Source organism: Algoriphagus sediminis (genome assembly GCF_030403435.1).
GTDB classification, from domain to species: domain Bacteria; phylum Bacteroidota; class Bacteroidia; order Cytophagales; family Cyclobacteriaceae; genus Algoriphagus; species Algoriphagus sediminis.
Map to the genome: position 1 here is coordinate 230687 of NZ_JAUEPH010000004.1, position 57671 is coordinate 288357.

General features: G+C 41.1%; 50 protein-coding genes (1 of these 50 cut by a window edge). 28 read left to right on the forward strand and 22 right to left on the reverse strand.

All coding sequences use genetic code 11. The features are described 5' to 3' along the window. Positions 1 to 438 carry the end of a glycoside hydrolase family 9 protein gene (locus QVH07_RS10345; RefSeq protein WP_290000165.1) on the forward strand. It extends 1314 nt beyond the left edge of the window, so the window shows 438 of its 1752 coding nt (coding positions 1315–1752); its start codon lies beyond the left edge, outside the window; its stop codon occupies positions 436 to 438. 44 nt (positions 439 to 482) lie between these two features. Here the strand turns inward: QVH07_RS10345 and katG are convergent, their stop codons facing one another. Next, positions 483 to 2684 (reverse strand): catalase/peroxidase HPI, encoded by a 2202-nt coding sequence (gene katG, locus QVH07_RS10350; protein ID WP_435367062.1) that lies wholly within the window; start codon positions 2682 to 2684, stop codon positions 483 to 485. 370 nt (positions 2685 to 3054) lie between these two features. On the opposite strand from katG, the gene QVH07_RS10355 reads away from it, so the two are divergent. The 3 genes from QVH07_RS10355 to QVH07_RS10365 are packed head-to-tail and all read left to right on the forward strand — an operon-like array spanning position 3055 to position 6420. Continuing rightward, a complete protein-coding gene (locus tag QVH07_RS10355) occupies positions 3055 to 3516 on the forward strand; it encodes a DUF4440 domain-containing protein (protein ID WP_290000167.1) in 462 nt (153 codons plus the stop codon). A gap of 3 nt (positions 3517 to 3519) precedes the next feature. Next, on the forward strand, positions 3520 to 5001 hold the full coding sequence (locus QVH07_RS10360) for an APC family permease (RefSeq protein WP_290000169.1): 1482 nt from the start codon (positions 3520 to 3522) through the stop codon (positions 4999 to 5001). A gap of 3 nt (positions 5002 to 5004) precedes the next feature. Continuing rightward, a complete protein-coding gene (locus QVH07_RS10365; protein ID WP_290000172.1) occupies positions 5005 to 6420 on the forward strand; it encodes an aldo/keto reductase in 1416 nt (471 codons plus the stop codon). 1 nt (position 6421) lies between these two features. Here the strand turns inward: QVH07_RS10365 and QVH07_RS10370 are convergent, their stop codons facing one another. Together QVH07_RS10370 and msrA are read right to left on the reverse strand one after the other, a co-directional pair. Further along, positions 6422 to 8086, reverse strand: coding sequence for a DUF6909 family protein (locus QVH07_RS10370; protein WP_290000174.1), 1665 nt, complete (start codon positions 8084 to 8086; stop codon positions 6422 to 6424). Positions 8087 to 8097: 11 nt separating this feature from the next. Next, entirely contained in the window at positions 8098 to 8679 is a 582-nt protein-coding gene (msrA, locus tag QVH07_RS10375) for a peptide-methionine (S)-S-oxide reductase MsrA (protein WP_290000175.1), read from the reverse strand. 241 nt (positions 8680 to 8920) lie between these two features. On the opposite strand from msrA, the gene QVH07_RS10380 reads away from it, so the two are divergent. From QVH07_RS10380 to QVH07_RS10400, 5 genes are all read left to right on the forward strand, one after another. Then, positions 8921 to 10615, forward strand: a complete 1695-nt coding sequence (locus QVH07_RS10380) for an amidohydrolase family protein (protein ID WP_290000177.1) — start codon at positions 8921 to 8923, stop codon at positions 10613 to 10615. Between the two features lie 2 nt (positions 10616 to 10617). Next, positions 10618 to 11985: an amidohydrolase family protein gene (locus QVH07_RS10385; RefSeq protein ID WP_290000179.1), complete on the forward strand. Its 1368-nt coding sequence runs from the start codon at positions 10618 to 10620 to the stop codon at positions 11983 to 11985. A gap of 15 nt (positions 11986 to 12000) precedes the next feature. Next, positions 12001 to 13299, forward strand: coding sequence for an amidohydrolase family protein (locus tag QVH07_RS10390; protein ID WP_290000181.1), 1299 nt, complete (start codon positions 12001 to 12003; stop codon positions 13297 to 13299). A gap of 83 nt (positions 13300 to 13382) precedes the next feature. After that, positions 13383 to 14540 (forward strand): C40 family peptidase, encoded by a 1158-nt coding sequence (locus QVH07_RS10395; RefSeq protein WP_290000183.1) that lies wholly within the window; start codon positions 13383 to 13385, stop codon positions 14538 to 14540. A 4-nt stretch (positions 14541 to 14544) separates the two neighbouring features. After that, positions 14545 to 16641 carry a M28 family peptidase gene (locus QVH07_RS10400; protein WP_290000185.1) on the forward strand — a complete coding sequence of 699 codons (2097 nt, stop codon included), beginning with the start codon at positions 14545 to 14547 and terminating at the stop codon, positions 16639 to 16641. A gap of 52 nt (positions 16642 to 16693) precedes the next feature. On the opposite strand, the gene QVH07_RS10405 is transcribed toward QVH07_RS10400, so the two are convergent. Together QVH07_RS10405 and QVH07_RS10410 are read right to left on the reverse strand one after the other, a co-directional pair. Beyond that, positions 16694 to 18259, reverse strand: coding sequence for a S8 family peptidase (locus QVH07_RS10405; protein WP_290000187.1), 1566 nt, complete (start codon positions 18257 to 18259; stop codon positions 16694 to 16696). Positions 18260 to 18346: 87 nt separating this feature from the next. Further along, positions 18347 to 19252, reverse strand: coding sequence for a helix-turn-helix transcriptional regulator (locus QVH07_RS10410; protein ID WP_290000189.1), 906 nt, complete (start codon positions 19250 to 19252; stop codon positions 18347 to 18349). Between the two features lie 127 nt (positions 19253 to 19379). Between QVH07_RS10410 and QVH07_RS10415 the strand changes: the two genes are divergently transcribed. Beyond that, positions 19380 to 20966 (forward strand): hypothetical protein, encoded by a 1587-nt coding sequence (locus QVH07_RS10415; RefSeq protein ID WP_290000190.1) that lies wholly within the window; start codon positions 19380 to 19382, stop codon positions 20964 to 20966. On the opposite strand, the gene QVH07_RS10420 is transcribed toward QVH07_RS10415, so the two are convergent. The 6 genes from QVH07_RS10420 to QVH07_RS10445 all read right to left on the reverse strand — a co-directional run bounded on the left by QVH07_RS10420 (position 20963) and on the right by QVH07_RS10445 (position 25941). Continuing rightward, entirely contained in the window at positions 20963 to 21838 is an 876-nt protein-coding gene (locus QVH07_RS10420; RefSeq protein ID WP_290000192.1) for a DUF5777 family beta-barrel protein, read from the reverse strand. The two genes, QVH07_RS10415 and QVH07_RS10420, sit on opposite strands and share 4 nt — an antisense overlap. Further along, complete coding sequence (locus tag QVH07_RS10425; protein ID WP_290000195.1) at positions 21835 to 22380, reverse strand: YceI family protein; 546 nt, start codon at positions 22378 to 22380, stop codon at positions 21835 to 21837. The genes QVH07_RS10420 and QVH07_RS10425 overlap by 4 nt, the downstream gene beginning before the upstream one ends. Continuing rightward, positions 22377 to 22868 carry a QcrA and Rieske domain-containing protein gene (locus QVH07_RS10430; RefSeq protein WP_290000196.1) on the reverse strand — a complete coding sequence of 164 codons (492 nt, stop codon included), beginning with the start codon at positions 22866 to 22868 and terminating at the stop codon, positions 22377 to 22379. The genes QVH07_RS10425 and QVH07_RS10430 overlap by 4 nt, the downstream gene beginning before the upstream one ends. A 61-nt stretch (positions 22869 to 22929) precedes the next feature. Beyond that, a complete protein-coding gene (locus QVH07_RS10435) occupies positions 22930 to 23490 on the reverse strand; it encodes a hypothetical protein (protein WP_290000198.1) in 561 nt (186 codons plus the stop codon). A gap of 61 nt (positions 23491 to 23551) precedes the next feature. Further along, positions 23552 to 24844, reverse strand: coding sequence for a hypothetical protein (locus tag QVH07_RS10440; protein WP_290000200.1), 1293 nt, complete (start codon positions 24842 to 24844; stop codon positions 23552 to 23554). An 11-nt stretch (positions 24845 to 24855) separates the two neighbouring features. After that, entirely contained in the window at positions 24856 to 25941 is a 1086-nt protein-coding gene (locus QVH07_RS10445) for an amidohydrolase family protein (protein WP_290000201.1), read from the reverse strand. A gap of 70 nt (positions 25942 to 26011) precedes the next feature. Between QVH07_RS10445 and QVH07_RS10450 the strand changes: the two genes are divergently transcribed. The 3 genes from QVH07_RS10450 (at position 26012) to smc (ending at position 32009) form a co-directional block, all read left to right on the forward strand. Next, on the forward strand, positions 26012 to 27244 hold the full coding sequence (locus tag QVH07_RS10450; RefSeq protein WP_290000203.1) for a DcaP family trimeric outer membrane transporter: 1233 nt from the start codon (positions 26012 to 26014) through the stop codon (positions 27242 to 27244). 8 nt (positions 27245 to 27252) lie between these two features. After that, positions 27253 to 28293, forward strand: coding sequence for a glutaminase A (gene glsA / locus QVH07_RS10455; protein WP_290000205.1), 1041 nt, complete (start codon positions 27253 to 27255; stop codon positions 28291 to 28293). Between the two features lie 176 nt (positions 28294 to 28469). Beyond that, on the forward strand, positions 28470 to 32009 hold the full coding sequence (gene smc / locus QVH07_RS10460; protein ID WP_290000207.1) for a chromosome segregation protein SMC: 3540 nt from the start codon (positions 28470 to 28472) through the stop codon (positions 32007 to 32009). A 48-nt stretch (positions 32010 to 32057) separates the two neighbouring features. Here smc and QVH07_RS10465 read toward each other — a convergent pair whose 3' ends face one another. Together QVH07_RS10465 and QVH07_RS10470 are read right to left on the reverse strand one after the other, a co-directional pair. Beyond that, on the reverse strand, positions 32058 to 32348 hold the full coding sequence (locus tag QVH07_RS10465; protein ID WP_290000209.1) for an STAS-like domain-containing protein: 291 nt from the start codon (positions 32346 to 32348) through the stop codon (positions 32058 to 32060). A gap of 19 nt (positions 32349 to 32367) precedes the next feature. Then, positions 32368 to 33231, reverse strand: a complete 864-nt coding sequence (locus tag QVH07_RS10470; protein WP_290000210.1) for a hypothetical protein — start codon at positions 33229 to 33231, stop codon at positions 32368 to 32370. Positions 33232 to 33332: 101 nt separating this feature from the next. On the opposite strand from QVH07_RS10470, the gene QVH07_RS10475 reads away from it, so the two are divergent. The 5 genes from QVH07_RS10475 to QVH07_RS10495 are packed head-to-tail and all read left to right on the forward strand — an operon-like array spanning position 33333 to position 40252. Further along, positions 33333 to 34784 carry a class I SAM-dependent DNA methyltransferase gene (locus QVH07_RS10475; protein WP_290000211.1) on the forward strand — a complete coding sequence of 484 codons (1452 nt, stop codon included), beginning with the start codon at positions 33333 to 33335 and terminating at the stop codon, positions 34782 to 34784. Then, positions 34781 to 35956, forward strand: coding sequence for a restriction endonuclease subunit S (locus QVH07_RS10480; protein WP_290000213.1), 1176 nt, complete (start codon positions 34781 to 34783; stop codon positions 35954 to 35956). Before QVH07_RS10475 ends, QVH07_RS10480 begins: the two co-directional genes overlap by 4 nt. After that, positions 35953 to 37362: a KAP family P-loop NTPase fold protein gene (locus QVH07_RS10485; protein ID WP_290000214.1), complete on the forward strand. Its 1410-nt coding sequence runs from the start codon at positions 35953 to 35955 to the stop codon at positions 37360 to 37362. The genes QVH07_RS10480 and QVH07_RS10485 overlap by 4 nt, the downstream gene beginning before the upstream one ends. Continuing rightward, positions 37359 to 39686: an EcoAI/FtnUII family type I restriction enzme subunit R gene (hsdR, locus tag QVH07_RS10490; RefSeq protein ID WP_290000215.1), complete on the forward strand. Its 2328-nt coding sequence runs from the start codon at positions 37359 to 37361 to the stop codon at positions 39684 to 39686. Before QVH07_RS10485 ends, hsdR begins: the two co-directional genes overlap by 4 nt. A 50-nt stretch (positions 39687 to 39736) precedes the next feature. After that, positions 39737 to 40252: a hypothetical protein gene (locus QVH07_RS10495; RefSeq protein ID WP_290000216.1), complete on the forward strand. Its 516-nt coding sequence runs from the start codon at positions 39737 to 39739 to the stop codon at positions 40250 to 40252. A 396-nt stretch (positions 40253 to 40648) separates the two neighbouring features. Here QVH07_RS10495 and QVH07_RS10500 read toward each other — a convergent pair whose 3' ends face one another. Beyond that, the gene (locus QVH07_RS10500) at positions 40649 to 41125 is read right to left on the reverse strand and encodes a hypothetical protein (RefSeq protein ID WP_290000217.1); all 477 of its coding nucleotides are present in this window, start codon (positions 41123 to 41125) and stop codon (positions 40649 to 40651) included. A 211-nt stretch (positions 41126 to 41336) separates the two neighbouring features. Between QVH07_RS10500 and QVH07_RS10505 the strand changes: the two genes are divergently transcribed. From QVH07_RS10505 to QVH07_RS10540, 8 genes are all read left to right on the forward strand, one after another. Continuing rightward, a complete protein-coding gene (locus QVH07_RS10505; protein WP_290000219.1) occupies positions 41337 to 41987 on the forward strand; it encodes a hypothetical protein in 651 nt (216 codons plus the stop codon). A 1066-nt stretch (positions 41988 to 43053) separates the two neighbouring features. Beyond that, positions 43054 to 43215 carry a hypothetical protein gene (locus tag QVH07_RS10510; RefSeq protein WP_290000220.1) on the forward strand — a complete coding sequence of 54 codons (162 nt, stop codon included), beginning with the start codon at positions 43054 to 43056 and terminating at the stop codon, positions 43213 to 43215. Between the two features lie 14 nt (positions 43216 to 43229). After that, positions 43230 to 43631 (forward strand): DUF1801 domain-containing protein, encoded by a 402-nt coding sequence (locus QVH07_RS10515; RefSeq protein ID WP_290000221.1) that lies wholly within the window; start codon positions 43230 to 43232, stop codon positions 43629 to 43631. An 11-nt stretch (positions 43632 to 43642) separates the two neighbouring features. Continuing rightward, entirely contained in the window at positions 43643 to 44029 is a 387-nt protein-coding gene (locus QVH07_RS10520) for an iron chaperone (protein WP_290000222.1), read from the forward strand. Between the two features lie 27 nt (positions 44030 to 44056). Next, on the forward strand, positions 44057 to 44194 hold the full coding sequence (locus tag QVH07_RS10525; protein WP_290000223.1) for a hypothetical protein: 138 nt from the start codon (positions 44057 to 44059) through the stop codon (positions 44192 to 44194). Positions 44195 to 44206: 12 nt separating this feature from the next. Beyond that, positions 44207 to 44728, forward strand: a complete 522-nt coding sequence (locus tag QVH07_RS10530) for a hypothetical protein (protein WP_290000224.1) — start codon at positions 44207 to 44209, stop codon at positions 44726 to 44728. Positions 44729 to 44868: 140 nt separating this feature from the next. Next, on the forward strand, positions 44869 to 45639 hold the full coding sequence (locus QVH07_RS10535; protein ID WP_290000226.1) for a DUF3667 domain-containing protein: 771 nt from the start codon (positions 44869 to 44871) through the stop codon (positions 45637 to 45639). 240 nt (positions 45640 to 45879) lie between these two features. Continuing rightward, the gene (locus QVH07_RS10540; protein ID WP_290000228.1) at positions 45880 to 48240 is read left to right on the forward strand and encodes a TonB-dependent receptor; all 2361 of its coding nucleotides are present in this window, start codon (positions 45880 to 45882) and stop codon (positions 48238 to 48240) included. Positions 48241 to 48258: 18 nt separating this feature from the next. Here QVH07_RS10540 and QVH07_RS10545 read toward each other — a convergent pair whose 3' ends face one another. The 6 genes from QVH07_RS10545 to QVH07_RS10570 form a co-directional block, all read right to left on the reverse strand. Continuing rightward, the gene (locus QVH07_RS10545; protein WP_290000230.1) at positions 48259 to 48648 is read right to left on the reverse strand and encodes a DUF302 domain-containing protein; all 390 of its coding nucleotides are present in this window, start codon (positions 48646 to 48648) and stop codon (positions 48259 to 48261) included. Positions 48649 to 48737: 89 nt separating this feature from the next. After that, on the reverse strand, positions 48738 to 49187 hold the full coding sequence (locus QVH07_RS10550) for a GNAT family N-acetyltransferase (RefSeq protein WP_290000231.1): 450 nt from the start codon (positions 49185 to 49187) through the stop codon (positions 48738 to 48740). Positions 49188 to 49202: 15 nt separating this feature from the next. Beyond that, positions 49203 to 49583: a hypothetical protein gene (locus tag QVH07_RS10555; RefSeq protein WP_290000232.1), complete on the reverse strand. Its 381-nt coding sequence runs from the start codon at positions 49581 to 49583 to the stop codon at positions 49203 to 49205. A gap of 13 nt (positions 49584 to 49596) precedes the next feature. Beyond that, positions 49597 to 50193, reverse strand: coding sequence for an aspartyl/asparaginyl beta-hydroxylase domain-containing protein (locus tag QVH07_RS10560; protein WP_290000233.1), 597 nt, complete (start codon positions 50191 to 50193; stop codon positions 49597 to 49599). 98 nt (positions 50194 to 50291) lie between these two features. Then, on the reverse strand, positions 50292 to 51977 hold the full coding sequence (locus tag QVH07_RS10565) for an AMP-binding protein (RefSeq protein WP_290000234.1): 1686 nt from the start codon (positions 51975 to 51977) through the stop codon (positions 50292 to 50294). A 67-nt stretch (positions 51978 to 52044) separates the two neighbouring features. Further along, a complete protein-coding gene (locus QVH07_RS10570; protein ID WP_290000235.1) occupies positions 52045 to 53202 on the reverse strand; it encodes an acyl-CoA dehydrogenase family protein in 1158 nt (385 codons plus the stop codon). A gap of 165 nt (positions 53203 to 53367) precedes the next feature. Here QVH07_RS10570 and QVH07_RS10575 point away from each other — a divergent pair, with 165 nt between their 5' ends. After that, positions 53368 to 54327: a phosphotransferase gene (locus tag QVH07_RS10575; RefSeq protein ID WP_290000236.1), complete on the forward strand. Its 960-nt coding sequence runs from the start codon at positions 53368 to 53370 to the stop codon at positions 54325 to 54327. Beyond that, a complete protein-coding gene (locus tag QVH07_RS10580) occupies positions 54324 to 55571 on the forward strand; it encodes an ADP-ribosylglycohydrolase family protein (protein WP_290000237.1) in 1248 nt (415 codons plus the stop codon). Before QVH07_RS10575 ends, QVH07_RS10580 begins: the two co-directional genes overlap by 4 nt. A 50-nt stretch (positions 55572 to 55621) precedes the next feature. Here QVH07_RS10580 and QVH07_RS10585 read toward each other — a convergent pair whose 3' ends face one another. Together QVH07_RS10585 and QVH07_RS10590 are read right to left on the reverse strand one after the other, a co-directional pair. Then, positions 55622 to 56209 carry a hypothetical protein gene (locus QVH07_RS10585; protein ID WP_290000238.1) on the reverse strand — a complete coding sequence of 196 codons (588 nt, stop codon included), beginning with the start codon at positions 56207 to 56209 and terminating at the stop codon, positions 55622 to 55624. Positions 56210 to 56931: 722 nt separating this feature from the next. After that, a complete protein-coding gene (locus QVH07_RS10590) occupies positions 56932 to 57519 on the reverse strand; it encodes a T9SS type A sorting domain-containing protein (protein ID WP_290000239.1) in 588 nt (195 codons plus the stop codon). Positions 57520 to 57671: the final 152 nt, after the last annotated feature.

Sequence of the window (57671 nt, forward strand, 5' to 3'; positions counted from 1 at the left end):
GGAACTCCTTTTATTTGGTGCTCAAACAACCTCATGGTGAATTACATAACCCAGGCAATTTTGTATGAAAAAATGAGTGGAGATAAAACTTATCGGGAATCAATGCATCGTCACCGGGATTGGCTTCTGGGAAGAAATCCCTGGGGAACCAGTATGTATACGGGCATACCTATAGGAGGTGAAGTACCGGATAATGTTCATTTACCCTCAGTTGCATTAATTAATGACACTCCAAACGGTGGATTAATTGATGGCCCTATTTATCAAAGTATTTACAAATCATTATTAGGGCTGACTTTAAAAAATCCCGATGAATTTGCCGAGTTCCAAAATGACTATGTAACCTATCATGATGACATTGGAGATTATTCAACGAATGAACCAACGATGGATGGTACAGCAGATTCAATTTTGATGTGGGTGCTGATTGACCAATAAAAAAGGGGCTCCAAATAGAGCCCCTCTTTAAAAGCTGATATCAATTATTTTAAATCGAATCGATCTGCGTTCATTACTTTGGTCCATGCAGAAATAAAGTCATTGACAAACTTTTCCTCGGCATCAGAAGCAGCATAAACTTCAGCTACCGCTCTGAGCTCAGAGTTAGAACCAAATATCAAATCCACTCTGGTACCTGTCCATTTAAAGTCACCTGACTTTCTATCCGAACCAATGAAAGCATGCTTACCGCTATCTGCAGGAACCCACTGGATACCTAAATCAAGCACATTCTTGAAGAAGTCATTGGTCAAAGCGCCTGGCTTCTCGGTGAACACACCATGAGAAGAACCATCATAGTTAGTGCCAATTACTCGCATACCACCCACTAGGGCAGTCATCTCTGGAGCAGTTAATCCTAGCAATTGAGCTTTGTCAACAAGCATTTCTTCCGCAGAAGCACTGTGCTTAGGTTTGAAGTAATTTCTGAAGCCATCAGCTGCTGGCTCAAGCGCTGCAAAAGATTCTACATCTGTTTTCTCCTGACTTGCGTCAGTTCTACCAGGTGTAAATGGAACCGTTACAGTATGACCAGCCTTTTTAGCAGCCATTTCAATTCCTACACTTCCACCTAAAACTATCAAGTCCGCAAGAGATACTTTCTTTGCTCCGCTGGATGCATTGAAGTCTGACTGGATTCCTTCGAAAACACCCAATACTTTTCCTAGTTGCTCAGGATTATTTACTTCCCAATATTTCTGAGGTGAAAGTCTTACTCTGGCACCATTAGCACCTCCTCTATAATCAGAACCTCTGTAAGTAGAAGCAGATGCCCAAGCGGTTGAAACTAATTCACTTGATGTCAGGCCTGAATCCGCAATTTTTGCTTTCAATGTAGCAATATCTGCCTCATCAATCATCTCATAATCAGCTGCAGGAATTGGGTCTTGCCAAAGCAATTCCTCTTCTGGAACCTCAGGTCCAAGGAACCTTGAAGTTGGTCCCATATCTCTGTGAGTCAACTTATACCAAGCTCTCGCAAAAGCATCAGCAAACTCATCTGGGTTCTCATAGAATCTCCTGGAGATCTTAGCATATTTTGGATCTTCCTTCAGAGAAATATCAGTAGTCAACATGAAAGGTGCGTGCTTCTTGTTTGGATCAAAAGCATCAGGTACAGTACCTTCACCTGCTCCACCTTTTGGTCTCCACTGCCAAGCTCCACCTGGACCTTTGTAAACTTCCCAATCATAATTGAAAAGATTTTCAAAGTAGTTGTTACTCCACTTAGTTGGGGTGGTAGTCCAAGCTCCTTCTAATCCAGAAGTAATGGTATCCTCAGAGTGGCCTTTTCCGAAAGAATTTTTCCATCCTGTTCCCATTTCTTCGATTGAAGCACCTTCTGGTTCAGCACCCACATATTTATCAGGATCAGCTGCTCCGTGAGTTTTTCCGAATGTATGTCCACCAGCAATTAGGGCTACTGTTTCCTCATCATTCATGGCCATTCTTCCGAAGGTTTCACGAATATCATGAGCTGCCGCCACTGGATCGGGACGTCCTTCAGGTCCTTCTGGGTTTACGTAAATCAAACCCATATGAGACGCTCCAAGAGGATTTTCTAGCTCTCTGTCTCCACTATATCTTTCCTTATCACCGAGCCACTCACCTTCAGACCCCCAGTAAATATCTTCCTCTGGCTCATAGACGTCTTCTCGGCCTCCGGCAAAGCCAAACGTTTTGAAGTCCATGGTTTCTAATGCAACGTTTCCTGCAAGAATCAAAAGATCTGCCCAAGAAAGCTTTTTGCCATACTTTTGTTTGATTGGCCAAAGCAGCAATCTTGCCTTGTCAAGGTTTTGGTTATCAGGCCAGCTATTAAGCGGCGCAAATCTTTGAGTGCCGGTACCGCCACCTCCTCGACCGTCAGCTATACGGTAAGTTCCCGCAGCATGCCAAGTCATTCTAATGAAAAATGGCCCATAATGTCCATAATCTGCTGGCCACCAATCCTGAGAATCAGTCATTAGTTTAGCCAGATCTTTTTTCACTCCTTCGTAATCAAGAGTTTTAAATTCTTCAGCATAATTAAAGTCTTTACCCATAGGGTTTACTTTTTCAGAATGCTGACGAAGAATGTTTAGGTTCAATTGGTTTGGCCACCAATCCGTATTTCGGGTTCCGCGACCTGCACCTTTACTAATGCTACCCCCGATGTAAGGGCACTTTGAGGCATCACCGTTCATGCCTGGATGAGATCCATTTTGTGAGTTGTCCATTTTTAATCGTTTTTAGATTTTAACTTCAGTGTGAAGTTAATGAATACAAAAGTTATAAAGTTTAAAATTCAATAGATAATAACTATGACTCTTATCAATTCTTTGATAGAAATTAGAGATCAAGCCAAGCGGTTATCATCCTTGGGTTAGCAACTTTCTCAGTTTGAGATGGTTCAAAATAGCAAAATTGATATTCTTCTTCTTTGAAACATCTTGAACAATTTAATAAACCAAATTTACTTTTCCGTGTATCAAAACTCACATTTAAAGTATCACACCTGTTTACTGTATCCTCATTAAGACATTTTTATTTATTTTCCATTTCAAATTCACTTCAATGACAAAAACCACCCTAATCCTACTCGCAATTTTCTCGCTTCCTTTGCTCGGTATTGCTCAGGAAAAGACCGATAAACAACAAGTCGAGGCACTAATTCAAAATTCCTTTGATGAGCTCTTTTCAGATTTTAATTCAGAAAAAACAAGTGACTATTACACAGAGGATTTTCTTCTTTTAGAGCTTGGGGAAATTTGGTCCTTGGAGATGGTCACAGAATATTTTGACCAGGCTAAATCAAACCCAAACCGTACCACCCGCCTGAATAAATTTGAATTTATAAAAACAGTAATCGACGGAGATCGGGCATGGACTTCTTACTGGAATTGGGCTACTTTTAAACAAGGAGAAAAAGTAGTTCGAGAACTTAAATGGCTGGAAAGTGCAACGGCTGTTCGAACTGAAGAAGGCTGGCGACTCGATATGCTTCATTCTACGAGGGTGGAAGAAAACGAAGACTAAGAAGTGCAGAAGGACGATACTTCTTTATCCAGAAATTTAGGACTTTTAGGACTGATGGCAACGGGTGTATGCTCCATGATCGGAGCATCTATCTATGTCATCCCCTTTATGATTCAAAGGAATGTACCGGGAATCGGACCCTTTGTTCTTCCAGCGTTTTTACTCGCATCTATTCCAGCCATTTTTGCTGCTATATCTTATGCGGCCTTGTCAACGGCAATGCCAAGGGCCGGTGGGTCTTACTTGTACGCCAGCCGTTCTTTAAATCCATATTTGGGCTTTATCGCCAGTTTTTCCCAATGGTTCGGCTTATCTGTAGTCATCGGAGTTATTTCCTATGTCGTAATTCCATTCTTTAGGGACTTCTTTTTTGCACTTGGTTGGGAAAATCTCGCTCAAACTCTAGAAATAGGCGGTGTTCGTATGACTCTTGCACTTCTGATATTATGGGCTTTCGCCGCTGTGAATATGCTTGGTATAAATTTTTACCAGCGGACTTTAATACCTCTTATGATTTTAATGTTTGGTCTGGGAGGATTGGTAATTATTTCAGGGTTTAGCTTTAATCATGCAGATTTTAACCAAGCCATTTCCGACTTCCAAATCCCAATTATTTTTGAGACCTCAGGCACCTTTAACATCTGGACATTTATGGCTGCTTCGGCCTTGCTCTTTTCTAGTTTTATAGGTTTTGATGCCATCGCTCAGGCAGGCGGAGAAGCCAAAAACCCAACAAAAAATCTCCCACGAGCCATCTGGCTGGCCATTATCGTTGTTGGGACTTTCTACTTTGTATTTACGCTGGCAGTTTATCATGCTGTGCCTTGGGAGTTTGTTGCTTCAGAAGCTCAAAACAAAGATTTAACAGCCGCAAGCTTGCTCAGTTATTTGCTACCCAACTGGCTTTCTGCAGTGATTTTATTTGGTGCTGGCATCGCTCTGCTTAATGATCTGCCAGCCATGATACTTTCAGTTTCCAGGTTAGTTTTTTCCTGGTCAGAAGACGGCATTTTCCCTGAATTTATTTCAAGGATAAATCCCAAGACCAAGGCTCCTGTCCGAGCCATCATATTAAGTACTTCTGTGTCCACTATTGGAATTTTGGGAAGCCATTTTGCAGGGGATTTCTTTCTTGGAATAGACATTATGGTTACTGCTATGCTGGTAAATTTCCTGTTTATGTGCCTATCCCTTTTATTCTTGCCAAAAACAAATCCAGAACTTGCGGAAAAGCAAACTATCATAAAAGGCAAAAGTGCGAGAGCCCTTGTTGGGAGTATAGGAAGTCTATTCCTGATATGTTTTCTCCTGATTCATACATTTAAGGATTTAAGTTCAGAAACCACCCACTGGTACTTTCACTCTACCTACGTTTATGGAATAGTCATTTCTTTAGCGAGCCTCACCTTTTACTTTCGCTGGAGGAATCTCAAAAAAAATGACCTGGACCTGAGAAACAAGTTTAAAACCCTACCGGAACACTGAACCATGACAAAACCCAAATCAATTATCACAGGCCTTTGGCAAATAGCTGATCTTGAAAGAGACGGCAAAACTGTAGACGCCCGCTATGCCGCAAACGCCATGAAAAAATACGTGGATGCTGGGTTTGATATTTTCGATATGGCTGATCATTATGGATCAGCTGAGTTGATTGCAGGGGAGTTTCGGAAGCTATTTGGTCCAGATGCGGCAAAACATTACACCAAGTGGGTCCCGAAGCCAGGTAAGCTCAGCAAGGAAATAGTTAAGGAAGCGGTGACCAAAGCCCTGAAAAGGCTACAAACGGATCAAATTGAACTCATGCAATTCCATGCCTGGAACTATGCAGACCCGGCTTGGATCGATGCGCTTTTTTGGCTCCAGGAATTAAAAAATGAAGGTCTCATCACAGATCTGGGCTTGACCAACTTTGATACAGCTCATCTTTCCGTAATTGTAAAAAGCGGGATTGAAATAAAGTCAAATCAAGTTTGTTTCTCCCTTTTAGATCAAAGGGCCTCGAAGCAAATGGGGGATTTCTGTGAAAAGCATGGCATTGAGCTTTTGGCTTTCGGGACTTTAGCTGGAGGCTTCTTTTCAGAAAAATGGCTAGGTGCCAATGAGCCAAAAATCGATAAATCACTCACCTGGTCTCAGATGAAGTACAAAAGATTTATGGATACCGCCACTTCCTGGCAAAACTATCAATCCTTGTTAAGGCTCTTGGACAAAATCGCAAAGAATCATCAAGTAAGCATAGCCAATGTGGCAAGCAATTTTATCCTTCATCAGAAAGGAGTATCCAGTGTAATCATTGGAGCGCGACTTGGAAAAAGCGAGCACATCGAGGACAATAAAAAAATTCTTAACCTGAAGCTAAGTGAGGGTGAATTGACCGAGATTCAAGAAATGATTTCTGGATTTAATCCCATACCTGGTGACTGTGGAGATGAGTATAGAAAACCGCCCTTTTTGACTGCTAGTGGAGATTTAAGTGATCATTTAGAGGATTTCCCATCTCCATATCCAGTCTATCATGGTAAAAATGGAAGCTTCAAAGCATTGAGTGGAACGGTTTGGGAAGATATCGCGGGCTTTAGCCGAGCAATACGAAAAGGAAACCGAATCTCTATTTCAGGTACCACAGCCACGCATGGGGAAAAAGCAATGGGAGGAGATGATCCGGCCGCACAAACTCATTTTGTTATCGATAAAATTGAAGGGGCACTTCAGTCCTTAGGAGCTTCTCTTGAGAATGTCACTCGAACCAGGATCTTCATCAAAAATCTGGAACAGTGGGAAGCTGTTGCTCGAGTTCATGGAGAACGATTTGCGGGTATTCAACCTGCCAATACCATGGTAAGAGCAGATCTCATCGGTAAAGAGTATCTGGTTGAAATAGAGGCAGAAGCAGAATTATAGACTAGCTAAATAGCTTTTCCAGAATTTTGTATGTGATAAGGTAAGTGGGTCGAACCCCATCTAAACCCAGGGCGCCAGAAGCCAAGGTACTACCTGTTTCCAATGGATTATCTGATGCATAATAGGCATAAAGAATACGGACGTCCTTTTTGATACTTTGGCGAATTCTGGAAGCGGATTGAATGGCTTTTTGATAATGTGCTCCTTCCATTTCTAAACCCACTGCGTTCCATGAAGAGTCCATAAAATATTGAAGTATATCCTTATTTTGTAAGGAGGTTCCCAGTACTGTTACCATTGAGCCTGCGTACACCCCTAATCCAAAGCCTTCAAAATCCTGGCTTTTTAGCTCGTTTTCGAAAGGATAATTATCAGCCGTTCCTTCGAAAACATGAGCATCCGGAATCATAAGATCGCCTTTTTTTCCCTGCAAAATTCCTGCTTTTCCCATGATGGAGGTTGAAGCCACATTTAGGCTGATGGATTCTCCATTTTTCTCATACGGTTTTAAGAGCTCATCAAAGCACTCATAGGCCTGCTCTCCAAATGCGTAATCCATGACCACAATCACAGGTCTTTTGGTTTGATCCTCCTCTAAAAATATCCCTGGAATCAATTCCGATTTGGGAAGTTTTGAGGTATCAATAAGTTGAACTCCAATATTCGTCCCCGTAGTGTCGGGTATATCAATGAACCCATGAGACTTGGCATATTTGTCAATCTTCGCACGATTCTTCTTTTTATCTCCTGTGCTTAAGTCCATCGCCACCTCTTCCAGCCCTTCATAAGTAGAAATGGAGAGGCTATGAAACCCATAAATCGTGTTTTTGATGGAATGCAGATTGGCAGAAATAATATGGAGCTCCCGGTCCAGAAGTCCGTTCTTATCTAGACATTCCTTGATATTTGATGCCCATCTTTCACCATAGACATGATGACCAATTCTTTCTCTTAAGGTAGCTGAGAAGGATATTTCCCTTGCTTCTTCCCCATGTACCTCATTTCTGGCAAGTTTACCCAAATGATAAATTATCCAAAATAGACTATTCGAATTCCTGCTGCTTTCAAACTTTCTTACCGCTTCTTTAGTCTCATCAAAGGTCCTTCCAATGATATGACTCAGATAGGCACAAGCAGCTTCTTTGTCAAAGTCCTCTCCCCTTCGCTCCTTCTCAACGAACTTTTCCAGCATTTCCCAATTCGAAGAAATTCGTCCCTTGTGATCTGTGGAATTTTTAAGGATGGTTTCAGATTCAATGTAGAGAAAGGTCAGGTGAGTCAGAATGTCGTAAATATCGGACCTCCCACGGGTCATTTCCACATACATCACATCTTCATCGAGTCGATAACAGTTTCTTCTTCTTTTCGGCGGAACGATAGGCTCAAGCTGGCTTTTTTCAAATCCTTCCCTGCTAATAAAGCGCACAAATCTACATTCTTCAATACCTCTGGGTAGGCGGTCCATCACATAGAGTAAACCATCCAATTCAAGCTTTTCCTCATCATTTATGGAACCATAAATTTCAGGGCTTAAAACTCGCAATGCATTCACCAATCCTTCACCGGAAACCCCCATGGGTTTATAGCTTCCGCGCATAAAAAGGTGGCGCATGGTAATGTAAAGTCTTTCTATTGCTGCTCTTGACTCCTGGGCTCTAGTTCTCATGGGTTAAAAATTTATCGGTAGTCTTCGATAAGTCGATCTGAAAAGTATTTCTTCAATTTATCCACTTTTGGCTTTACTACGAACTGGCAATACGGCTGATAGCCATTTTTATTGTAATAATCCTGATGATAACTTTCTGCAGGATAGAAATTTGAAAATTCTGAAATTTCAGTGACTATTGGTCTTGGAAACACTTTCTTTTCATTCAACTCATTTTTAATGGAAGTGGCAATATCTCTTTGGTTATCAGAGTGATAAAAGATAGCAGATCTATATTGAGGTCCAACATCCGCACCTTGCCTGTTCAGGGTGGTGGGATCATGAGTAGCCCAAAAAACCTCCAGCAATGACTCAAAACTAACCTGATTTGGATCATAGGTTATTTGAGATACCTCAGCATGTCCAGTGGTACCATTGCAAATATCTCGGTAATCAGGATCCTCAACGAATCCTCCAGAATAACCAGAAACCACTTGCTCCACTCCCATCAATCTTTGAAAAACTGCCTCTATGCACCAAAAGCATCCTGCTCCTAGAGTGGCAACTTCTTTTCCTTCAGGGATGAATAAATCTGTTTTGGGTAAGTGATTCATTTGTATTCAGTTTTGATTCGCATAAAAACCAAGAGTCGAAGGCAAAAGTTGCGCTAGATTTTTGATTTTCCAGCAATCTCTAAAAATCCAATCTAAAAGTGAATAAAAAAATAATTCATGAGCAATTCATACACCATGTATTACCATTAATCAAATAACTCAATCCATGATATAAATGATAGTGGTAGAAGCTTTATGATTTTGTACTTTCAACCCTTTAGTTTAAACCATCAATCAACACATGAAAAAAACTTTGCTAAGGTTAGGAGTACTGGCATTGTCTTTTTCTGTGGGTTTTGGAGCCATCAATGCAATGGCCCAAAGTGATCCCACCGGAAAGAGACGTATTACAGATTCCTATGCCATTAAAGACGCAATGGTGATCACTGCACCCGGACAGGAAGCTAGGACAGCGACCATTCTAATGAACAATGGGGTGATCACTGGAATTGGTTCAAATGTTACCATTTCCGTAGGGACAAAAGTAATTGAAGGAGACTCACTGTACATCTATCCTGGTTTTATAGCTGGTGCCAGTGATGCTGGTATTACTAAGCCGGAAGATCCAGAGAGACCAGAAAATTTTGTCTCTTCAAATCCACCAGATGAAATCGCTGGAATCACTCCTTGGCGTTCTGCTGTGGATCAATTTAATCCAAGTGATAGAAGTGTGGAAGACTTACGCAAAATTGGATTTACTATAATTCAGGCACAGCCTGATGGAGGGATGCTTTCGGGAAAATCTGCTCTGATGCTTTTAGGCCATGACCAAAACTCTAACCTGCTAAAAGAGAACACTGCACTTGCTGCATCTTTCAGAGGTTCTCGTGGCATGTATCCAAGTACGGCTGCCGGAGTTATGGCAAAGTTTAGGGACGTATATAAAAATGCCGAATTGACGGAAAGCCAAATGGCTCAGTTCAGCAATAACTTGGGGGCAAGACGGCCTGAAATTACTGATACTTACAAAGGAATGCAGGATGTAATTTCTGGAGAAGTTCCAGTATTGTTTTCTGCTTCTTCAGAACTTGAAATTCTACGAGTGCTTAAGCTTCAGCGGGAGCTGGGTTTTAAGCTCATCCTCACGGATCTCGAGAACTACGAAGAGGTAATTCCACAGATCAAAGCAAGTGGAGCCGGAGTATTGATCAAGCTTGAAGTTCCTGATGACAAAGCTTCAGAAAAAGAGCTGGATGAAGACGCCACTGAAGCGGCCAAAGAGCAGCTTAAGAGAGTAAAAGAGGCATACCAAAAGTATTTGGCTCAGGCGTCAAAATTAGAAGCAGAAGGAATTCCGTTTGCTTTCTCCTTAGCGGATGTAAAGCCAAATGATGCTCAGGAAGCCATCCAAAAGATGATGGAAGCAGGGCTTTCTGAGAATGGAGCTATGGCAGCATTGACCACCCAGCCAGCTCAGATGCTTGGAATTTCCAGAATTGCAGGAACTTTAGCCGAAGGCAAAATGGCAAATATGGTCATCGCTACAGGCCCAATTTTCGAAGAAGACAGTCAAATCAAGCATGTGGTAGTAGATGGATATGTGTTTGATTATGACACCAAGCAGAAAAAGTCTAACGGTGAAGCCCCTGCAGAAGGAATAGCAATAGCTGGTGTATGGGATTATGAAACTGAAAGTCCTGCCGGCAGCGGTGAAGGAACCATCACAATCACCAGAGCTAGCGATGGATATGAAGGTACCATTACGTATGACGATCCTTCCGGATCAGGAAAAGCTTCAGCCCCAATTTCTAATATTGAGCTATCTGGTTCTACCTTAAGCTTTTCTTTTAGTGTGGATGCACAGGGAATGTCCATAGACATAGAGGTAAGCGGTGACATCACCGGAAATACGATGGAAGGAACAATGGCACTTGGTCAATTTGGATCTTTCCCTCTAAGTGCGACTCTTAATCCCTCATTTATTTCAAGAAAGTAATCATGAAGAATTCAAGAATTATACTCGCAATAATATTAGGAGTTATTAGTCAGGCAGTCCTGGCTCAAACTCCAAAAGGAAGTGTTTTGATTCAAAACGCGACCGTTTTGACAGTGACCAATGGAAATCTGGAAGACACTGATGTTTTGGTTGAGGACGGCATTATTAAAAGAATCGGCCAGGACCTCAATGCTCCAAATGGTGTAGAGGTCATTGATGCTACGGGCAAGTTTTTAATGCCAGGAATTATTGATGCGCATTCGCATCAGGGACTAGACGTTGTGAATGAAGCTTCAGCTCCTATCACTTCTGAAGTACAGATGAAAGATGTGGTTAATCCAACGAGCATTGGCTTGTATCGAGCGCTTGCTGGAGGGGTTACTGTATCTCATGCTATGCACGGATCTGCCAATGTGATTGGTGGTCAAAATGCTACCCTTAAGCACAGATGGGGAACAATGAACCCTGAGGACATCATCATGAAGGATGCCCCTAGAACCATTAAGTTCGCTTTGGGTGAAAACCCTACTCGGGTTCATGGTCGTGGAAATGGAATTCAGCCAAGAACACGTATGGGTGTAGAAGCTGTAATCAGAAATGGTTTTAATGAGGCTTTGCAGTACAAAAAAGAATGGGAAGAATTTAATTCCAATTCGGGAAGCTCTACCAATCCTCCCAAATACAATGAAAGACTCCAAACACTGGCCGATATTCTAGACGGTAAAATCATCATCCACTGTCACTCCTACCGTGCGGATGAGATTTACATGTTGATCAATGTGGCCAGAGATTTTGGAATCGATAAGCTGGTTTTCCAGCATACCAATGAAGGTTTTAAAGTGGCACCAGAGATCGCAGAATACACGATGGGAGCCTCAGTATTTGCAGACTGGTGGGCCTATAAGTTTGAAGTGTACTACTCCACAGCCTATAATGCTGCAATCCTTTCTAGAAACGGAGCGGTCACTTCGATCAACTCTGATTCTGGAGAGCTTATTCGTCACCTTTACCATGAAGCTGCCAAAACACAGCGTTATGGAGGTTTGACTGATGAAGAAGCTTTGGCACTGATTACCATTAACCCAGCCAGACAGCTAGGTATCGACGATAAAATCGGTTCTATTGAAGAAGGAAAGCATGGAGATCTTGTGATTTTCAATGAACATCCATTATCTGTTTATGCTATTCCTCAAATGACCTTCGTGGATGGTATCAAATATTTTGATATCAATGAAGATGAAGATGATCAGAGATTAAGCGTGAGCCCAACTGAGATGGTTGAACCTATTTATCTCACAGAGGAAAATCACAGATGTATGCAGGGAACGATTCGATTTTACGGTGAATCACTATTCCAACATTCACACTAAATCATCAATAAAGAAATGAAAAAGATAAATAATCTATTATTCGCCTTTCTTTTGGCTTGGATGCCTTTCATGGCATCGGCCCAGATTGATGGTGAATTTATAAAACCAAGAACCGGAACATTTTTGCTTAAAAATGCAACGGTAATGACCGTAACCAATGGCACCTTAGAGAATGCATCAGTCTTGATTAAGGACGGCATGATTGCAGGTGTAGGAACTAACCTTCCCGAGGATGGTGCTGAAGTCATCGACTTATCAGGAATGTATATTTATCCAGGATTGATTGATGGAGGTACTTCACTAGGTGCTGTGGAAGTTAGTTCTGTGGCTGAGACAGTGGATAATAGGGAAATAGGAAATGTAACTCCAAATATGGAGATCCTGACTACTATCAACCCTAATTCCGTTGCCATTCCGGTAACACGAGTTTCTGGGGTGACCACGGTACTTTCTAAGCCTGTAGGAGGTTTATTTCCTGGAACTGCAGCTTTGATAAATCTGAATGGCTATACGCCCGACCAAATGTATGCTGGATTCAGAGGCGTGGTTATGGATTTCCCAAGTTCGGCTCGTCGAGGTCGCTTTGACCGAAGGTCTGATGAGGACATAGAAAAGGCAAAAGATGAGGCCGTGAAAGAAGCCAATGAAATCTGGGACAATGCAGTTGCTTTTAATGAAATGAGTTCAAATGGGGCAGAGATGCAGTATTACCCAGAAATGGAGCAGCTTGCAAAAGTAGTGGCCAAAGAGCTTCCATTAATGATCGAAGTGAATGCTGCTTCCGATATTCTTAATGCCATCGAATGGGTAAAAGACAAGGATATTGACGTGATATTCATGGGCTGTGATGAAGGCTGGAGAGTAGCAGAAGAGCTGGCAGAGTCAGGCATTCCTGTGATCGCCGGACCAGTTCAGGATCTCCCAACAAGAAGTTCAGACAGATATGATGCTGCTTATGCCAACCCTGGAAAAATGATGAAAGCGGGGGTAAAAGTTGCTATTAGAACCAATGAGGTAGAAAATGTACGAAACCTACCATTCCATGCCGCTTATGCAGCTGCGTATGGAATGGGTAAAGAAGAGGCCTTGAAAGCAGTGACTATTGTTGCCGCAGAAATCTTTGGGGTAGACGACAAATATGGCTCTATCGAAGAAGGCAAAATGGCAAACCTTCTGGTTTCCACAGGGGATCCATTTGAAACCAGTAGCGATATTATGCATGTGTTTATCGAAGGCTACAGAATACCTCTTTCAAACAGACATATTAGGCTTTATCAGGAATTTTTGGAGCGGGATCCAGGCCTGAATAAGTAAAATTCAACACTTTATTGAAGCGACAGGATAATCGAATTCATTTCGTTTTTCTTGTGGCTTTTCTTTATGCTAAATTCGAGTCTATGAAAAACTCAGCACTTTCACTTTTTCTATGCTTCTTATTCTTCAGCATTTCATGCCAAAGCTCAAAAGAGAAGGAAATAATCGAATCCCAAATCTCTGAACTTAAAGAGACTCTAGCCCCGGATAAAAGGGTAGCCATATGGGATATCAGCTATGAAAATGGTAAGCTGCTTGGCACGACTGATCAAGTTGAAGGGTATGAACAAATGCTTGAAACCATCAAAGAGATGGGATACCAAGTTGATGATGAAGTAGTTCGATTACCAAGCGAAGAACTCGGTGATCAAATCAGAGCACTGGTAACCATTTCAGTAGCAAACATTCGAAGTCAGCCAAAGCATTCCGCAGAATTAGCCACACAGGCCTTGATGGGCACCCCCTTGAAAGTTCTTGAAAAATCAGATGGCTGGTACAGGGTACAAACACCAGATCAGTACATTTCTTGGGTGGATGCAAGTGGAATTCAACTCATGACCGAGGAAGAATTAGAATCCTGGTACAGAACCGCAAAAGTGGTTTTCACTGATTTTAGTGGTTTTGTTATGGATTCTAATGAACGAGTATCGGATTTAGTTGCAGGTGATATCATGGAGCTTGAATCGGAGTCTCAGGAGTTTTTCCAAGTGAAACTTCCAGATGGTCGCTCCGGTCAAATAAAAAAGTCTGAAGCCATGCCCTGGGAGCAATGGATAGCTTCAAGAGATACTGAACCTCAAAGTCTAATTTCTACTGCTAAAACTATGATGGGAGCACCCTACCTTTGGGGAGGGACCTCTATCAAGGGAGTGGATTGCTCAGGCTTCACCAAAACCATTTTTTATCTCAATGGAAAGATCATACCCAGAGATGCTTCACAGCAAGTTCTCGAGGGAGAGCAAGTGGATGTAGATAAAAACTGGGAGAATCTGGAGGTAGGGGATTTACTATTCTTCGGAAAAAAAGCCACTGAAGACAGTAAAGAACGAGTAGTTCATGTAGGAATGTGGATCGGAAATAACCAATTTATCCATTCAAGAGGAAGAGTACGGATTTCAAGCTTTGATCCGGAAAGTCCTCTTTACGATGAATATGAACTCAACAGATACCTAAGAACCAAAAGAATTCTCAATACACCATCTGAAAATATTCTATCAGTTTCATCACTTCTCGAACTCTAACACTATGAAAAAAATTTTAACCCCTCTCCTGCTTTTCTCTTTTGCAGTTACCGGATTCAGTCAGCAACTGGACGGTTTCTTTAAGAGTTCAGTTCAAGCTCAAAAAGAGCTAGAAGAAAAGTTCCTTCAAGCTGTCAAGCCTGAAAGATTCAAGATCCATTTACAAGAGCTCACTAAAAACCCTCATATCACTGGAACTCCAGAAAATGAAGAAGTGGCTGCTTACATGGCTAAAATCATGAGAGAGGCGGGTATGGAAGTCACTCTTTATCCTTATGATGTGTATCTTCCAAATAATCCTGGAAAATCTCTTATTGAGATTAAAAGCCCAGAAATAATAACACTTACTCAGCAGGAAGGACCAGTTCCTGGTGATGATTATGCAAGTGACCCAAGGCTTCACAAGGGCTTTAATGCATTTTCAGGCTCTGCTGATGTAACTGCTCAAGTGGTTTATGTGAATTTCGGAGTTAAGGCTGACTACGAGAAGCTGGAAGAGCTTGGAGTGGAATTAACGGGTAAAATTGCCATTGCTCGATATGGTGGAAACTTTAGAGGGTATAAGGCAAAGTTTGCGGAACAATATGGAGCGGCAGGTCTTATCATTTACACTGACCCAAAGGATAATGGATACTCCCGTGGAGATGTCTATCCTGATGGACCCTACTATAATGAAACTACGATTCAGCGTGGTTCTCTGCTTACCATGCCATTTACTGGTGATCCACTAACTCCGTTTAAACCGGCTTTGCCAAGAGATGGAGATAAAAAGGTAAAGAGAAAAGATCCATCAGAAATGCCCTTCCATACCATCCCGGTTAGCCCAATTGGCTATGGAGCAGCAAAGGAAATCCTATCAAGAATGACTGGAAAAGTCGCTCCAGAAGCATGGCAAGGAGGATTGGATTTTGAATATAAAGTAGAAGGTGGCGAGGAGCTTGAAGTGCGCCTAATGGTAGATCAGCCCATAGACTTTATCCGCGCGAACAATGTAGTAGGTAAGTTTACCGGAACGACCAATCCAGATGAATGGATCATTTTAGGTTGTCACTATGATGCCTGGAGCTTTGGGGCGACAGACCCTAACTCTGGAACGGCAATGCTTCTGACCTTATCTGAAGCGCTTGGAGATTTAATTGACAATGGTGGCGAACTTAAGCGATCGGTTATGATTGCGCATTGGGATGCTGAAGAGCATGGTGTCATTGGCTCCACAGAATGGGTTGAGCAGTTCAAAAAGGAGCTTGGTGCAAATGCGGTGACTTATATGAATTTTGATGCTGCCGTTTCCGGCAAAAACTTCAACGCTTCATCTGCCCCGACCATGAAAAAGGTGATCACTGAAGCCACAAAGGCAGTTCAATATCCCGGAGAAGGCAAAACAGTTTATGAGGTTTGGAAGGGAGCAAATGATGAGCCTTCCATGGGTAATCTTGGAGGAGGTTCGGATCACATTGCCTTCTACATGCATGTTGGTGTTCCTAGTTTGGGAGCAGGAGCAGGAGGTCCTACCCTATACCATTCCAATTATGATAATTTCAGCTTCTATGAAAAATTCTCAGATCCAGAATTCAAAATGGGAGGAATGGTGGCTCAGGTAGCTGGAATCATGAGTTTGAGACTATCCAATGCAGAAGTGATTCCCTATGATATACCTAGATATGCCACAGATCTAAAATCACATGTGGAGAGTTCTGAGCTAGTTGTGAAAAGAGTAGCCGAGGACTTTGGGAAATTTGATCAGGTTCATGCGGAAATTGAATCCTTGGAAAGCAAGTCTGAAAAATTTCAATCTGCCCTAAATTCAGCTTTGGAATCAGGAAGTCTTTCATCCAAAGAAATCGGCAAGCTCAATAAAGGTCTTTTGGCTTTGGAGAAAAGCTGGATCGACCCAAAGGGAATGGATTTTGGAACCTGGTATAAATCTCTTTATGTAAGTACTGATCCTTTCAGTGGATATGCCAGCTGGATACTTCCTGGAATCAGATATGAAGTAGAGACCAATAATCCCGGAAGCCTGGAAGAATGGGATAAAAAATACGCCGATGTCATTCAAGATTTAGGAAAGAAAATTGATAAGCTCACAGCAATTTTGGACTAAAGAAAAAGCCTCGAATTATTTCGAGGCTTTCCTTTTTTGGGTTCGACGGATTTTAGAATATCCCCACAGCCTGAGCTGCATTAAGATTTCCGTATCCGTATTGAGAGCTTTTATTCGGATATAAATCCGAAGACTCTCTCATTTTCTGGAGGATTTGATCCCTGTTGAAATTTGGATACCTCTCCCAGACCAGAGCTGCGATTCCTGCAGCGGTGGCTGTGGCAACAGAAGAACCTCCAACGGTGGAAGGAGTATTTCCAGATTGAGCCGTGGTTAAGGGCTTATTTTCAGAACCAGCTCTTTCCATGACCACGGTAAATTCTACCTGAGAACCAGAATGACAAGTATCGCATCGTTGATACCCACTACCCTCTTTTACGCCTGTTACAGCAACAGTCTCTGGCATGCTTGCAGGAAAAATTACTCCTACCCAGTTTGTAAAGGAGGTGGATGTTCCCGCTGCCGCAAAGATCAACTTACCGCGACTATGGGCATATCTCACAGCATCTGCGACCTTAGAATTAGAGAAAACATCACCAATGGACATGCTGATAATTTTTACATCCGATCTTTTTCCAAGTAGCACCAAAGCATCAGCTACTCCATCTTTTTCATTCCCAGAGTTAACAATCACATCGCTTGTACCTCTCACTGAGACCAGGTTGGAATTATAGGCCACGCCTACAGCAGCGCCCAAATTATTTCTAGGTGAAGCAATCACCCCTGACATAGCGGTACCATGCCCACATCGATCATTCGGACCATCAGGTCTCTTCCACCACCAGAATCCAGTCTGATAGGTTCCAAACTTAGAAATCTGACGATTAGTAGAAGCTCCACTGGAGAAAGCACTCCCCAACAGGGACTGGCTTGAAGAAACTCCAGTGTCGATTATTCCAACAGTAACCCCTGCGCCGGTACTGGTGGACCAGGCTTGGGAAATACCCATTTGAGGATAATTCCAGGATTGCACAGCATTCGGTGCAATCACACTAAAATCACTTCCTGGGATATTGGCATTCGGGTCATTTGAACAGCCGGAATCACTGAAAATTCTTGCTTCCTCAGCAGCCTGAAGTAGGCTAATGTCAAACTCATAGCTAAGAGGTTCATAATACCTTACTTCCTCCATTAATCTAAGATCTCTGAGAACCTGAATATCGGCTACTTTCATTTCCAGAAATGGCAAATCTTCATGAATGTCTGCATCCTGATTGTTTATCCTCAATTGGGGTCTTCCTTGCGCAGATCGGGATTCATTTACCTGAAAGATTACTTTTTGCGCAGCAGCGCTCCATTGAGGGTCTCCTACAGAAATTTCACCCATGCGGGCATTAATATTTTCAGTAGAAGCAGGCTGGTAACCAATGGTCAAAATAGAGTCACTTTGTACCAAAGCACTCCAAATGACTTCATCCGTTTGATCCATCCAAACAAAGTCTCCAGTCTCCTGAATGGATTTCAAAATCAATTGATCCAGTTCCGATTGGGGAATCAAACTTGACTGTGCGGAATCTGGTACCGAGGGGGCTAACTGTGGTTCTTCTTCTTGATTACAGGCAAAAACAATCGCCAGAATAAGAAAAAGAGAAAGGGATTTTTTGGATAAAAATTTCATATTATTAGAGTTTAAAAATGATAATCAAATTAAGATACAAAAATCCCAGACACTCAGCAATTCACTCAGTATGAATCATTTATCAAATCATAAATCGATTTTCTCCAGTTGCGACTTTACATAAGCTCTCAGCTCCTCTCCCTCCTCAATAGTTACTTCTCCGGGTAAGCCCATCACAAAGCGCCCCACACCCGGTAATTGAGGGACCTCTCCATTGAAGTAGTAATGATTTCGATTTTTGATATACATGTAAGGTCTGGCATTCGGATGCTCCTCCTGCATGAGCTGATAGGCTTTTTTACTCATTTTCAATTTTACATGGAATCGGCTTTGGCCACTGAATCCAAATAAACTCGTCCCGGGCATTTTATGCTTATCCTCATGCTCCATGGGGTTTTGGCTCACGAGCAATTCTCCTACTCTTTCAATCTTAAAAATTTTCATGCTCTGGCTTTCTACTTCGAAAGCATGAATTCCCGAATAGTCATTGGTGAAAGCCACAGGTTCTACCAGCCTATCCTTTGTGGACTCACTGCTGAGCGAGTAATAATCCTTCAGCCAGATTTGTCTCTTCTCCTGCATGGCTGATGAAATTTCATCAATCATTTTAGTCAGGTGGGCTTTAAATAATTCCTGACTGCCTTGGTTGATTTCTGATCGGGATTGAAGCTTCTTCATTACAGAATCCCTATACAAACTTCCCTTGGGTGCATGCTTTAGCTGCTGAGCCAGCCATTCAGATTCATCCTTGCTCAAACCACCGAACTGTGAACCGGGCAAAATAGACGGACTAGAAAGCAATTTGTATTTGCTGAATTCCTTCACCACCTCGAAACCCAAGGCCTCCAGAAGCTTAAAATAACGATAAATGGTCCGCTCATCGGTTTGAAGATATTCCGCTAATCGATGGACCGGTTTACCCACATTGCTCTGGAGAAGATTGATAAGTTTAAAGACCCGAAGGATTTTTTGTTGTTCTATTTTACTCGCCATGACTGAATGAATTACAGGTCGAAAATAGCTAAAGCAACTTGAATCAAATAAAAAATGACAGTAAATGTCATCTGAATTTTGGATAGGTTCTTAGTGCCGTGGAAGGATAATTCACTTATTTTGAAACATGTCAAATCAAGTAAGCCTATCACAAAATTTGCGGTCTAATTGGCCAGTTTGGGCGGGCTGCCTTTTCTTGGTTCTGTACTGGTGGTTTGGCTTTGATGGAATCACCTTCAGTGATGACGTTTACTATATTTTAGCTGGAAAAAACTTCTGGGAAGGAAATATGCAGGTAGATGATTACCACTTCTCCAGCCGCTGGGGAGCCTATGTCCCCTTTGGTTTCTTCGGATTACTCTTTGGTTTTGGTCCGCATATTTTTTCACTTTTCTCTCTGAGCTGCTACTTACTTTCCTTCCTGTTGCTAGCCCGGCTTTTAGAGAAAAAGCAGTTACCCCTTTTCGCAATCTGGTTTTGCACTCAGGTCTATTTTCTCCACTTTATCTCCAAAGTTTACCCGGACAGCGCTTTGATATTATGGGTTAGTCTGGTACCTGTTTTTGCTGTGCATAGGCATAAAAGGCCCATTCTGGCAGGGATAGGGTTAATTCTGGCTTTGTTCCTAGGTTTTATCACCAAAGAAACCATCATCTTTCTAGCCCCCTTCCCTATCCTTTTGTTCTTTTTCGACCTACGGTCAAAGCTAGTTTCCAGTCAGTTTTACACTAGCCTTGTGATCTCAGGTTTTCTAATCGGCACTCTTTATTTGGGCTATTTCTGGATAGAATTTGGAGATCCGCTCTATAGAATTCAATCCATCAATGAGGGACATTACATTTCCGAGTTTACCTATGCGGACAAGGGAATTGGGTCCATCCTCAAGAGGCTTACCATTCTACCCTTTACCACGTTTGTTGAAAGAGCCTACTGGCCTTGGATTATTTTTGCAATTCCTTGTTCATATATGGCCTGGAAGAACAAAGGCAAGGTAAAAACGGAGTTTGCTCTGGCAGGAATATGCTTACTTGTCGGCTTCTGGTTTATGAGTTCCACCTTGGAAATCTATAACCCCATTTACCTCAACCCAAGACATCTCATCATCCTGATTCCCATCCTTAGCGTGCTGATAGTTTTTGGTTGGCAAGTATGGCAAAGCTCCAAGAAATGGAAATACGGATTGAGCGCTGCGATATTAATTGGGGTCATGATCGCAATCATTCTCAAGGACTGGAAAATGGCAGCGTTTCACGTGGCATTTATTCCTATAGTCTGGCTTCCAAAACCCAAAATCAAATTCGCCTTTCTGGCGCTTTTGCTAATCACTCCGACAATCCTGGCCATTCCCTATCAAAAGAACTTGAAGGGATATAGTGATCTCCTATCCACTTTAGATGAAATAACTCAACCTAAAGAAAATCAGAACTTTGTGATTACAAATAACTTTCTGGTTTTCAGTCAGGAGGTCATACTACCCGGAAAGGAAAAACAACAAGATATCCTATTCCCCATTGAAGACATAATCAAACTTCAGCGATTTCCTCCTCAGGAGGTAGAAGTCCTCATTTATAACTACTACCTCCATGCCTATCCCAAAGAAAAAGTGGATGTGGACAGACTAGAGACCTGGATATTTATGAATGAATATGAGGTGATAGAAGAATGGAAAGAAAACCAGCTTTGGTACAGAAAATTGTCCAGAGTCAGGGATTAGTATTTCCCTTTCTTCCTCCCTGTGGCAAAAACCCGATTCACATTAAAGCCAAGTCTGAATTCCTCCCATGGGCTATCCCCATTTCCTCCGGCGAGAAGGTAAGGTTCATTTAGCGCCTGAGATGTCACAAAGTACATTTGAAATACATGTCCGCCTGCCTCAATATCCCATCCAATACCCAAGTTATTGGATAAATCAGAGTTTAAATTTGGAATCCATTGCAGGGTTAAGGAAGACCTGTCAGTCACTTTTATTTTGCCGCTAAGGCCTAAAGCCAGGTAAAACTCCTGATCTCCATCGATCTGATAGATTTCTCTTGAATCCACGAAATAGGAAAACATGGGTGAAACCTGAAGACTAACCTTTGAGCTGAATCTTCTCGCAAACATCAATTGACCCCAGTAGCTCGTACGCTCCGCAAAATTCGGAGCAGCCTCAGGAAGAAAATCGTAATTAGAGGAATTCACCCCTCCTCCTCCTGCGAAAGATAAAGAAATCGGCATGTTATCATTTTGGGTTTGCTGTAGAATGTGATACCGACCGAAAACGTGATAGTATTTATCTGTACTGGCCCGAGCCACCCCGGCAGAAAACTTATCAGAAAGCGCAAATTCAAAACTGAATTGGATATTGGCGCCATTATCTAATCCGAAAAGATTTTCAATTCCTGCGTCGATTGGGCCAAAAGTATGCATGATCGCGAAATGCATGCTCTTCTTATCCAGAGGCTCTACTGTTAAAAGATTTATGTGCCTTGGGGCATGGAAAGTTAATTCCACAGGTAAGTTTTCATTTACCAACTTTCTCTCTAATTGGGCGAAGAGAGGATAGCTGATGGTGAAAATCAGGAGAGTAAATAGGGATCGCTTCATTGGGTTTTCTTAAGATTAGCAGTCAGGGTTACTTTTTGGTTTTCAGCCAATTCATAAAAAACCAGCTTAGGTAAGGGAATCTCATAATCACTCAAAAGCACTTCAAAGGAGGCTTCCAGATTAATTTCATCTTCAGACACCCAAGTCAAAAATCCATTCACCTCAATCTCTCTTTCCACTCCATGGATTTTAAATTTTCCGATGGCCTTTACAGGCATCTGTTGATTCATTTCTAAAGAAGGGACGTCGTCTAGTTTACCTGTAAACTCCGCAAAGGGAAATTCTTCAGTTTCCAGGTAATTTTCCCGCATATGCCTATCTCTCAGCCCAATGCCCGTTTCCAGGGTATTTAAATCCAGGTAGAAATCCAGCAGGTTTTGCTCGAGGTCGATTAGGCCCGCTAAATAATCAGACTCCCCTTCAAAACTGCTTAATGGAGCTTCAGATAGAAACACTGCTTTGCCCTCTTCGGTCATGAATTTCTGTGCAGAAGCCAGACTTGTCCAAAGGATAAAGGCTGAAAAAAGTATCAGCCGCATCATTTCGTGATGCTTAGCGTGTCTCCTGAAACAGAAGTTGAAAACTGAGTTAAAGGTTGAGTAGCAGGTCCACGTAGCACATTTCCGTTCGTATCAAACTTAGAATTATGGCATGTACAGGTAAATTCCTCGCTGCTGTATGTCCAGTTTCTGTCGCATGCCGAGTGAGTACAAACTGAGGTAAGTGCGATAAATCCGCCTCCCACATTTGCCACCAAGGTCTGAGCTTCTGGAATCAATAGCCAGGAACCGTCACTATTCAGGCCACTTTGAATTCCAAGATCAATTCGGATTGTATTTCCTGCAACAGAGATACCATTGTCGTTGCCTGGGTTATTGGGTTGGTTAGGATCAGGATCATCCGTGGTGGAACAAGAAGTGAAGAAAGCAGCCCCAAAAAGTGCGAGCACTGCTCCACTTCCTGCTTTCTCAATAAACTTTCGACGGGATTCGGTCAGTTGACCGGTAGATGTTTTTGTGATTTTTTCCATAGTAAGAAGATATACGATAGTAAAATCACTTTTGGATCGATTATGTTTTTAAGAGATTATCTTAAAAATGCTTTCTATTCAGAATCTCATTCAGAACCACCGCCTCTTTGATGCTATTGCGGTTTTTTAGCCGGGTGGCATAGGGGTTCACTTTTTTCTTTTTTGTCCTGTAGTTGACATCTTTCTGGCTGGGAATGGAAGCCGCTACCTGTGCAATTCGCTCTTCCTCCTGCCGCATTCGCTCAAAAGCATCATCCATATCGAAATCCTCAGCAGAAGGGATTTCTGCATCAGATGGCTTGGATGCCCTAGTTTTTTCTGGACGTCTGGAGATTTCCGGTTCAGGCTTCCTTGCCTCTTTGTATGGCTTAAGAGGTGTTTTTTCAGGTTTTACTTCTTGCTTTGGCTTGATCAGCTCTCTAGGTTCTTCCTTCTTTTTAGGATTTTGGGCTTCACGGATTTCTCTCAGAAGATCCTCAAAGCTCATACCTCCTGAAGGTTCCTCGTTAGTGGAAGGATCAGCATCGGGGGCTTGTGGGATATTCTTTTTCTTCTTTCTACTGGCGGTGTAGATAAAGTAGATGATAACCGCAATGATATAAATGATATTTCCCCAATCCATAAAAAGGCTTTTGCTTCAGCTCAGCATAAGGTAGTTCATAGTTTTTGTAAAGCCGAGAAGCTTAATATAAAATTTCAAAATTCAACATAAAAGTAGTACCATTAGCGCCCACTGGAACAGGGTAAGATTGATAACCCACGGCAGAAAAATTGGAAAAGACTAGCTCAGGATTTATACGGAATACCTTATTTCCGAAAGGAAATATATTTGTCCCTGCTACATATTCCGTTGGATTACCATATTCTCCATTGATTTTAGAAGCAATAAAATATCCTTGAAGGGTATTTTTAACCAGCATCATAGATGATCGAATGGTAAACCCAGTATCAAAAAGCTCATCCACAGGAATCGCTCCTGTGCCTTCTATCTTAGAAACCCATCTGGTGTAGTATTCTGCATCTAAAGAAAAACCTCTATACTTAATCCCTCCATTTACGGCAAGCATTTCATATTTAGCATCTGTAATTTGAATATCCTCTCCGAAAGCCATTCTCGAAAAAATAGGAGTGCCATCTGAAATCCTGATTTGGGAGTTCTCTGGGGCATTTTGCCCAGGTTGAGACTGATCCGTTTCATTTGATCTGGTAAAATTCATCCCAATCATCCCACCTGGTTTTTCGGTTTTGAAAAAATCTCCAAATGGGGCTACCCGACCATAATTTTCAGATGTCCACCAAATAGAAGTAGACCAGGTATCGAGTCCCGGATCGAGTTGGCCCGCATCTATTCCAAGCTGGGACATATTATTTCCTAGCATAGTTTTATAATAGAGGTTATTCGTTATCTCACCCTGTGCCCATACACCCGTGGTGAAAGACCCTCTGAAATATTCTTCCGCCATAGGTCTGGCATCTTGCCTTAGCCAACCCGGAAACTGTCCGAGTAGCGCTCTGGTGGTAGGCAATCCTCCAATACCAATTCCTACGTCAAGAAAGTCAGATACTTTATATTGAATATTTCCTGCCACGACCACCTGAGCTCCTAAACCTTGGGAAACATTAGAAGTCCAGATGTAAAGTAGATATCTAAATCTGGGGTTGGTAAACCATCCTTTAAAATAAAGCATCACCTTCTGGAATTGTAAATCATTCCTCCGATCAATAAACTTCTCCCTTCCCAAATGATCTGTGTAAGAGGTATCAATACCCATTTGATTCAAGTATCGGGAACTGGCAAAAAAGGAGAAGGTCATCGCTCCCCGTTCTCCATCAAACAATTTGAATCCAGACCCTGGAATATGCCCATCAATCTCCCTCTTTGGTTTTTCTTCCTCATAAGGGTCTGAAGGTATTTGAGCTTTGGCACTAAAGTGAAAAACTAAAAGTACGCTGAAGATTAAAGTGATTTTTCTCATTTGAATAAAAATTAATACCCTTGACTTTTCTCCCATTCCCGAACTTTAGCATTGGCTTGATCAAAAAGTCTCTCATAGTTTCCTTGAGTTACCAAGTGCTTGGTTTCTGGAGTTAACATCTCCCACAAAGGAGCATACATATTGTAGACCTTTAGATATCCTTCTTGAACAGATGGTGCTACCTCGTCTGTTCCGAATAAAAATCTATCCGGAAATTCATTGAGTAGCATAGCGGTTTCCTTTAGCGATTCTTCACTCCTGACCACATATTTTGCCACCTCATCCCATGAAATATCAAAATACAGATTAGGAAAATCCTCACTTTCTATAGCTCTTCGAATCATTTCCAAATGAAAAGCACTTGGAACTCTATTCACCTGAGAAATCCTGCTCACATTAGGATGAACGACTCTACCTAACCCAGTATGTGCCCAAATGATAGTGGTATTCGGATTACGAGAAATCAAGTCCTTCATCTGTATCATAAAGACTGGATCCTGATCCGGCTTCTGAAAAGGTATGTCGATATCGCTATGCAAAATGACCAGCAGTCCAGTTTCTGCGCAGAAATCTAAAACCCGATCAAGGGCTGGGTTTATCAAACTTGCTACCTCCCCTGCTACTTTTGAAGAAACAAACTCTTTATGAATGGTGAACTCACCTATCCCAGAAAATACTCCGGGGAAGGTTTTCAAAACCCTTTCAATATGGTCTGCAGCATACATGTCAGCAGGGTTAAATCCGGTGATCATCGGGTCAAATCGCTTTTGCTCCTCTTCATTAAGAGAGAGGTACTGCATGGCTATAAAGGCATCCGTAAAGGAATAATAATAAAGTGGAGCGTCTGACTGCAAATAATAGGTAGGAGCATAATCCGCCGAATTTGCATAAGACCAGGTCTGCTGCAGCGGAATACCAAAAAGCGCCACACGGTGTACCTTATCCCCCATAATATCATTCAAAAAAGTCTCGATTTCCGTTCCTTCCTGAATATAATTAGTCAGATGAAAATGGGAGTCGTTGAAAAGAGTCTGTGAAAATGAACTTGGACCAACTAAAAGTGTCCAAAAAATGACTTGGATTTTGAAAAAACGCATAAGCACTAAAATTTTTTCATAATTTAAAGGTTATAAATTATTTTGATTAGTAGACAAATTAATTTTTATAATGATCAGACTTTTTTATTATACCAATAGGCCAATTTTGGCTACGTTAGTTGCTTGTTCACTTACATTTTTCTTCACTTCATCCGCATATGCTCAGGAGGAGGAAGAAGAAAAAGTTTTCGAATTTTATGGTCATGTGATGACCGACGTCGGATATAATTTTGGAGTCGTTGCTCCTAACTGGACCGATGTAATGAGGCCATCCAGACTTCCATCCTTTGAAGGTCAATATGGTACAGAAGGCAATGTTTATTTCAGTGTACGTCAGACGAGGTTTGGAGCTAAAAGTTGGATTGACACACCACTAGGAAAGCTTCACACCATTTTTGAATGGGAACTATTTGGAACTGGTGTAGATGAAGGCCAAACCACCTTACGATTAAGGCATGCTTATGCCGAAATTGGCAAATTTGGAGCAGGCCAGTATTGGAGTCCTTTCATGGATATCGATGTATTTCCTAATACGCTGGAATATTGGGGACCCAGTGGGATGGTCTTTTTTAGAAACATCCAAGTTCGATACATGCCTATTCAAGGTAGGTCTAGATTAACTTTTGCCCTGGAAAGACCTGGAGCTAGTGCTGACGAAGGAATTTATGCGGACAGAATTGAATTAGATGATGTAGAAGCTCGGTTTCCTTTGCCTGACTTCTCTTTCGAATATCATCATGGTAGAGATTGGGGATATGTAGAAATTGCAGGTATGCTTAGAAGAATCGAGTGGGAGGATAAGGGAGATCAACCTTTCGATTTAAGTGGGTCCGCTACAGGATGGGGATTGAATCTGAGTACTAATCTTAATCTGGGTAAATCTTCCATTTTTCGAGGTCAGTTTGTGTTTGGAGAGGGAATCCAAAACTACATGAATGATGCTCCTTCTGACATCGGAATTCGAAATAGATTTGACAATCCAAATTCTCCAATTGAAGGGGTGCCCCTTCCAGTGATTGGTATCGTGGCTTTCTTGGATCATAAATGGAATGATGAATATTCCACCTCTGTTGGGTACTCCACATTGAGAGTGGACCACACAGATGGACAGACACCTGATTCCTTTGATACGGGTGAATATTTCATCGCAAATTTCCTTTGGGCGCCAGCCTCCCAGATTTTAACCGGTGTAGAGCTCCAGCATATCAGACGGCAAAATTATCTAGATGGCTTCTCTTCAAATGCCACCAAAATTCAATTTTCTTTTAAATATTATTTTAGTCAGAGTTTTTATAAAAAATAATTTCACACATGAAAAAGCTAATTAATCGCAGCTCATTTTTAGCCCTGTTTTTTGCTTTGGCGGTAGCCGGACAAAGCTGGTCACAGCAGACCATGACCGTAATGGAGGTGGACACCCGGCCTTACCAGGAAGTAATCGACGAGGTCTATGAAAAAATCAAGGATATGCCCGGTGGGAAGAATGCCGACTACATTCCGGAGCTTGCTCTGGTGGATTCGACCATCTTCGGAATAGCCTTAATCACCGTGGATGGCGATATCTACACCGCAGGCGATCTGGACGACAGAGTTTCTATCCAGTCTATTTCAAAAGTATTCACGCTAGCTCAGGTAATCGAAGAGCAAGGTGCTAGATCCATCATGGATAAAATCGGGGTAGATGCCACCGGTTTAAAGTTTAATTCCATCATTGCCATCGAACTTAAACAAGGCAAGGAGATCAACCCTCTGGTAAATCCGGGAGCTATTGCAGCTACTTCCCTAATCGCGGGTAACAATTATGAAGAGAAATGGAAAAACATCACCACTACCTATAACAAGTTTGCCGGGACGGAGCTATTCGTTAATGAGCCTGTTTACAAAAGTGAAGCTGCCACGAACCAAAGAAATCAAGCCATCGCCTATTTACTGGATGCTTATGGAAGGATGTATTACGATCCAGCAGAGGCGACGGACATCTATACTAAGCAGTGCGCGATCAACGTGAACACTAAAGAGCTAGCGGCCATGGCTTCTACTCTGGCCAATGGGGGAATTAACCCACTCACCAAGGAAAAGGTGGTCAGTCCAGAAACAGTGGCCTTTACCCTTTCTGTCATGGCTACAGCCGGTCTTTATGATAATTCAGGCCAATGGCTTTATGCTACAGGCCTTCCGGGAAAATCCGGAGTGGGCGGTGGGATCATCGCCGTGGACCCTGGAAAATATGGGATTGCAGTGATAGGACCTAAGCTAGATGAAGCAGGTAATTCCGTAAAAGCGCAATACGCGATTTACGAAATTGTGAAAGCCCTTGACGGCAACCCTTATGAGATCACTCCAGTGAAATAAAGCTAACTTATTCTCTATCAGAGCCCTGATTTCCAAAGATTGGAGATTGGGGCTTTTTTGTGGACAAAGCTGAAGAAGTTTTTACCAAAAAAAAGCCATTTTAAACCCTCTACTATCCTTGTCAAATCTCCCAATTCGGGTTAATTTGTTTGATTGTTTGTACGCTAATCTGAAGGATGTTATTAAGTAAGCTTGAGATAAAAGGTTTTAAGAGTTTTGGTGACAAAATGGTGATCAACTTCGATAAGGGGATCACTGGAGTGGTAGGACCAAATGGATGTGGAAAATCAAATGTGGTGGACGCCATTCGATGGGTTTTGGGAGAGCAAAAATCAAGAATGCTCCGTTCCGATAAAATGGAAAATGTCATTTTTAATGGCACCAAAACCCGTAAAGCTTCCAATCTGGCAGAGGTTTCTCTCACCTTCGAAAACACTAAAAACCTCCTCCCCACTGAATACACGCATGTTACCATCACCCGAAGATATTATCGGAGTGGGGAAAGTGAATACCAGATCAACGGAGTCACCTGCCGATTAAAAGACATCACCAACCTGTTTATGGATACAGGGATCAACTCGAATAGCTATGCGATTATCGAGCTGAAAATGATTGATGAGCTTCTGAATGATAAGAACAACTCCAGAAGGGAGCTCTTTGAAGAGGCCGCTGGAATCTCCAAGTTTAAAAACAGAAAAAAGGAAACGCTCAGAAAGCTAGACGATACAGACGCCGACCTGGACCGGGTGGAAGATTTGCTCTATGAAATAGAGAAGAATCTCAAAAGCCTTGAAAAGCAAGCCAGACAAGCCTCACGCTATTATGAAATCAAAGATGAGTACAGAAAAGCCAGCATCAACTTTGCGAAGAAAAGCATAGAAAAATTCACAGGTACGCTGCAGTCCTCCAAAAAGAAAATCGAGGAGGAAAACGACCGCAAGCTTTCCATACAAAGTCAGGTGGCCGAGCAGGAAGCCAGACTTTCGGAGCTTAAAACAGAACTGATCAATAAAGAAAAACTTTTGGCTTCACGCCAAAGAGCACTGAATGATCATGTAAACAAAATCCGTCAGTTCGAGTCCGAAAAGAAGATCAAGAATGAAAGACTTCGATTTCTCGAGGATAGATCCCAGCAACTGCGAGAGCAAATCGATACCGATAGAAAGTCAAATGACCGGGCAGGTTTTTCCGTCAGGTCCCTGCGACAGGAAAAGGAAAATGCCGAAAAGCTTTTCAAGGAAAAAGAAGCCATAGTCACCGAGCTCAAAGCCTCTTACGATCAGCAAAAGCAAATTCATGAGGAAAAGGTAGAGAAGCAGCGGGAGCGAAATAAGTCATTTACCGAGCAAAAGGAAAAACTTTATCAACTCAAAAAAGAGATTGAGATCAAGCAGATTCAGCTGTCCACCCTGAAGCAGGAACTGGAGAGAACCTCCTCCGATGATAGCAGTCAGGAAGCCAGTCTGGTGGATTTTGAAGAAAAGCTGGTGGGGCTTAAAGCCGAACTGGATCAAAGCCAGAGCGAGTATTCCAAGCTCAAAAGCAGACAGGAAGATCAGGATGCCAAGATTGAGGATACCAATAAAGTCATAGAGCTGATCAAGGATGAGCTCACGCAAACTTCCAGAAAACTGGACTCCAAGCAAAACGAGTACAACCTGACCAAATCTCTGGTGGAAAACCTGGAAGGCTTCCCCGAGGCGATCAAGTTTCTAAAGAAAAATTCCTCCTGGGGAAAGGACATCCCTCTCCTCTCCGACTTATTGACCACGGATGAAGCGCATCGGGTGACCATAGAGAATTACCTGGAAAACTACATGAACTACTATGTGGTGGATACTCAGGAGCAGGCGATTAAGGCTATTCAGCTTTTGGCCGATTCGGCCAAAGGAAAAGCCAACTTCTTCATCTTAGATCAATTCGACCGCTTTACTCCAAGTCAGAATAAACTTTTCCAAAATGCCACGGCAGCCACGGAGATCATAGAGTTCGATGAAAAGTACAGCAGACTGATCAACTTTATCCTGGACAATGTCTACATCGTCAAGGGAGATCATAAAGACTTCCCCGAAGACACGGATGCCATTTTTATTTCCGAAAACGGAAAATTCACCAAGCGGAAATTCAGTATTACCGGAGGATCGGTGGGTCTTTTTGAAGGGAAAAGAATTGGCCGGGCCAAAAATCTGGAAAAGCTGGATAAGACCATTAAGGATCTGAATAAAAAGGTCAGCTCCATCCGGAATAATCTGGATAAAAAGCTTTCTGAACTGCTAAAGCTAAAGGAGGTGAATTTTAAATCCACCCTGGAAGAACAGCAGGCAGCCATCAATGAGCTGAACCAAAACTACATTTCAGTTAAGACCAAAAAGGAACAGCTTTCTGAGCTTCTCAGCAACAATGCCAATAAGCGTGAGGATATCCTGGAGAGAATAGAGGAATTAGAACAAAGCCTGAAAGAAATCACTCCACAGCTGGGAACCGAGCAGGAGATTTTTGATCAGCAGGAACTGGAACTGGAAAAGCTAAACATTGCTCTGGAAGAAGAAAGCCAAAGACTGAGCGAACGGTCTCAGGCCTATAATCAGGAAAACATCCTGTATCATCAGCAGCTCAACCGGGTGAATAGTCTGGATCAGGAAATCGAATTTAAGGAATCAGCCTATGAAAGCTCCAAGGCCAGAATAGCCAAGTCTCAGACTGAGCTTTCCTCACTGGATGGGGAAATCAAGGGCTTGCTGGACAATAATGAAATCAAGGATGATGAGCTGGTGGAGCTTTATTCCGAAAAGGAAGCTATAGAAGGTGGAGTTCAGGAAGCAGAAAAGAATTACTATGCCTGCAGAGGTCTAATCGATGAGACAGACACGGGCATCCGTAACCTTCAGAAATCCAAGGAATCTCATGATGAGCTGATCCATTCTCTTGAAAATGCCATCAATGAAATCAAACTCAAGATGACCTCCATGAAGGAGCGTCTGAGTGTGGAATTTGAACTGGATCTGGATGAGCTGGTTCAGGAAAATCCCGATCTGGATCCGGAGTTTGCGGAGTTCTCTGAGGAAGACCTTAGAAACCTGATTCAAAAGAAGAAAGACAAGCTGGAAAAAATGGGCCCGATCAACCCCATGGCCATGGAAGCCTATGATGAGATCAAGGAGCGCTTTGATTTTATTTCCAGCCAAAAGGCTGACCTGGAAGATGCCAAGCAGTCCTTATTAAATACCATTGACGAAATCGATCAGGTAGCCCGTGAAACCTTCCTTGAGGCTTTCGAAAAGATCAAGGAAAACTTCGTGAAGGTATTCCGATCCCTATTTACGGAGCAGGATGATTGCGATCTGACCTTGGTGGATCCGGATAATCCCCTGGAGAGTAAGATAGAGATTATGGCGAAGCCAAAGGGCAAAAGACCTCTGACCATCAACCAGCTTTCAGGAGGTGAAAAGACCCTGACGGCCACTTCCCTACTTTTCTCTATCTATCTGCTAAAACCTGCCCCATTCTGTATTTTCGATGAGGTGGATGCTCCCCTGGATGATGCGAACATCGATAAGTTCAACCATATCATTCAGGATTTCAGTACCGATAGCCAGTTTATTATCGTCACGCATAATAAGCGCACCATGGCCAGCACGGATATTATCTATGGCATTACCATGATCGAAGCAGGAATCTCCAGAGTGGTGCCGGTGGATTTAAGGGAGTTGGCTTAGAATTATTAAAATGAAGGCAAATAAAAAGGGACCGAGGTCCCTTTCTGTTTATGCTCTTGCTCCAGATCTGAAGCCTTGAATGTAATGTTTAAGCATACTGGCCTGAGTTGGAGTAACATCAGACGGTTTTACTAACTTCAAAAATCTCTCTAATCCCATTTCCTCAATCAACGCACCGAAGGAAGAGTTTAAGAATGAGGAAGATGGTGCAGGAGCACCCAAGAAAGAAACTTGAATTTGCTCCCCTTTAGACAATAGCCTTTTCAACTCTGAATAGAAGGTATATCCAGAAGCATTTGTGTAAGTATCTGAAACTATGTCAATTAATCGAATGCACATAACAGTACAAATGTAATAGCTAAAACTCCCAATCCAAAAAATCTTGACTCTCAAGACTTTCCAAGTTATTGATATCAATAGAGATTTCAATTACCGTTCCAACAAAATAGTCTATTGAATTTTTAGCAAATCTTGGCTTTCCATTCTTGGATATCATCTGAATTTGATCTGTGAAAAGGCTCCATTCACCATTATTTGCATAAACAAATGAATTAATAGTATCAAGTCCTCTTCCCGCATTGTGAGGCATTGATTTGGTAGTACTATTTAATCTTAATGCCCATTTAACTGCATCCACTTGACTCAAAAGATCAAAACCTTTTCCTTGGAAAAATCTATTTACTGTCCTCGGTATACCATTTCCTAGATCAGAAACAGCAATTTTGATTTTATTCAAATTGGGATAAAATTGGCTAAAAACGTATGAATCAATAGGAGATTCGGAATGATCGTAAACATTATTCACCAATTCTGAAATCGTAATATTAAGCATACCTAAATCTTTTCCGGGACAGAAGGCTTGGAAATAATCTTGAGTCCTTTGGATGTAATAAACCATAGTTTCCCGATTTACTCTTCTTAAGGGCATTGCCGTGAAACTAGGGATTTCAATTATTTCACTAGGCTCCTGATAGTTCTTGGAACAGAATTCTAGCAGCCCGATGGCCGACAAATATTTTTTGACTTCAGAATTATTTACTGTGAGGGTTACCTCAATCCCTTTTTTCAAACTATAAATAATAAACTCAGCCAGGACCACTACATCCATAGGATGAAGAAATGTGAGGTAAAGGTAAAGATTAACCTCACGCTTCTCGGTTTCATTCAAAACCTGGTAAAAAAGCTTGGAGTAGTCCTTTTGACTTTTGATTATAACATCCATAAAAATCTCTTCTTTAGTAAATATACCTAGAATTTTAATTAAGATATTACTAGATTCATCCCATGTTTTTTCAACCAAAAACCCTCAATAAATAGATTCAAATGTTTGAACAGACTTTTAAAAATATAGATGACATACTCCACAAAGACGCAGGTTGTGGTAGTGAATTGGATTATGTGGAGCAGACCTCTTGGGTGCTTTTCTTAAAGTACTTAGACGATCTAGAACGAGATCGCGCAACTTCTGCCGAACTCACAGGAAAAACCTACTCGCCCATTATCGACCAAGACTACCAGTGGAGCATTTGGGCTGCTCCAAAATTAGCGGACGGAAAGATTGACCACAACGCTCTGACAGGTGATGACCTTTTGGACTTTGTAAACGGAAAGCTTTTTCCATACCTCAAGAAATTCAAACTGTCTGCTGAGAATGCTGATACCATTGAATACAAGATTGGCGAGATTTTTAGCGAACTCAAAAATCGCATCCAAAGCGGCTACAATTTGCGTGAAGTGATTAACCGCATTGACGAATTGCGTTTTCGAACCCATGCAGAGAAGCACGAAATGAGCCATTTGTATGAAGACAAAATCAAAAACATGGGCAATGCAGGGCGAAACGGTGGTGAATACTATACGCCCCGCCCGCTCATTACCACCATTGTAAAAGTGGTTAACCCCAAAATTGGCGACAAAATTTATGACGGTGCAGTGGGTTCTGCGGGCTTCTTGTGTGAAGCCTTCGACTATCTGAAATCAGGAAAAGAACTCAGCACCAAGGAATGGGAAACCTTGCAAAAACACACTTTTTACGGCAAAGAGAAAAAATCATTAGCCTACATCATTGGCATCATGAACATGATTTTGCACGGTGTGGAAGCGCCCAACATCATTCATACCAATACGCTTGCCGAAAACCTGGCCGACATTCAGGAAAAAGATCGTTATGACGTAGTGCTTGCCAATCCTCCTTTTGGTGGAAAGGAACGTGCAGAAGTGCAACAAAACTTCCCCATTAAAACAGGTGAAACCGCTTCCCTCTTTTTACAGCACTTCATTAAGATTTTAAAAGCAGGTGGCAAAGCAGGTGTGGTGATTAAAAACACCTTTTTGAGCAATACCGATAATGCCAGCATTGCTTTACGAAAAGAACTCCTGCAAAACTGTAACCTGCACACCGTGTTGGATTTACCGGGCGGAACCTTCACAGGTGCGGGCGTGAAAACCGTAGTGCTGTTCTTTGAAAAAGGTAAAGCCACGCAAAAGGTTTGGTTTTACTCTTTGAATCTTGACCGCAACTTGGGCAAGACCAACCCGCTCAATGAAAAGGATTTGGCAGAGTTTGTAGAACTGCAAAAGACTTTTGCCGCTAGCGAAAACTCTTGGACGGTAAACATCAAGGATGTTGACCAAAGCACTTTTGACCTGAGCGTGAAAAACCCAAATACGCCAGAAGCTGCCCCACTACGCCAACCGCAGGAAATTTTGAAAGAAATAAAAGCCTTGGATAATGAAAGTGCGGAAATCTTGAACTCGATTTCGGAATTGATATGAAGGAAGGTTGGGAAATAAAGAAGTTAGTTGAATTAAGCAATAACAAAGATGCTATCGTGTCGGGTCCTTTTGGGTCTAACCTGAAAGTTTCTGATTATAAGGATGTAGGAGTTCCTATTTTTCGTCTTCAAAATGTTGGCAAAGGAAAATTCATCAATAAGGATATAAAATACATTTCTGACGAAAAGGCTGAAGAGCTTAAGTACCATTCTTTTAAAGCAGGTGACCTAGTTTTAGCAAAGCTTGGTATTCCAATTGGCAAAACTTGTGTTGTTCCTGATGAATTTTCAAGTGGGATAATTGTTGCAGACGTTGTTCGGTTAAGGCTAGATAAAAATGTAGTTGATTACAAGTTCTTGGAATATTTCTTGAATTCTGATGAAGCGGTCGCACAATTGACAGGTAACATATCAGGAGCAACTAGACCAAGGGTAAATCTCTCCGATGTAAGAAATATAGAGATAAGTCTCCCACCCCTCCCCGAACAACAACGCATTGTATCCATTTTAGACCAAGCCTTTACCGCCATAGACAAGGGCAAAGCCAATGCCGAACAAAACCTCCAAAACGCCAAAGAACTTTTTGAAAGCTATTTGCAGGGGGTGTTTGAGAAAAAAGGCGATGGTTGGGAAGAACAGCTTCTTAGGAATTCTTTCAAATTAAAAAGTGGAGACAATCTAACTGCTAAGAAAATGGTAGAAGGAGATTTTCCCGTTTTTGGCGGTAATGGAATTGCAGGATATCACATTGAATTCAATTTATCAGGTACCAATGTTATTGTCGGCCGTGTTGGAGCATTATGCGGCAATGTTCGGCATATAAATGAAAATATTTGGTTAACTGATAACGCATTTAAGATTGTAGACTTCAAATACGACTTTGACCACTCTTTCCTGACTTACCTTTTAAATTATAAAGACCTCAGGAGCTACGCAAGACAAGCAGCACAGCCTGTAATTTCAAATTCATCCTTACAGGATGTCGTTCTTAACTTTCCAAAATCCAAAGAAGAACAACAAACCATCGTCCGTCAGTTAAATGCCCTGCGAGCCGAAACACAAAAGCTGGAAGCGGTGTATCAAAAGAAAATGGATGATTTGGAAGAACTAAAAAAATCTATTTTGCAGAAGGCGTTTGCCGGGGAGTTAACTGGAAAGGAGGTAAAGATATGAGCTCACTAAGAAGCAATGAAATTGAAATTCCTGCAGGAAAGCCTTTCGATAACTGTAAATTAGACCGCGAGAAATACGCAAAAGTTCTAACTCAAATTATTGAAAATTACTCTGATGGTTTTGTTCTCGCGATCAATAATAAATGGGGAGAAGGGAAAACCACATTCATAAAAATGTGGCAAAAATATCTTGCACTTCCTGAAAATGGGTACAAAGTAATATACTTCAATGCTTGGGAACATGATTTTGGCCAAGACCCTATGGCTGCTATTTTATCAGAAATCAAATCTTTAGATATTGGGAATGAAGATAAATTGAATGGTATAATTAAAAAGGCAGCAAAACTCTCAATTCATGCGATACCCATTCTATTAACGGCTGCTGCCAATAAATATATCGATTCCGAGACTTTTGCAGAAGGGATTAAAAAATTAAGTGAAAAATCAATCGATGCTTTTCAAAGTGAAGTTGATGAATATAAAAAGAAGAAAGAAGGACTGGATGAATTTAAAAAGGCACTCGAAGAATATGTTGTCCCACTTGATAAGCCAGTAGTTTTTATAATTGACGAACTTGATCGATGTAATCCTAAATATGCGGTTGAGGTACTCGAAATAATAAAACACTTTTTCTCTGTTTCTGGAATTGTATTTATCCTATCGATAGATAAAGAGCAATTAGGTAACGCTATCAGAGGGTATTACGGAAGTGACCTCATCAAAGCTGATGAATACTTATGGAGGTTTATTGATTTAGAGTACTCTATACCCAAGCCATCCATTGATCAATTCAATAAATATCTTTTTGAGACTTATAAATTTGCGGATTTTTTTACGGCTGAAAGAATGGGAAAGCATCAGTTTAAAAATGAGCCCTCTACATTATTAAAGATGGCAAATATTGTATTTGATAAGAGAAATGCCTCATTAAGAGAGCAGGAAAAGATTTTTATTTTAACACGTTTACTGCTTTTTTCTTTTGAAAAACATCAATTTGTATTTCCAGCCTTATTTTTCTTACTAGTTTATTTAAAAACATTGAAACCAGATATTTTTTCCAAAATAGAAAGAAAATACTATAGTTGTCAAGAATTAAGTAATGAGTTTTTTGAGTTATTTAAATCTATAGAAAAATCTAATGATGAACTTAACTTTGCGTATGTAGAGGCTTTATTATTATGGTTTTATAATAATGGTATGAAACATGAACAAAGATTAGAATTACTTAATAACAATGGTGAATCAATTACTACTCCAATTAAATCCAAAATTGATGAAGCAGGCAACAAAGGTCAGTTGGCAAGAGCATTTTCAATAATTTCAAATCAATATGAGTTTAATCACCTCAATCTTAAATATCTTATCAAGAAAATAAACCTTACTGAGCCATTAGTATTTGGAAGATGAACGAAGCAGAAACTAGAGCAGAACTTATTGACCCGAAGCTTAAAGCTTGCGGATGGGGCGTGGTAGAAGGCTCTAAAGTGCTTCGTGAATACCGCATTAACGAGGGCAAAATCCAATCGGGTGGTGCACGAGGAAGAAAGATTATTGCCGATTATATCTTGGTGCATAAAGGTATTAAGTTAGCAGTTGTTGAAGCCAAAAGTGATGAATTGGAAGTAGGCGAAGGCGTAATGCAAGCCAAGCAATATGCAGAGAAACTCCAATTAGAAACAACCTACAGCAGCAACGGAAAAGCCATTTACCAAATCTGCATGAAAACAGGCGAAGAAGGTTTGGTAGCAGACTTTCTAAGCCCCGAAGAATTATGGAACAAGACTTTTGCAGAACAAAACCAGTGGCGTGAAAAATTTGCCAATGTTCCCTTTGAAGATAAGAGTGGTACTTGGCAATTGCGTTATTATCAGGAAATAGCTGTAAAGAATACTTTGGAAGCATTAGCAAGCGGCAGTGAACGCATTTTGCTCACCCTTGCCACAGGCACAGGAAAAACGGCAATTGCTTTTCAAATCGCCTGGAAACTGTTTCAAACGCGTTGGACCTTACAACGAGACGGCAGCCGTAGACCGAGAATTTTGTTTTTGGCCGATAGAAATATTTTGGCCAATCAAGCTTTCAATTCGTTTTCTGCATTTCCCGAGGATGCCTTGGTTCGAATTAAGCCAAGTGAGATCAGAAAAAAAGGAAGAGTACCTACTAATGGCAGTATCTTCTTTACCATTTTTCAAACCTTCATGAGCGGAACGGATGATGAAGGCAAGCCTGCCCCCTACTTTGGAGAATATCCCAAAGACTATTTTGATTTTATCATCATTGACGAGTGCCACCGTGGCGGAGCCAATGACGAGAGCAATTGGCGGGGCATTTTAGAATATTTCAGCCCAGCCGTTCAATTAGGTTTAACCGCGACACCCAAACGAGATGATAATGTGGACACCTACAAATACTTTGGTGAACCTGTTTACATCTATTCGCTGAAAGAAGGAATCAATGATGGCTTCTTAACGCCTTTCAAAGTGAAACGTATCAAAACCACTTTGGACGATTATCGCTACACTTCAGATGATACCGTGATTGAAGGGGAAATTGAAGAAGGCAAACTCTATGAAGAAAAAGACTTTAATCGCAGCATTGAGATTGTAGAGCGTGAAGCCAAACGAGTAAACATCTTTTTAGATGAAGCCAACCAAAACGAAAAGGCAATCATTTTCGGAGCAAATCAAGCGCATGCAGCATTAATTCGAGATTTGGTCAATCAAAACGCTAAAAGTAAAGACCCATTCTATTGCGTTCGGGTTACCGCTAATGATGGAGAAGAAGGCGAAAGACTTTTAAGAGAATTTCAGGACAATGAAAAAACCTTACCAACCATTCTGACCACTTCTCAAAAGCTATCGACAGGAGTTGATGCTCGGAACATAAGGAATATCGTTCTACTACGGCCTGTAAACTCCATGATTGAGTTTAAACAAATTGTAGGTCGTGGTACACGCCTATTTGACGGCAAAGAGTTTTTTACTATTTATGATTTTGTAGATGCTTACAAGCACTTTTCAGATCCAGAATGGGATGGAGAACCTTTAGAGCCTGAGCCGAGCGTACCAAGACCTTACCCACCGCCAGAGCCGAAAGACAAACCAGATGTTGAGGATCCTGACGAGCCTAGACCACAAAGGAAAAAAGCGAAGGTCAAGCTGAGAGACGGAAAAGAAAGAACCATCCAACATACTGTTCAAACTTCCTTTTGGAGTGCAGACGGAAAGCCCATTTCGGCAGAAGAATTTTTGAATAATCTGTTTGGGGAGCTTCCCAGGTTATTTAAAGACGAGGAAGAATTACGAAAGCTATGGAGTAATCCAATGACCAGAAAAACCTTATTAGAAAACTTGGATGCCGCAGGTTTTCCAAAGGATGATTTACTGACTTTGCAAAAGTTGGTGGATATGGAAAGGAGCGATTTATACGATGTCCTAGAATACGTCTTTAATGGAGATTACATTGCTATGACCAGAGAAGCCAGAGCCAAGGCAGCTGAAGCAACCATTTTTGCACTGATTAATGAAAAGCAGAAAGAGTTTATTTCCTTCGTTCTAAGTAAATACATCGAAACTGGTGTGGATGAGCTTGATCAGGAAAAACTCCCTATCCTCCTCACCAACAAATACCAATCCCTGGAGGATGCCAAAAAAGAACTCGGCGAAGTTTCAAACATCAGTAAACTTTTTATAGAATTTCAGGAGCATCTTTATAAGAACCAAGTGGCTTAAAGAGATTCAAGTTCCTAGCCAAAAAAACAATTACACTCATTCTAGGATAAATGAATATTAAAACGAAAGTCTACGCATTATTTGAAAATAGAACCCATAAGGAGTTTGAAGGTATTAGAAGTGCCGTCAATTCTTCACCTTTTCTGATTTTGCATGGAAGACATTTAGATAGCGTAAAATCGCACTTTGATAATACAACGTTTGAGCGATATGAATGGACGCTTTATGATCATAAAGGAGATAAAAAATGGCTAAATAAGAAAAAATGGACTTGCTTAGACTGGGGTGAAACAGGTGGTCGAAATCAAAACCTATCTTATAAAATTTCATCCCCTGAGGGTGAAGTTAGACTGTTTCATACCTTAACCTTGAATTGGCACCAAACTGAAGAAGATCACATATCAGAATTTTTTATTTTCCATATTCTAGATAAGCTCCTTGAAATCTCCGTTTATAATTCCTGGGCCGAATTTGAGGTACATGAAAGAAACAAAGCCCTCGAGCTAGAAAATCAAAAGCTTAAGAAGCAAATAGAGTTTTTTGAGAAAGCTAAAAAAACAACCTAGGGTGGCTGGGGTATTTTAACTGTTCAGCTTGAGATATCCCTAACTTCCAAATTACCCCTCTCCACTCCAAATACTTCGAGATTTCACCTTTTAGGTCCATCGGTATACCTATTTTCTCCTCCCTTCTACCCTTTTGGCAGAGTGCTGTCAGCTTATGCTTTAAAGCTGGAGCTTTTTGCTCGGTGATTGGAGCTTTTTGCTCGAAATGCGAGGCTTTTTGCTCCACTATTGGAGCTCTTTGGTCGCTCTTCTGGGCGAGTAGGTTTAACCTTGCAGCTCTAAGGTGAACAAGAAGACCTTTTATCCTAAGCTGTCAGATTTTATGGTGGAATGCCCATAAAAAAGCCGGATCCATCGATCCGGCATGTGTTAAGTTAGAATTTGGCGATCAGATGATCATAACTGATCATCGGTACTACCATTTCGGCTTCTCCTCTCAAACCGCTTTCGCAGGTCTTCATAGATAGCCTTAGCATCTGGTACGTTGACCTTGGCAGCTTGCTTCACCGAGTTATAATAACTCAGCGCACTGACATAGGCCTCAGAACCAGCGAGCATGGTAGTATCACTCAGCGTATCCCGAATCTGATCGCAGATACGTAATAAAGGAAGTAAGCCCGTGACAGCCAGCCAGTCTTTCTCAAACTCCTCCCTATTTACATAAGGAGGTAAGAATTGGGCTGAATCCTTGGCATACTCCACTACCTTTCCTACGAAAGGTTCCGTGCCATCACTCATCTTAGGGATACTTCTCCGCTGATCAGGAGTGAGTGCTACTACAAAAGGTGCCAGCAACTGCTGCACCTGGTCCAAAGCGGCTTTTACCGCGTCTAGATCCCCTTTGGGAATCTCGATAGAAATCTTGTTTTCCATCCTAAAAATAGTTTTGGTTAAAAAATAATTTAAAAACTACGAAGAAGTTAGGGAATAAAAATGGATAAACCAAGAGCTTAGTAATGAGTATATTGGCTCCCTAAGCCTCGTTCTTTTCAAAAGATATTTCAATTTTTTACATTGAGTAGTGATAAGGTGATTTTTCATCTAATTCCTAGATATTTTTTTTTTAAACTAAAGGAAAGTGATTATGCCAGAACAAAGAGATAATTGGACTCAAAGGATTTTAGCCATTGCAACTTTAATTGGTTCTATGACACCATTAGTTATTTATGGGCTAGATAAAATGCAAGAAGGAAAACCTCAGGTTGAAACCTTTGATACAAGAGAAAATATCGAAATTCAGCCTGTTGACCAAGACAGTAAAGAAGAACCGCCTGTGCCAGACAACCCAGGCACAACCTTAGCGGATCGGAGAAAAACTATGGTACCTGAAATGAAATCAAATAATGGACAGGTAGCTAATGAAGATCAGTTAAAAGGCTCAGGTGGAGTTAATGGAGTCAATTCTGATAATCGTCCCCCGGAAGAAATGATGGCAAGAGAGGTTAAGACTTTTCAATTAATCCGGGAGGGTTATGTTTTGGCAGAAGGAAGGTATCTCCCATTTGATGAAAATCAACTTAGATTATATCCAAGTGAAATTGACACTAAGAAACGAGTAGTACAAATAGTTATAAAGGACAATAATGGTACGACCATTACTCGAGGTGAAATTGGTGAAAGTGAGGACTTTGAGTTTGATTACAACTCTTCAAAATATAAAATTCAATTATTGGGTGTTAAATCTCGCGTCTTGGTATCCGACCTTGCTTATTTCAATATTTATAAAATGGATTAGAGCCAAACCTCTCTGGGCGTAGGCTACTCTTTTTGACCATTAAAGTTCTGAGGTCCGTTGGACTAGGTGTAGTTTGCAAAACACCCGAATATCAAAACTGATCTGTAATCAGAAACCAATTCAAGCAAACTTCTGACATAATATCGAATTGCAAATTCGTTTAATAGGAAGGCGTAGTTACAAACTACGCCTAGCACCAGAGATTTCTCCCTTTGGTCGAAATGACGGTGACGTAAACGCCTGTAAATACCCTTAAAATCCCAGGTTTTGAAGGAATGGTGAAACGCGTAAAGAAATTCACTTAGCTCCCGAGGGATCGAGGGAGATCCAGTGAATTTTAGCGGAGTACCATGACAGAAAAATCAACTTGGCACAAGTTGAAAGGGAGTTTAGGGCAAAGGCTTTTGGTTACTTTTGGCCTCAAAAGTGACAACTCCTGTTTCTTTATTGTTCTTTTGGCTTGACCCAAAAGAACGAAAAGGTCAAGTCATGGCAAAGCTTCAACCCACCAGACCTGCGCCGGCCCGCTGCCATGACGGCCTACCCACTGAACACAATTATCATTTCCTTATAATCAGTTCTTAGCAAGACATCATTGCGCGCCAATAGAACATGTAAATTTGTGAATTCTCCCAGACCTAAGGAAGAGATTTCTCCCTTTGGTCGAAATGACCTTGCCGTAAACGCCTTTAAATGCCCTTAAAATCCTTGGTTTTGGAGAGTCGTGAAAAACGTAATCTTTTTGGCCTCCTACAATGGGATTCAAATTATTTAGTGATTTGTGGCATCTGAGATTTTTGTCCCGATAAGTATCGGGATTTGGAGTGAGAGGAGACCGTTTAGAAAATGAGTTAGTTCCTAGCCCGTCTGCCACGGGCAGGCTTGCCTAGGAAATCCACTCATTTTCAGGTAGTAACGAGGCACAAAAAATCCTTTGACCAAAAGGATAAAAAAGATCAATGCCTTGGGTTTTTGGTCCTTTTGGTCTAAGCCAAAAGGACAAGAAGTATCAAAATGAAGAATTACTAGAACTAGAAAGGTACTCCACTTACATCCCATAATTTTCATGGATTCTTTACATAAGCAGGACATTAAGCATATATTTGATAGTATCATGAAGCCTCCCTATTATGAAATCACTCCTCCTATTTTAAAGCTAATAAGTTCTATTGCTGAAAAGGTCGGAGAGATCAAGGCTTCTCATTTGATCATACCTCAAGCTGATTAAAGAAAGAAAAATAGATGGATAAGCAGCCGAAGCCACTTTCAACAAAGAAGCCTCCAGTTCCTTCGAAGGACCACAAGCTTATTGAGGACTGGATGGAAAATCGAATTATGCCAGGTATCCAACCCTTGATTAAAAAAATTGACAGCCTCATTCATGATTGCATTCCTAATCTTCAATATGCCATTAAATGGGGCAAGGCATATTATGGAACAAGTGAGCAAGGATGGCTGATAGAAGTGGCTGCATATGATGTGTCTGCCAATATTGTTTTCCTCATGGGTGCTGATTTGGACCCCCAACCTCCTTTGGGAAAAGGGGAATCCAGATACTTTAAATTAAGGGAAATGGACGAATTGGGAGAAAAGAACATTGCCAGTTTTTTAAAGCAAGCCGGACAAAGAATTGGCTGGAAATAATGGGTACATCTATGCAATTCAGCGACGTAGAAAGCTACATTCAAAGCTTTGATGGACTGACAAAAGAATATCTTGAAGAGCTCCGTTCAATTATTCATGAAGTGGTTCCTGACACCCAAGAGCTAATCAATTATAATATAGCCGCTTTCACTATGGTTGAAGGTGGGAAAAGAGAGGAACAAATAATGATCGCAGGATATAAGAGCCATATTGGCTTTTATCCTCATCCTACTACCATGGAACATTTTTGGAATCAACTTGATGGCTTTAAAAAGGCTAAAGGATCAGTTCAGTTTCCATTAAATAAGGCCCTACCAAAAGTTCTTATTATTGATATGATTGAATATCGGCTGAAACTATTGAAAGAAAAAAACTATCGGATTCATGACAGGGACTAAAAATAAGAAGGCCGGTATGGGATTGGAATGGGTGCTGCTATTGGTCTAGCAGTTGGAGCCGCTATTGGAAATGCTTCAGATGATTTTTCCTTAAGTGGCGCTGTGGGATTGGCAAAAGGAACTGCCGTTGGAGCAATATTTGACTTCAGGAGAAAAAAGAAATGAATTTTATCGCATTTGCGAATATCCAACAAGAGCATACGGGAAGATGCAGACCCTTCTCAACCATTAAAAGTGAATAAAAGGAATATATTTTTTTATAGTGCCCTGACTTTGACCTTAAGTGTCATTATGCTTTTAGTGACTGGCTCTTCCCTACTCACGATGGCATTGGACACTAAGGGAACAATTCCCCTTGGAAGTCTAATAACCTGGGTCGGAATGATCTCATTACCCTTATCCGTTTATTGGGGAGTAAAAGAGTTGAGAAAGCCTTCAGGCAAATTGAGCAGGTTTCTCTCGGGATTCCTAAAAGTCATTATTGCCTTAGGAATTCTTTGGCTCCCGATATCGTACTTACTTGCAGGTAATCTTTCATTTTCCTTTACCCAAAAAGAAACATTCCAGGGCGGTCAAGATGCAATGAGATGGTTTTGGCGATTAAGCTATGGGATTCCAACTGGTGCCATTTTAACTGTTACCAGCTATTGGGTTTCATTACTATTTTCTAGAAATCAAACAGGTACCAAGAATTCATAAATGAAATTAAAAATGGCGGTAATACGAAAGGTTGTACCTCCATTCTATTTAAGGCCTGCAGGCCAAAGCTCTTCTTAACTCTAAAAATTTGCTGTATTTTTCAAATTCAGCCAAACCAGTTCAAACACCCTATCCCTATCATGGTGAATTCTTCCACTACAGAAAACATCTGCAAAAACTGCGGTGCCCCGATTGAGGGTAATTTTTGCTCGGAATGTGGACAAAATGCACGAGTTGGGAAAATCACACTTAGAGGTTTGATAGAGGAAATCAGCTCTAGTATTTTCTCTATCGATAAAGGTTTCTACTTTACCTTCATCGAGTTACTAAAAAGGCCCGGAAAAACCATTCGTGCCTATCTGGATGGAAAAAGAAAGACTTATTGGAAACCTATACCCTATGCTTTGGCCGCTTCCACAGGGTATTTTTTAATCGCCCTAATGATGGGGCAAAACACTTTTATCAATGATTTCATGACTGGTTTTTTTAGCCAAGAGCAAAGTGCCCCAGATGCTTTGGCCGAAACACCCATTCTGGATTGGTTTTCCAGCAACTATGCCTACACTGTTCTCCTTTTGATTCCGGTATATGCTTTAGCCTCCTGGATTGCTTTCTGGTCAAGCAAGCGAAATTACCTGGAGCATATCGTTCTAAATGCATACATCACTGGACAGCAGGCTTTCTTCTATGGGTTTAGTACGGTGATTTTTGGGATTCTGCCCATCAGCTCATTAGAATTTATCCCTTTGCTTGTTTCTGTGGCTTATAATTTTTGGGCTTTTCAGCAGTTTTTCCAGAAAGGAAGGCCTTGGGTTCGCCTTCTCAGGACTCTGGCTACTTATGTTTTATTTTTGATTCTGACTATTCTCTTGACTGGTTTATTATTAGAGATTCAGCGTCTATCTGTCTGATGCAGGAAAAAAACCATTTTAAGAAAGAAGAGATTTCTCCCTCTGGTCAAGATGACCGTGGTGAATGGCTCACGCTTTTCTCAAATCTCCAAATAAATTAATTGATCAATTCTTAACCCTAATCCCTAGGTAATCACAAAACAAGAAACAAAAATATACCTTCACCACTTATCAAAAACCTAAAACATATTGAAATAGGACTTGTTTTCACTGTGAAAATCCATAAAAAGAAAACGCACCGTGAAGGAGAAAAGAAACCTTTTAAGGACAGGTAGCCCCAGCATAGGATCAGCTATTTTTACCCTAATTTTTACCAGCCTAATCAACTTTAGCCTTCTCGCACAAAATGCAGAAGTCATTGGTAAACTTATAGATTCAAAAACCAAAGAACCTGTAAGCTATGCTCAGGTGGCTTTATTTAGTAACAACCCCGACAATGACCCTGAAGCTTTCACAGACACCCAGGATGATGGTAGTTTTCAGCTTTCGGTACCTGCTGGAAATTACAGCTTCAAGGCTTTTTTCATTGGATATGAAGATTTGAAAATTGAAAATATTCAAGCGAATGGACCAATTGATTTAGGAGAGTTGCTTTTTACCAGCGAGGAACAAAATCTAGAGGAGGTAGTGGTTCAAATTTCCAGATTACCCGTGAGAACCACACTCGAGGGACTTATCGTTACTCCAGACAATAATTTGGCAAATATCGGAGGAACACTGTTGGACATCCTTAGAAACACCCCTTCTGTGGCAGTGAATGAAGAAGGTGGAGTTTCCTTGAGAGGAAGCAGCAGCACTAACATCCTGATCAACGGAAGAAATTCATCTCTCACCCAAAACCTAGATCAGCTTCCGGCCTCTGTTGTAGAAGAAATTAAAATTATCAACAACCCTAATGCCCGTTATGATGCAGAAGCAGAGGGTGGAGTGATTGATATAGTTTTGAAAAAGGGAATTGAATTGGGAACACATGGAGGTGTAGAAGGCACGTATGGAACTCGAAACAGAAGTAATTTTGGAGCCAGGTTGAATCGACGTAACATTAAAATGAATGTTTATGCCGGATATAACCGTCGAAATTGGCAGGGTATCGGGGAACGTACAAATACACGGATCCTTTTCGAAGAGGATGAAGTATTAGATCAAGAAACCCAAAGTTCTGATCAGGACATAAGTAATAATTTAAACTTTGGTCTTGACTATTATTTTGGAAACAATACCCTGAGCTATGAAGGTGTGCTTCAGGTAAATGAAACCTGGGATGTCAACACTCTTTTTTCTGAGCAAGTCAGAGCTGGAGAAAGCTTTGACTACGTCAGAAGAAATAATGAAAATGAGCAGGACGATGGAATTGATAATGCTTTGATATTTGAGCATAGCTTTGCTGAAAAAGGGCATGTCTTCCGAGCTACCGCCAGCCACTCCTATCGTAACCAGTACAAGACTCAGAACATTGATATTTATAACAATACTTTAAATCCAATCCCTGAAAATTTAACCGGGCAGGAAAGAGCTTTTACCGATGAGGTAAGAAATATTACAGTTGTTCAAGCCGATTACATTCGACCTTTAGAAAAAGGCAAAGTAGAAATGGGGCTTAAGACTACGATCAGAGAATTCGACAATGATTTTATTTATCAAAGGTTAGATAATGAAAGTGGAGAGTTCGTCGCAGATCCCGGGGTAAGTAATCGATTCTTATACCAGGATCATATTCATGCGGCTTATGGTATTTACTCTAACTCAAGCAGCAAGTTGGAATATGGAGTAGGTCTTCGAGGGGAATTTACTCAGGTCGACACCTATCTTTTCAATACTGATGAAGAAAATAAGCAGCGATACTTCAACCTCTTCCCTAGCGTGCAGGCACTTTACAATATTAATGAAGTCCATGGCATAAAGGCTACCTACAGCCGTAGAATAGATCGTCCAAGGGCTTGGAGATTAAATCCATTTCCAAATATCACAGACAGCCTGAATGTAAGAAGAGGAAACCCGAACCTCATTCCTGAGATGATCAATTCCTTCGAATTAGGTCATATAGCGAACTTCAAAAAGGTAAGTCTTACCACGAATCTCTTTTTCCGAAGAGTAAATAATCAGATCGATTTTATCACGATTGTGGAAGATGGTGTTTCCATAAGGCAGCCAGATAATTTACTCTTTTCAGAGTCCTATGGGTTGGAATTCATTGGTACCTCTGAAGTAAATGAATGGTACTCTTTAAATGGAGGAGCCACATTTTCCAGAATAGTCGTAGATGCCTCAAACATTGGTGAGGAGTTTACCAATTCAGGCTTTACGTTTAACGCGAAGTTAAATCAGGATTTTAAGCTTCCTCTGGGAATTAATTTTCAGCTTTCAGCAAATTACGAATCACCTCAGATTCAAGCTCAGGGACAAAGCCTGGCGGTTTACTTTGTCGATACAAGTGTGCAAAAATCCTTTTTTGAAAATAGAGGAAGTGTCACACTATCAGTACGCGATATTTTTGACACAAGACGGTATGCAGGTAATGCTCTGACAGATACATTCTCTCAGGAGTCTTTTTCAAAAGACGAAACTAGAATTTTGCTGGTTTCAGCTCGATACAACTTCTAAAGCATCCTTTGGGGAAAATCAAATAGCCTCCAGGGCTCTCATTAACTTTTCTCTCACCTCGCCAGCCAATGGTTCGATCTTATCGTTTTTAACGGCAGACATTGCCGCTGCAGGATCCATAATTGACACTTCGAAGGAACCTGCACCTAACTCCCTCAAGGTAACATTACAAGGCAGTAAGGCGCCAATATGCGGTTCTGCTTGAATGACTTTATCGGCAAATACGGGATTGCACGCACCCAAAATCAAGTAAGGCGGATAATCCTTATCCAGCTTTTTCTTCATGGTGGCCTGAACATCAATTTCTGTGAGCACTCCGAAGCCTTCCTTCTTTAATTCAGCCTCCACTTTTGATCTTAGGCTATCCAGAGAATCTGATTGTACTTCTTTGGCCTGATAGTATTGCATAATGATATGGTTTAGAGTTTTGAGTTTAAATTTTAGATCAGATGGAATTTAAAAAAAACCTCATTTAGATTTAAAAAACCCTACAAAAATCAGGTTGTATAGACCATTGAGATATGAGGAATTCCGTCTTCATCATATGGTTCCCCTTCCTCCTGGAATCCTAGTGAAGCATAAAAAGCTTTGGCATAAACCTGTGCACTTAGGCGAATGTTCTTTGGTCCGAACTTTTCATGACAGGCTTGGATAGAAACTTTCATTAATTCTCTTCCCAAACCTGTACCTCGCACTTTTTCTGAGGTGATCACCCGACCTATAGAAATCTCTTTGTAGGACAAGCCCGGTGGAACCAAACGGCTACAACCCACTAGTTTATTTTCTTTATACATGAGTACATGAATGGATTGCTGGTCCTTATTGTCAAGGTCTTGATAAACACAGTCCTGTTCCACCACAAAGACCTCAGCACGGAGCCTTAATAGTTCATAAAGTTCATGTACGGTTAGCTCATCAAAAGCTTTAATAGAAAATGATAAATCCATGACTATCAGAAGCTTTTAAACTCCGCATTGAAAATTAATTCCTCTCCAGATTACCTGCTCATCAGAAATTTCACTTGGATCTATACTTACTCCGTCGAACGCTAAAAAGCCAATGGTATTTCCTTGGCAAGAGTATACTAGCTCTACCGAGTTACAATTCGGACAGCAATTTTTAACGATAAAGACATCTTCTCCTTGATACTTGCCTGAAGTGACATAGAAATACTGATTAAAATAGGATTCATCTAGCTCGGCTGTCAACTCATTTAACCAAGTAAGTTGTAAGACAGGATCAGTTACGCCACAGATTAACAGCGGCTCAGGGTCTTCCTCTCCACAGGAGAAGAAGGAAAGAAGGGTAATGGTGCAGGCAAAAAGGATAGCTTTTGATTTCATTAATGATGTCTGTTTAGATCGAGTTTTCGATTTGACCTCGAATCCAATCGTTTGGAATCATATCTATAGTCAAGTTTATTCTTTCCGAATTTCCTCTGTTAATAATCTTATGGGGATCATTTAGCTTTAGATACCAGCATTCACCAGGCTTCATTGGAACGACGTGTCCATTTAAGTAAAAGTCACATTCAGGATTGTTGGTAATTGGGATTGTCAACCGGATCATGGATTTTTCTTCCTCTAATGCCAAAGTAGGATCTGTATGCTCCTTAACCTCGGAATATGCTGATAATCTAAGGATTCGGACTAAATTGACTGTTGTGTTTTGTTTGAAATTTTCAATGACCTCACTGATATAATCCGACCCTTTAAGTAAATCAGTATCCAGCCAATCAGTCCAGGATCCATCGGCATAATCGCCCGAAGGTTCTGGGAAGGGCAGTTTCGGATCGACCAGATGTGCAGGAGCCCTTAGGGGCAAGGCATCATAATATTCGAAACCACTTAGCTTCATTTTTTGTACTTCCTCTAGTAATCGATCCGCATTAAACTCAAAGTGAAGCTTAACGCGATCCAGACCAATTGTTTTTGGGTATGTCAAAGAATCCATAAAGTATGAAAAATGAAGATTTTAACTTAAAAAACCTATTCTGAGTAAAGAACTGAGCTATAATAGAAAAGCCGCAATTCAAATTGCGGCATTTCTATTTACTTTTTCCCCACACGGGCCATATGGTTTTCTTTAATTATTCTTCTTAGAATTTTACCAACATTCGACTTAGGAAGTTCATCTGCAAAGTGCACTTCCTTGGGGACTTTATAATTCGTGAGGGAATCTTTACAATGTTCAATGATTTCTTCAGCCGTGAGAGATTCATTTGAGCGCACCACATAGGCCACTACTCGCTCAGTGGACTTCGGGTCAGGCATTCCAATCACTCCCACTTCGAGTACCCCTTTACACGAAGCCACTACATCCTCTACTTCATTTGGGTAAACATTAAAGCCTGATACCAGAATCATTTCCTTTTTACGATCCACAATCTTGAAGAATCCGTCCTTGTCCATTACTCCAATATCTCCTGACTTAAACCATTCTCCATGCATCACATTTGCAGTTTCCTCAGGTCGGTTCCAATATCCCCGCATCACCTGCGGCCCTTTGATCAAAATCTCTCCTCTTTCTCCCAGAGGTAAAGGATTTCCCTCGTCATCTGCGATCATGACCTCAGTGTTTGGTAGTGGAATTCCTATAGTTCCTATTCGCTCAGTTCCATCAATTGGGTTACAACAAGCGACTGGTGAGGTCTCGGTAAGTCCATAGCCTTCGGCCAAAGGAGTGCCAGTAACAACTTCCCATTTTTCAGCTGTTGCTTTTTGAACAGCCATTCCTCCTCCTACGGCTATTTTTAGTTTCGAGAAATCAAGTGAACCGAAATCGGGATTATTTAGCAGTCCATTGAAAAGTGTATTTACTCCGGTAAAGACAGTGAATTTATGCTTGGAAAGCTCCTTTACGAATCCAGGCATATCTCTTGGATTGGTAATCAAAACATTTTTCGCGCCGATTTTAAGCATTGCCAGACAGTTTACTGTCAAAGCAAAAATATGATACAAGGGAAGGGCGGTAATGACCACTTCTTCCTTCTCTTTCAACTTGGGCTTCATCCAGGCAGAAATCTGCTGCATGTTAGCCACAATATTTCCATGGGTCAGTTCGGCTCCCTTGGAAACTCCGGTGGTACCACCTGTATACTGTAAGTAGGCTGTATCCTGAAGTGTTAACTTTTCCTTCTTCAATGAACCTGAAGAACCTAGACTCAAGGCCTTTTTAAATGAATAGGCACCGGGGATAGAATAGGCAGGAACCATTTTCTTTACATATTTCACAACGAGGTTGACAATAGTGCCTTTAAGGCCACCCAATAAATCACCAAGCTCAGTGACGATAATGTGCTTGGCATTGATCTCGTTTTGAATTTTTTGAAGATTACTTGCGAAGTTCGCCACAATCACCACTGCATCTGCACCTGAGTCATTAAACTGATGTTTCATCTCCTTTGGTGTATACAGCGGGTTGGTATTTACCACGACCATTCCTGCCCGAAGAACCCCAAACATGGCTACTGGATATTGTAGGGTATTAGGCATCTGAATAGCCACCCGAGCTCCTTTTTTAAGACCTAACGTATTTTGAAGAAAAGACCCAAACTGGGCACTCATTTTATCCAGTTCATTGAAGGTGATACTTTTGCCCATGCATTCATATGCAGGCATATCACCATATTTTTTCACGCTCTCATCAAAAAGGTCACTGAGGCTATCATACGCCTCAATATCAACAGTTTTATCTACGGATTCAGGATAAAATTTAAGCCAAGGAAAATCTTTCATGGGTAGGTTATTTGGTATTAAAATCAGGTTTAATTACATATTTTAATTTGTTTTTGCAATCTAATCCTCACTTTAGGATTTTTCGGGCGATGAGCTCTTTCATGATTTCATTCGTTCCCGCATAGATTCGCTGAACTCTAGCATCCGCATACGCTCTGGCCACTCCATATTCCCACATGTATCCGTATCCGCCATGAAGTTGAACGCACTCATCTGCGACCTTACACTGAAGCTCTGTCATATTGTATTTGGCCGCTGAGGCCATTGCTGAATCCAGCTTGCCTTCATTATGCAGCATGACCAGATGATCGCTGTAAATTCTTCCCTGTTCCAAAGCTGCCATCATCTCCGCTAGCTTGAACCGTGTATTCTGAAATTCAGAAATACTTTTCTCAAAGGCTTTTCTTTCCTTCACATACTCAATGGTTGATTTCAGCATGTATTCACCCAATGCAACCGCCGCCAAAGCCACTACTAATCGCTCCTGAGCAAGTTCAGTCATAAGATATTTAAAACCCTCTCCTACTTTGCCCAGTACGTTCTCCTTAGGAACTTTGACATTGTCAAAGAAAAGCTCACAAGTGTCCTGTGCATGCAGTCCCACCTTTTCAAAAGGAACCCCTTTCTTAAATCCTGCCATATCCTTATCTACCAAAAGGAGACTGATGGCTTTGGAACTTCTCTTCTGTTCAGTTTTTACCGCCACCACCACTACGTCTGATAGATAGCCGTTGGTGATAAAGGTTTTGGAACCATTCACCACATAATGATCTCCCATATCCTCTGCGGAGGTTCTTATCCCTTGCAAATCACTTCCAGCACCTGGCTCTGTCATAGCAACAGCACCTATATATTCACCAGAAATCATTTTTGGAAGGTATTTTTCTTTGGCCCCTTGGGTGGCATAATGAAGAAGGTAAGGCATCACAATGTCACTGTGAAGTGGATAACCAATAGCTGGACCTGAACACCCACTTAGACCCAATTCTTCTATCAGAATAGCGGTAAACCTAAAATCATTTATTCCCATACCCCCGTATTCTTCCGGAGCTTGAATTCCTAAAAACCCATTCTCTCCGAGCTTTTTCCAGGATTCACGTGAAACCATTTTATTCTTTTCCCATTCAGCATTATGAGGTGTGATTTCTTTCTCGATAAAAGCTCTTACACTTTCTCTAAAAAGCTCATGGTCATCATTGTAGAGGGTTCTTGGTAGTCCAAACATTTACTTTAGTTTTTCAGGTTTATTCTATAAAATTAACCAACACGCCTTGAAATCGTTGATCAAAAGCCAAATTTTCTTTGGTTGGATGAGAGACCCTTTTATTCATAGTGTTACTTTCCTTGAGTGGTTTTGAGTATACTTGAAAATGCTTTTACCCTAAACTGAATGCACCTGTTAAACAAAAACCCAGAGTCCTTCATCAATTCACTATCCTTTCTCGATCCGGATGAGATAGCCATTTCTGCTGAAAAAGCAGGAGAAGGGAATATGAATGCAGTTTTCAGAATTCAGACGAATAAGAGAACCTTTATAGCGAAGCAATCCTTTCCTTTCGTACGGAAATATCCACAGATTTCAGCTCCCATAGAAAGAATAGACACAGAGTACCAGTATCTTAAACTAGTGGAGATTATTCCGGAGTTAAAGTCCTATTCCCCAAAAATTTTGGGCTACTTTCCCGAAAATTATTTGTTACTGCTTGAAGATTTTGGGCCTGGATCTGATTTCACGGAATATTACAAACAGTCAAAGCAAATCAAGGATCAAGTAATTGAAGAACTCATCGCTTACCTTAACCAACTTCATTCCCTGAAAGCCCCATTTTTCCCGGATAATATGAAAATGAGGGAGCTAAATCATGATCATATTTTCAGGTTTCCATTTGATGAGAATAATGGGCTGGATTTGGATTCAATCCTGCCTGGATTGCAAAAAGCTTCCTTACCCTTCAAAATGGATGAAAAACTTAAGTCAAGGGTAGCGTCCCTGGGTGAGAGATATCTATCAAAGGGGGATACTCTTTTGCATGGAGATTTTTATCCGGGTAGTTGGATCAGTACCGAATCTGGACTAAAAGTGATCGACCCTGAGTTTGGTTTCGTTGGAGACAGGGAGTTTGACCTTGGTATTTTTGTGGCACATCTGATTTTTTCAGGTTTAAATGAAAATGAAGCCTTGTCAAAGCTGGATAATTATAACCCTTCATTCGATTCGAGTCTAACACTTGCTTTTGCTGGTGTCGAGCTTTTAAGGAGACTTATCGGCATAGCTCAACTTCCTCTGGATTTAAGTCTGAAAGAAAGAGTGGAGCTTTTACAATTGGGGCGAAAAATGATTTTAGCATGAGAAGCTATTTGGTTCTTTTCACATGCATTTTCGTTTTTTGGTCCTGCGGACCAAAGCCAGAAAAAGAAAGGAAAGTGGAATTTACAGACACTTTTATAGATCAATATCAGCTTACCGAGAAGCAGCTTTATGACAAGGTCCTCGGAATGATCGTGGGTTCAGCTATCGGTGATGCCATGGGAGCACCTACAGAAATGTGGTCAAGACCTCAGATTCAGCAAGAATATGGCTTTGTTCAGAGTCTGGATTCAATGTACCGTAGCAGCTCTCCAGAAGGAACCTGGCATGATAGCCTTCCGGCAGGTGGCACCACGGACGACACCCGGTGGAAAATTTTGCTTTCAGAATTTCTTATCACTCAGGATACCAGTGCCTTGAAAGCAAATGATTTTGCCAAGTATATCGGAGAGGAATATCAGAGTTACCTAAAAGAACTTCAGCAAGTTAATTCTTCGGATTACGAGCCTTATAAACCTGTTCTATTAAAAATGGGCTGGCTTCAGGAATGGTCAAAAGTAAGTACAGCATTCATAAGTGAAGATGTGAGTGCTTATTCAGATGCATTGGGGAAGTTTTATGGTGGGGAAATGGTTTGTGCCGGACTTCTCTATTCTTCTTCTGTAGGGGCCTATTTTCCTGGAAATCCTTCAAAAGCCTATCAGGAAGCCTTTAAACTCAGTATTTATGACATTGGCTACGCCAAAGATGTCACTTCCATGGCAGCGGCCATGACATCCGCGGCTATGTCAGAAAATCCAAGTATAGAAAATCTAAAAGCTGCATTGGAGATTGATCCACGAGACTATTTTGATAGCCGATTAGTGGGTCGTTCGGCTTACGTATGGGTAAAAGAAGCAGCAAGGATTGATTCTGAATCACGAGGACTGGATAGTTTGAATTCGAGATTATCTCTTGAATCAGCTGAGCTGGCTTTTGCTTTTCAGGAGTTGGATAAAAGGCAACAAGACATGCCTTTTCATGCCGGTGAAATATTTCTTCAGACTCTTACAGGAATGTACTATGCTGATTTTGACTTTATGGGTACACTCACCTTCCTAACGAACTATGGACGAGATAATGATACTACGGGAGCTTTGGCTGGAGGCATTTTAGGAGCTTTTTACGGCTTTGAGGCTTTGCCTAAAAAAGAAAAGGAACTCGTCCTTTATACAGCCAAATCCAAGTTGAACCAGGATCTGGAGCAAACAGCAAAAGGTCTAACCGCTCATATGCTTGGAAAATAAAAAAGCCCCTGCTTCCAAAGAAACAAGGGCCTTCCAGGTTTGAGAGCTATTTACATGTGAATGTATTTAGTCCTTCCAAGAGCATCGTGTAGCTCGAAGTAGATTTCGTCAGCATCAACACCCTCTAGATAATAGTCCTTTCTGAATCCTTCCGGAGTATCGATAGTTTCTGAGTGAAGGACGCGATCATTGTTTTTATATCTGATCTTCACATCTACTCCTGGTTCCATTAGACCAATCACTGCTAGATTAACGGTGTTATCATCCAACTTCTTTCCATAGGCCATTAGTGGTAGTTCTTCTACGGGGATGGATCTATTAAAAGTGCTCACTGTGTAAAGTACACGCTCGTCATCTGTGGTAATTTCAACCTGGTATTCTCCACATGGCATATCTTCCATGTTGTAAGGAATGATAATATCGCTTCCTTTTTGTTTTACTTTTCTCTGATGAAGCTTCTTACCATTTTCGTCCATGATGGCGATTTTGGCTTCACCTACACCTTCTTTAAGAAGTACGTTTACTGTTTTGTAACGAGCCTTAACAGCGCTTAGCTCCATTAGGTCGTCATTGTTGTCATTTGCAAGGCTTGAAAAAGAGATAGCGCCTGCGAGTGCTAGAGTCATTAAAGTTTTCATAGTATGTTGGTTTAGTGTTCTGTCTTTTCTTATGCGATTGGCATACCAACATTCCCATAGCCCTAGAAAAAAAGTTTTCAGGTCAAGAAATTATTACCCGATTATTAATTGAAATCAAAATTATATTTGGCTAAATGTTAAAAAAGGGTGAAAAGCTGTTAAAAAGTCAAACATTTAACCGTTCGTTTGTCACGCATCCGAACAGTTTTGCCTTAAAACCTCAAAAAGGCAGGTTGCATTATATTGTATAGTTTAACAGAAAATAATTTTAATTTTTTTTTCATAATTATCTGGTATCGTTGGACTTGTGTCCAAAGCTGTACGCTTTTGTACAGGTCTTGTCCGTCAGCACACAAATATTTGATAAAAATCAAAATTCAAACGGTTGCATGAGCTGAGAAAAAATCTTCAATAAAGGAAAATGATGTTTTTTGGAAGTGCCCCGGCATTGGTTCTTCAGTTCATTCTTTTACTTTTTTGATGAGAAGCCTTTCTGATCACCCACTTAAAACTATCCGTTTTCTGAGCTTCATTACGCAGAAGATCTTTCTTCCTCGAGTGTTTTACTTCACTTCAAGCTTATCCTGATATCTATCAGTGGTAATTTAAATACAAGAGCTTAAAAGCTCGGATAGCTACTCCAAAAAATGTCGAACATAAAAAAAGGAGACCATTTCTGGTCTCCAATCATCGTGGTCTTTTTATTCCTTTGTTCTGAAGAATTAGAGGTGAATTACTCTCGTTCTTCCCAAAGCGTCAGTAAGGTGGAAATAAATATCTTCTGCCTCTACCCCATCAAAGCTGTAGTTTTTGCTAAATGCTTTTGGAGTTTCGATAGTTTCGGCATGAAGAACTCTATCATTTTCTTCATATCTGATTTCAACCTCAACACCTGGTTCCACGAGTCCGAACACTGATAGATTTACCTTATTATTATCCAATTTTTTACCATTGGCTTTCAATGGAAGCTCTTCTACTGGAATAGGTCTGTTAAAAGTATTAACTGTATAAGAGACGGACTCCTCGTCAGTAGTAATCTCTACCTGATACTCACCACATGGAAGGTCTTCCAGGTTATAAGGAATGACCTGATCCCTGTCGGCATCCTTCACCTTTCTCTGATGTAGCCTTTTTCCATTCATGTCGTAAATGGCAATTCGAGCTTCTCCTACATCCTCTTTTAAGAGCACATTAACTGTTTTGTAATTTGCCTTGGCACCGCTAAGAGCCATAAGGTCTTCGTTGTTTTCATTAGCAAGGCTAGACATTGATACGAAGCCTGCAAGTGCGATAGTGAATAAAGTTTTCATAATAATTTGTTGGTTTAAGTTTCTGTCCTCTCTTATTGCTATTGGCATACCAACAAATTTTTGGAGTGGCCAAAAAGTAAGACGATCCCTAATCTTTTTCTTGAAAGTGCAAGACCCAGATTTTTCTTAAAAAGCTATAAAACAGCCCTTTA

Bases quoted from the DNA above. Each gene is read 5' to 3' on its own strand.
- katG (WP_435367062.1), bottom strand. From the start codon at position 2,684: ATGAACGGTGATGCCTCAAAGTGCCCTTACATCGGGGGTAGCATTAGT.
- QVH07_RS10355 (WP_290000167.1), top strand. From the start codon at position 3,055: ATGACAAAAACCACCCTAATCCTACTCGCAATTTTCTCGCTTCCTTTG.
- QVH07_RS10365 (WP_290000172.1), top strand. From the start codon at position 5,005: ATGACAAAACCCAAATCAATTATCACAGGCCTTTGGCAAATAGCTGAT.
- QVH07_RS10370 (WP_290000174.1), bottom strand. From the start codon at position 8,086: ATGAGAACTAGAGCCCAGGAGTCAAGAGCAGCAATAGAAAGACTTTAC.
- msrA (WP_290000175.1), bottom strand. From the start codon at position 8,679: ATGAATCACTTACCCAAAACAGATTTATTCATCCCTGAAGGAAAAGAA.
- QVH07_RS10380 (WP_290000177.1), top strand. From the start codon at position 8,921: ATGAAAAAAACTTTGCTAAGGTTAGGAGTACTGGCATTGTCTTTTTCT.
- QVH07_RS10385 (WP_290000179.1), top strand. From the start codon at position 10,618: ATGAAGAATTCAAGAATTATACTCGCAATAATATTAGGAGTTATTAGT.
- QVH07_RS10390 (WP_290000181.1), top strand. From the start codon at position 12,001: ATGAAAAAGATAAATAATCTATTATTCGCCTTTCTTTTGGCTTGGATG.
- QVH07_RS10395 (WP_290000183.1), top strand. From the start codon at position 13,383: ATGAAAAACTCAGCACTTTCACTTTTTCTATGCTTCTTATTCTTCAGC.
- QVH07_RS10400 (WP_290000185.1), top strand. From the start codon at position 14,545: ATGAAAAAAATTTTAACCCCTCTCCTGCTTTTCTCTTTTGCAGTTACC.
- QVH07_RS10405 (WP_290000187.1), bottom strand. From the start codon at position 18,259: ATGAAATTTTTATCCAAAAAATCCCTTTCTCTTTTTCTTATTCTGGCG.
- QVH07_RS10410 (WP_290000189.1), bottom strand. From the start codon at position 19,252: ATGGCGAGTAAAATAGAACAACAAAAAATCCTTCGGGTCTTTAAACTT.
- QVH07_RS10415 (WP_290000190.1), top strand. From the start codon at position 19,380: ATGTCAAATCAAGTAAGCCTATCACAAAATTTGCGGTCTAATTGGCCA.
- QVH07_RS10420 (WP_290000192.1), bottom strand. From the start codon at position 21,838: ATGAAGCGATCCCTATTTACTCTCCTGATTTTCACCATCAGCTATCCT.
- QVH07_RS10425 (WP_290000195.1), bottom strand. From the start codon at position 22,380: ATGATGCGGCTGATACTTTTTTCAGCCTTTATCCTTTGGACAAGTCTG.
- QVH07_RS10430 (WP_290000196.1), bottom strand. From the start codon at position 22,868: ATGGAAAAAATCACAAAAACATCTACCGGTCAACTGACCGAATCCCGT.
- QVH07_RS10435 (WP_290000198.1), bottom strand. From the start codon at position 23,490: ATGGATTGGGGAAATATCATTTATATCATTGCGGTTATCATCTACTTT.
- QVH07_RS10440 (WP_290000200.1), bottom strand. From the start codon at position 24,844: ATGAGAAAAATCACTTTAATCTTCAGCGTACTTTTAGTTTTTCACTTT.
- QVH07_RS10445 (WP_290000201.1), bottom strand. From the start codon at position 25,941: ATGCGTTTTTTCAAAATCCAAGTCATTTTTTGGACACTTTTAGTTGGT.
- QVH07_RS10450 (WP_290000203.1), top strand. From the start codon at position 26,012: ATGATCAGACTTTTTTATTATACCAATAGGCCAATTTTGGCTACGTTA.
- glsA (WP_290000205.1), top strand. From the start codon at position 27,253: ATGAAAAAGCTAATTAATCGCAGCTCATTTTTAGCCCTGTTTTTTGCT.
- smc (WP_290000207.1), top strand. From the start codon at position 28,470: ATGTTATTAAGTAAGCTTGAGATAAAAGGTTTTAAGAGTTTTGGTGAC.
- QVH07_RS10465 (WP_290000209.1), bottom strand. From the start codon at position 32,348: ATGTGCATTCGATTAATTGACATAGTTTCAGATACTTACACAAATGCT.
- QVH07_RS10470 (WP_290000210.1), bottom strand. From the start codon at position 33,231: ATGGATGTTATAATCAAAAGTCAAAAGGACTACTCCAAGCTTTTTTAC.
- QVH07_RS10475 (WP_290000211.1), top strand. From the start codon at position 33,333: ATGTTTGAACAGACTTTTAAAAATATAGATGACATACTCCACAAAGAC.
- QVH07_RS10480 (WP_290000213.1), top strand. From the start codon at position 34,781: ATGAAGGAAGGTTGGGAAATAAAGAAGTTAGTTGAATTAAGCAATAAC.
- QVH07_RS10485 (WP_290000214.1), top strand. From the start codon at position 35,953: ATGAGCTCACTAAGAAGCAATGAAATTGAAATTCCTGCAGGAAAGCCT.
- hsdR (WP_290000215.1), top strand. From the start codon at position 37,359: ATGAACGAAGCAGAAACTAGAGCAGAACTTATTGACCCGAAGCTTAAA.
- QVH07_RS10495 (WP_290000216.1), top strand. From the start codon at position 39,737: ATGAATATTAAAACGAAAGTCTACGCATTATTTGAAAATAGAACCCAT.
- QVH07_RS10500 (WP_290000217.1), bottom strand. From the start codon at position 41,125: ATGGAAAACAAGATTTCTATCGAGATTCCCAAAGGGGATCTAGACGCG.
- QVH07_RS10505 (WP_290000219.1), top strand. From the start codon at position 41,337: ATGCCAGAACAAAGAGATAATTGGACTCAAAGGATTTTAGCCATTGCA.
- QVH07_RS10510 (WP_290000220.1), top strand. From the start codon at position 43,054: ATGGATTCTTTACATAAGCAGGACATTAAGCATATATTTGATAGTATC.
- QVH07_RS10515 (WP_290000221.1), top strand. From the start codon at position 43,230: ATGGATAAGCAGCCGAAGCCACTTTCAACAAAGAAGCCTCCAGTTCCT.
- QVH07_RS10520 (WP_290000222.1), top strand. From the start codon at position 43,643: ATGCAATTCAGCGACGTAGAAAGCTACATTCAAAGCTTTGATGGACTG.
- QVH07_RS10525 (WP_290000223.1), top strand. From the start codon at position 44,057: ATGGGTGCTGCTATTGGTCTAGCAGTTGGAGCCGCTATTGGAAATGCT.
- QVH07_RS10535 (WP_290000226.1), top strand. From the start codon at position 44,869: ATGGTGAATTCTTCCACTACAGAAAACATCTGCAAAAACTGCGGTGCC.
- QVH07_RS10545 (WP_290000230.1), bottom strand. From the start codon at position 48,648: ATGCAATACTATCAGGCCAAAGAAGTACAATCAGATTCTCTGGATAGC.
- QVH07_RS10550 (WP_290000231.1), bottom strand. From the start codon at position 49,187: ATGGATTTATCATTTTCTATTAAAGCTTTTGATGAGCTAACCGTACAT.
- QVH07_RS10555 (WP_290000232.1), bottom strand. From the start codon at position 49,583: ATGAAATCAAAAGCTATCCTTTTTGCCTGCACCATTACCCTTCTTTCC.
- QVH07_RS10560 (WP_290000233.1), bottom strand. From the start codon at position 50,193: ATGGATTCTTTGACATACCCAAAAACAATTGGTCTGGATCGCGTTAAG.
- QVH07_RS10565 (WP_290000234.1), bottom strand. From the start codon at position 51,977: ATGAAAGATTTTCCTTGGCTTAAATTTTATCCTGAATCCGTAGATAAA.
- QVH07_RS10570 (WP_290000235.1), bottom strand. From the start codon at position 53,202: ATGTTTGGACTACCAAGAACCCTCTACAATGATGACCATGAGCTTTTT.
- QVH07_RS10575 (WP_290000236.1), top strand. From the start codon at position 53,368: ATGCACCTGTTAAACAAAAACCCAGAGTCCTTCATCAATTCACTATCC.
- QVH07_RS10580 (WP_290000237.1), top strand. From the start codon at position 54,324: ATGAGAAGCTATTTGGTTCTTTTCACATGCATTTTCGTTTTTTGGTCC.
- QVH07_RS10585 (WP_290000238.1), bottom strand. From the start codon at position 56,209: ATGAAAACTTTAATGACTCTAGCACTCGCAGGCGCTATCTCTTTTTCA.
- QVH07_RS10590 (WP_290000239.1), bottom strand. From the start codon at position 57,519: ATGAAAACTTTATTCACTATCGCACTTGCAGGCTTCGTATCAATGTCT.